This window comes from Mesorhizobium sp. M0244, from assembly GCF_040321795.1.
Taxonomy (GTDB): Bacteria; Pseudomonadota; Alphaproteobacteria; order Rhizobiales; family Rhizobiaceae; genus Mesorhizobium.
On sequence record NZ_JAMYSE010000046.1, the window covers coordinates 1 to 54042 of the forward strand.

Genomic DNA, 54042 nt, shown 5'->3' on the forward strand with positions numbered 1-54042 from the left:
TAACAGATTTTCTGATTGCCTTTCTTCGCTTTCCGGTTCTCGGTGCGGATCAGCCCCGCATCCTCTAGCACCTGGATATTGGTCGAGACGGTCGACTGCGGCAGCGACAGCACGGCGGCGATTTCGTTAACATTCATCGGCCCTTTCTCATGCAGCAGTTTCAGCATCGAGATACGCGTCGAGGAGGCAAGCCCCTTGAGCACGGCAATGCCTTCCTCAGGTTCGATCACCAGAAAATTGCGACTCATGAAATTGCCCGGCCCACGCAAATTTATATCCGAAATTATCCTGTATATCGGGATATCTGATTTAATCAACGTGCAGGCAGAACCCCGAGCATTTTGTTGAATCCAGCAGAGCGATGGTCGCGCGGTGGCCCTGCACAGAATTCGTGCAGGAGCCATATGCAGAGTGGACACCTGAACGCTGATCGCCCAATCTAGTCCGCAGCCGAGCCCGGTGATGGCGGCTCGCACACATAAACTGGTTGGACGGGTCGTGACCAAAGGGTGGAAATTATACGATCAGCGGCTGGCCTGGGTCCTTGTCGCGCCTGTGCTTTTGCTGCTTACCCTGCTTCTGCTGCTGCCGATCGCGATGATGACGGTCTATACATTTTTCACGTTCGTCACCGCGGGAGTGGAGTCGGCGGTGCTGACCTTCGACAACTGGAAGGAATTCCTCACCGACAGCTACTATCACGGTTTTCTTTGGAAGACCGTTCGCGTCGGCGCCATCACCGCAGTGATCTGCGCGATCCTTGGCTATTTCCCCGCCTATTTCATCTGGGCCACGACCTTCAAGCACAAATGGCTGCTGTTGCTGCTGCTCATCGTGCCGTTCTGGATCAGCTTCACCATCCGAACATTCTCGTGGATCCATATTCTCGGCGAACAAGGCCTGATCAACGTCGTGCTCATCAGGCTGGGGGTCATCAACGAGCCGTTGCCGATGCTCTACACCGAGGGCGCCGTCATCATGGGGCTGCTGCATTTTCTGCTGCCCTACATGATCCTGAACGTCTATGTCAGCCTGGAAAGCATCGACCGCACCCTGATCGCCGCCGCCCGCTCGATGGGCTGCACCAGCGCACAGGCATTTCGCGAAGTGACCCTGCCGCTGTCGATGCCGGGGCTGGGCGCCGGGCTGTTGCTCTGCTTCGTGCTGGCGGCCGGCTCCTATGTGACGCCGCAGCTGCTCGGAGGAAGCCGCGACGCGCTGTTCGGCAACCTGATCTACGATACCATCATGGGGCAGCTCAACTGGCCGATGGGCGCTACGCTTTCCATCGTCCTGTTCGTCCTGCTCGGCGCGGCCGCGGCCGGCTACAGCCGCTATATGGGCCTGTCGCAGATCATGAAGGGTCTCAGTGCATGAGAGCGGAACACCCCGATCGGGAAGGCAGATGGGCCTGGCGGCTGACCGGCGTGATCACGGTGTGCGTCTATGTCTTCATGTTCGCGCCGATCCTTGCGACGGTCGTGCTCTCCTTCAATGCCTCGATGTTCGGCGGCTTTCCCCTCACCGGCTTCAGCCTGCGCTGGTATGAAAAGCTGCTCACCAACGAGCCGGTCCTCGACGCCTTCCGGACATCGATGTGGATTGCCCTGGTGACGGCAGCGGTAACGACGCTGCTCGGCATCATGGCGGCATTGGCGCTGGTGCGCTTCGAGTTCCGTGGCAAGCAGGCGATCAACACGCTTGTCATCCTTCCCGCGCTGGTCCCCGAGACGATACTCGGCGTCGGCTTGCTGGTCATGATCAAAGCCATCGATCAGCCGCGCAGCATGACGCTTCTGGTGCTCGGCCACATTCTGCTCACGCTCCCCTACGTGGTGCTGATCGTCCAGGCGCGCATGGTCGGCATCAAACGCTCCTATGAGGAGGCAGCGCTATCGCTCGGGGCGCCGCGCGTATCGACATTCCGGGAGATCACGCTGCCGCTGCTCGTTCCCGCAGTGCTTGCCAGTGTGCTGCTCGCTTTCACCATCTCGTTCGACAACACCTCGGCCAGCCTGTTCTGGCGGCCGGCGGGCGTCGAGACCATGCCGACGCAAATTCTTTCTATGCTGAAGATCTCGATCAGCCCCGAGGTGAACGCGCTGGGCACTGTCATGATCCTTTTGACGGTCGGCATCCCCTTGGCTGGCGGGCTCATCCTGCAAAGCCTCAGCTGGTTCAAGGCAAGCAAGTGAAAATGAAAATGGGAGAACGGAAATGAAACTGACAACCACCAAACGACTGGAACGGCTCAACGAACGCTATGCCAATGGCGACATCAGCCGGCGATCATTCCTGACGCTGACGGCGGCCGCCGCCGCGGCCACCGGGCTTTCCATGCCTTGGATGGGACGCGCCCTGGCCGCTGTCTCGGAAGTGCGCTTCGACGGATGGGGCGGCGTGGTGCAGGAGGCGATCGACAAGTACGCCTTCCAGCCCTACACCGCCAAGTCCGGCGTCAAGGTCGTCCAGGGTACCTTTGGCGATGAGAACGAGATCATCACCAAGATCAAGACGTCGAAGCCGGGCGACTTCCAGATCGTCCATTCTTCGGGCGTCAACTACTACATCAAATACGTCAATGGCGGTTTCAATTCGGAGATCAACGAGGCGAACATCCCCAACATGGCCAATGTGCTGACTGCCATGATCGACCCGTTCCGCAAGATCACGCCGAAGCTGTCGGCAGTGCCATATGATTACGGCACCACCGGCATCGCCTACAACAACAAGGTCATCTCGCCGGAGGAAGCCAAGGAAAAAGGCGCCAACCTGCTCGCCGACAAGAAATATGCCGGCAAGATCGGCGGCTACGCCGATATGACGACACGCGTCTGGTATGCGGCGCTGCAGACGAAACAGGACCCCAACAACATCCAGGACATGGATGCGGTCTGGGCCAAGGTTCGCGAGACCCGCGACCTGGCCAAGAAGTTCTGGAGTTCCGGCGCGGAATTGATGGACCTCCTGTCGAGGAACGAGATCGTCGTCACCGACGCCTGGTCCGGACGCGTCGCCGCCCTGCAGCAGCAGGGCCAGCCAATCGGCTATCTCGATCCTGCCGGCTCATACGCATGGATGGAGGACATGCTGGTGCTTAAGGGATCGCCGATGGCCGAATGCGAGGAGCTGATCAACTTCATGCTGGATCCGGCCACGTCGATCGCCGTCGCCGAGGGCCAGAACTATCCGCCATCGCTTGACCCGACCAAGGTGAAGCTGACCGATAAGATCGCAGCGCTTCCGGCCTTCGACCCGACCGGATCGATGAAGTCGCTGACCTTCGCCGATCCGCTCTACTGGGCGAAGAACGAAGACGCCTGGACCAAGCAATGGGACAGGGTGTCGAAAGGTGCATGACGACAACAGCCACGACCAGCAGCCCCGGCCGGCTTCGGCCGGGGCTGATCGCGACCCGCTCGCCCAGGGCGAGAGCCAGCCGATAGGAAAGCCTGCGGTCGAGTTTCGCGACATCGATATTTTCTACGGCAAGTTCGCAGCGGTTCGCGATTTTTCGCTGGCGATCCGCAAGGGCAGTTTCGTCACCTTGCTTGGGCCGTCCGGCTGCGGCAAGACGACGATCCTGCGATCGATCGCGGGCCTGGTCGACATCTCCAGTGGCCAGATCTCGATCGGCGGAAAGCGGGTCGACGACATCCCGATCTACAAGCGCAACATCGGTCTGGTGTTTCAGAACTACGCGCTCTTTCCGCACAAGAACGTCTTCGACAACGTCGCATTCGGGCTGAAATACAGGAACGTGCCGAAAGCCGAGATCGTGCGCCGGGTCAAGAAGGCGCTGGATATGGTGCGGCTTCCCGGCAGTGAGACAAAACTGCCCTCACAGCTCTCGGGTGGCCAGCAGCAACGCATCGCACTGGCCCGCGCCATCGTTTTCGAGCCGGAAGTGCTGCTCATGGACGAGCCCTTGTCGGCGCTCGACGCCAATATGCGCGAGGACATGCGCGTCGAGATCAAGAAAATTCAGAAGGAGACGGGAATCACCGCCATCTTTGTGACGCACGACCAGGAAGAAGCCTTGTCGATGTCCGACCGCATCGTCGTGATGAATGCCGGACTGATCGAGCAGATCGGCTCCCCCGAGCAGGTCTACGACCAGCCGGCCACCGCATTCGTCGCGAATTTCCTTGGCAAGGCCAACATGCTGCCTGGCAGCGTGACGGCGATGGACGGCAAGATGGCGACGATTGCGCTCACCAGCGGCCATGTCGTAAAAGCGGCCGCGCCCAAGGCGCTCGCGACCGGCAGCGCGATCACCGTCGTCGTTCGCCCGCAGAAGCTTACCGTCGGTACCGTTGGCGCGGTCAACAGGCTCGCGGGACGGATAGTCTCGACCTCCTATCTCGGCGGCAATGCGGTCTACGAGATCGACATCGGCGCCGGCACGCAGGTGCGTGCCAACACGCTGATTGACGGCCGGCCGCTGCGCGAAGGCGAAGCGGTCGATGTCTGCTTCGAACCGCTGGCGTGCGTGCTTCTCGATGCGCAAGGCGTTCGCATTGCATAGCGAGGAGGCGCTAAGTCGTTCGACCTCAGTCTTTCGCGTCAGCCTTTGGCTCGAGAAACCGCGCATAAACCTCACCGACAATGCCGCGCCGGAAAACCAGCACGCAGACCATGAAGGTCAGACCGGTGGCGATGGTCACCGGAAAGTTGGAGGTGGCGAGCGTGTTTTCCAGGCCGACGACCAGACTGGCGCCGATGATCGGCCCAACCATGGTGCCAATGCCACCGAGGAGCGTCATCAGGATCACCTCGCCCGACATTTGCCAGGTGACGTCGGTGAGTGTGGCAAACTGGAAAACGATCGCCTTCAGCGCGCCGGCCAGCCCGGCCAATGTTGCCGACATGACGAAAGCCGCCAGCTTGTAATTGGCGACCGAATAGCCAAGCGAAATGGCGCGGTTCTCGTTTTCCCGGATGGAACGCAAGATCATGCCGAAAGGCGAGTTGACGATGCGCCAGACGGCGAACACGCCGATCAGGAAGACTGCCAGCACGAAATAATAGATGTTCATCGAGACATTCAGGTCGAGCATGCCAAGCAGCCTACCGCGCGGCACGCCCTGGATGCCGTCCTCACCTCCGGTGAAGGACGCCTGTACGCAGAAAAAGAAGAACATCTGCGACAGCGCTAGCGTGATCATGGCGAAATAGATGCCTTGCCGCCGGATGGCAAAGAAGCCCATGACCAGGCCGAGCAGGGCCGCGCCAAGGACGCCGAGCAGGATGCCCGCTTCCGGCGGCCAGCCCCAGACCTTGACCGCGTATGCGGTGAAGTAGGCCGCCCCGCCGAAGAATGTCGCATGGCCGAAGGACAACAGCCCAGTGTAGCCGAGCAGAAGATTGAACGCGCAGGCAAACAGCGCAAAGCACAGCATCTTCATCAGGAAGATCGGATAGACGAAGAAAGGCGCCACCAGCAGCGCTAGGATGCCGAGCCCCACCAGCGTCCATTCAAGCCATGCCGAACTTTTGGCGCGCCTCTCGCGAAGTGTGAGTTCGGCCATCTCAGGCATCCCTTCCGAACAGGCCGGCGGGCCGGACCAGAAGCACGATCGCCATGATGACAAAGACCACCAAATTGGAGGCTTCGGGATAGAAAACCTTGGTCAGGCCTTCGGCGAGGCCAAGCATGTAACCGGTGACGATCGCACCCAGGATCGACCCCATGCCGCCGACCACGACAACGGCGAAGACGACGATGATGAGATCCGACCCCATCAGCGGGCTCACCTGATATATCGGCGCGGCGAGAACCCCCGCAAGCCCCGCTAGAGCGGCACCGAGGCCGTAGGTAAGGGTCAGCAGCAACGGCACGTTGACGCCGAAAGCCTGGACCAGGCGAGGGTTCTCCGTTGCCGCCCGCAGATAGGAACCCAGCCTGGTCTTCTCGATCAACGCCCAGGTTCCGAAGCAGACGATCATCGAGGCGACGACCACCCAGCCGCGATAGTTGGGCAGGAACATGAAGCCGAGATTGGTGCCGCCGGAGAGCAGCGGCGGCACGGAATAAGGACTTCCTGATACGCCATAGTAGTAACGGAACACGCCTTCGAGCACGACCGCGAGGCCGAAGGTGAAAAGCAGGCCATAGAGCGGGTCGATATCGTAAAGCCTCGACAGCGCAAGGCGCTCGACCACGATGCCGAAGCCGCCGACGATCAGCGGCGACAGGATCAGAGCCGGCCAGTAGCCGATGCCGAACCGGGTAAGAAGCAGGTAGCCGATGAAGGCGCCGAGCATATAGAGCGCGCCATGAGCGAAATTGATGACGCGAAGCAGGCCGAATATGACGGCCAGGCCCAGACTCAACATTGCATAGAACGAGCCGTTGATGAGGCCGACCAGCAACTGGCCGAGGAAAGCCTGAACGGGTATTCCGAAGATCATCGTCATGGCGCCATCATACACCCAGCACTTCATGCAGCAGCGTCATGCGGTCCGGCAGTTCGCCGACCGGGAAGCCCGCCACGACCTTGCCGTGCTCCATCAGGTAGAAACGATCGGTGACGCGGCTGGCAAAGCGGAAATTCTGCTCGACCAGCAGGATCGTCATGCCGCGCTTTTTCATTGTCGCCAGCAAATCGCCGATGCGCTGCACGATGACGGGAGCCAGGCCCTCGGTCGGCTCATCGAGAAGCAGCATTTTCACGCCGGTTCTCAGCATGCGCGCGATCGCCAGCATCTGCTGCTCGCCGCCCGACAGCCTGGTGCCGGGGCTGTTGCGTCGCTCCTTCAGATTGGGGAAGAGATCGAATATTTCCTCCACGCTCATGCCGCCCTCGGCGACGATCGGCGGCAGGACCAAATTCTCGTCTACGGTCAGTGTGGCGAAGATGCCGCGTTCCTCGGGCACCAGGCCAATGCCTTGATGCGCGGTCCGGTGCAGCGGCAGGCGCATCAGATCCTTGCCGTCGAAAGCGATCTGGCCGGTCCGCTGGCGGATCAACCCGACAATGGCGCGCAATGTCGTGGTCTTGCCGACGCCGTTGCGGCCCAGCAACGTCACCGTTTCACCTGGAAAGACCTCCAGATCGACGCCGTGAAGCGCGTGGCTCTCGCCATACCAGGCGTTGAGGCCGCGGACTGCAAGAAGAGGCGCGGCGTCACTCATCGGCGGTGCCCATATAGGCGATCCTCACCCGTTCGTCGCGACTGACCGTGGCGTAGTCGCCGGCGGCAAGGATCTCGCCGCGCTGCATGACGGTTATCCAGTCGCAAAGATCGGCCACCACCGTCAGATTGTGCTCGACCATCAGCACGGCGCGATCCTTGGCCACCGAGCGGATGATGTCGGAAACCGTGCGCACATCCTCATGCCCCATGCCGGCCATCGGCTCGTCCAGCAGCAGCACTTTCGGGTCGAGCGCCAGCGTCGTGGCGATCTCGAGCACGCGTTTCCTGCCATAGGAGAGATCGGCGGCGGGCCTGTTCTTCGCATCGTCGAGGCCGACCGACCGCAAAAGCTCCTCGGCGCGCGGCGTCAATCGATCGAGCGCGGCCAGCGAGCGCCAGAACTGAACGCTGAGCCCGCCCGGCCGCTGCAGCGCGACGCGCACATTGTCGAGCACGCTGAGATGCGGAAACACCGCCGAGATCTGGAACGAGCGCACCAGGCCCATCCGCGCGACCTTAGCCGGCGACGTGCGGGTGATGTCGTGGCCGAGCAGTTCGATCCTGCCGCTCGTCGGCGGCAGGAACTTGGTGAGCAGGTTGAAGACGGTGGTCTTGCCGGCGCCGTTTGGCCCGATCAGCGCGTGGATATTGCCGTGGTAGAGGTCGAGATCGACATTCCTGACCGCAACGAAGCCGGCGAAGTCGCGCCGCAGGCCGCGGGCGGAAAGCACCACCCGCGGCCCATTCGGTTCGGGCGGCGCCATCGGCCCGCCAATCACTCGCTGGCCGTGGGACAGCCGCTTTCCTTGGGGCTCAGGAACGCCTCGCTGCCGGGAATTGTGGCAAGGGGTTTGTAGTAGTCCCACTCCTTGGTGCTCTCGCTCGGCGACTTGACCTGATAAAGATACATGTCGTGGACCATGTTGCCGTCGGACTGTACTTTGCCGTTCGCCGTAAAGACGTCGTTCACCGGCATCGAATGCAATTCCTTGGCGACGGCTTCAGTCGCGTCGGTGCCGGCCTTGTCGATCGCCTTCAGATACTGCGTCACCGCTGAATAGGTTGCGGCCTGGATCATGTTCGGCATACGTTTGGTGCGTTTGAAGAAGCGCTGGGCGAACTCGCGGCTCTTGTCGTCGCGATCCCAGTAGAAGTCTTCGGTCAGCACCACGCCTTGCGCCGCCTCGAGGCCGAGCCCATGCACCTCGGCCAGCGTGAATAGAAGCGCTGCAAGGCGCTGACCACCCTGCACGATACCGAATTCGGCCGCTTGCTTGATGGAGTTGGAGGTGTCGAGGCCGGCATTCGCCAGCCCGATGACCTTGGCGCCCGACGATTGCGCCTGCAGCAGGAAGGATGAATAGTCGGTCGAGCCGAGCGGATAGCGCACCTCGCCAACCGCCTTGCCGCCATGACCCTCGACGAACTTGGCGGTCTGCTCCTTGAGCGAATAGCCGAATGCATAATCGACGGTGACGAAGAACCAGCTGTCGCCGCCTTGCTGAACGAGAGCGCCACCGGTTCCTACCGCCTGCGAATGCGTGTCATAGGCCCAGTGGAAGCCGTAGGGCGAGCACTGTTTGCCGGTGAGCTCGGTGGTCGCGGCGCCGGTAACGATGTCAATTTTCTTTTTTTCCTTGGAAATCCCCTGGACGGCGAGCGCCACCGACGAGGTGGTCAGTTCCATGATGGAATCGACCTGTTCGGTGTCATACCACTGCCGCGCAATGTTGGAGGCGATGTCCGGCTTGTTCTGGTGGTCGGCGCTGACGACCTCGATCGGCGCTCCTTGCACCTTGCCGCCGAAATCCTCGACCGCCATCTTGGCGGCCTCGACCGACCACTTGCCGCCGAAATCGGCATAGACGCCCGACTGGTCGTTGAGAATGCCGATCTTGACCTTGCCGTCGGAAATCTCGGCGGCTGAGGCAGGCATCGCAGTCGCTGCAAGAAGCGCGGCCGAGACCAGGTATGATATCTTCATTGGTGACTTCCTCCCTTATGGTCGACAACAGCAACATGTCGGCGGCTGCCTGCTGCGGCACGAAGAGTGGCCTCCCGCAACTCATCCTTTCCGCGCAAAATCACGCAGCGCTGTGCGGCCGCCTATGCCCGTCCCTCAAATCGTAGCATCGCTCGGCAACGCGAGAACAGTTACTTTAGTATTAGGTTCGCGGTGCCAGGCCGCGCACCGTCGAAGCGCAACATAGGGCCGGATCGTGCGGGGTCCAGATGGCGCCTGGTCGCGCCGAAGCAGACGCGCGCCGTCATGAAATTCCGGACTGAACGGTCGTGATCAGACGTTGTAGCTGAACGGGAACTTCTGTTCTCAACCGCCGGCGGGATGATGGCATGCAACCAGGCGGCCTTCGCCAATGCTTTGGAGAAGCGGACGCTCGCTGCGGCAGGTCGGGGTGGCGGCCGGGCAACGGGTGTGGAACCGGCATCCAGAAGGTGGGTTCATCGGGCTGGGCAGGTCCCCCTTGAGCACCAGCCGCCCGCGCCGCGCCCGGTCGATGCTGGGTATCGGCACGGCGGAACGCAGCGCCGCGGTGTAATGGTGTCTGGGCGCCGCAAAGACCTCGTCGGTCGGCCCGCTCTCCACGATCGATCCCAGATACATGACTGCCACGCGCGTCGAAATCTGACGCACCACGGAAAGGTCGTGGGCGATGAACACATAGGTCAGGTTGAACTCCTCGCGGAGATCGGCGAGCAGATTGACGATCTGCGCCTGGATCGACACGTCGAGTGCCGAGACCGGCTCGTCGGCCACGATCAGCCGTGGCCGGAGCGCCAGCGCGCGGGCGATGCCGATACGCTGGCGCTGGCCGCCGGAGAATTCGTGCGGATAGCGCGATGCGTGCTGGGGCGACAAGTCGACCCGGCGCAGAAGCTCGGCCACCCGATCCGCCATTTCCGATGCCGAGAGGCGTTCATGGATACGGAATGGATCGGCCAGCAGATCGCCGACCCGCCGGCGCGGATTGAGCGAAGCGCTGGGATCCTGAAAGACCATCTGCATCTGCCGCCGCAACGGACGGAGCTGACGCTGGGAAGCATCGGTGATGTCGCGGCCCTCGAATTCCAGCGACCCCGAGCTGATTTCGGTCAGACGCACCAGACACCGGCCGAGCGTGGACTTGCCGCAACCGGACTCTCCGACGATGCCGAGGGTTTCCCCCGGCCAGATGTCGAGCGACACCGTATCGACCGCATGCACCGTCCGGCGCTGCGCCGGGAAGATCGAGCGGCCGACGCTATAACGTTTCGACAGATCGCCGGCGCGAAGCAGCGGCTGCTCGCGTGGCATGGCATTCATCGTTGCATCTCCACGCCGCCAGGCCTCTGGACGGCGAACTGTCTGCGCGTGGCCTCCGGCAACAAGCAGGCGGCGCGATGGCTCTCCCCTCGCATGATCGGCAGCTGGACCAGACAGGCGTCGTGGCGAAAGGCGCAACGGGGGCCGAAGGCGCAGCCTTTCGGCAGATTGGAGAGCGAGGGCGGAATTCCTGGGATGGCGGCGAGCCGGGCCGGACGTGGTCCCTCCATTGGCGGGATCGAGCCGAACAAGCCCCATGTGTAGGGATGCAGCGGCGCCCGGAACACGCTGCTCTTGCCGCCCTCCTCGACAAACCGTCCGCCATACATCACCAGCACCCGGTCCGCGACTTCGGCGACGACGCCAAGATCATGCGTGACCAGGATCACCGCGGAGCCGAACTGGTCGCGCAGCCGTCCGATCAGTTCGAGGATCTGCGCCTGCACGGTAACGTCGAGGGCTGTGGTCGGTTCATCCGCGACGAGCAGCACCGGGTTGCACGAGAGCGCCATGGCAATCACCGCACGCTGGCGCATGCCGCCGGAAAGCTGATGCGGGTAGCCGTCGACGACCCGATCCGGATTTGCGATGCCGACCGCATCCAGCAATTGCACGGCCCTCGCCCGCGCCGCTTTCGCCGACACTTTTTCATGCGCGCGCACCTGCTCGCCGATCTGGTTGCCGACCGTATGCACCGGGGTGAGCGCTGACATCGGATCCTGGAAGATCATCGCGATCTGGCGGCCGCGAATGGCATCGAGCGCGCGCCGCTTGAGCCCTATCAGCTCCTGTCCCATGAAACGGATGGAACCGGAGACGATAGCGTTGGGGCTGTCGATCAGCCCCATGATGGCGAGCAAGGTCTGGCTTTTGCCAGAACCGGATTCGCCGACCACCCCGACGATTTCGCGCTGCTCGACGGCAAACGAGACACCTCCCACTGCCCGCACCAGGCCCTCGTCGCTGCGGAAGGAGACAGTGAGATCCTTGACCACCAGAAGAGGAGCATCAGCCGACATTGCGCGCCCTCGGGTCGATGATGACGAAGACGACGTCGACGACGAAGTTTGCCATCACCACGAAGAAGGCGGCGTAGATCACCGTGGCCAGGATCATCGGCAGATCGAGGGTCTGCAGTGCCTCATAGGTCAGTTTTCCGACGCCCTGCAATCCGAAGACCACTTCGGTCAACAGCGCGCCGCCACCGACCAGGGCACCGAAATCGAGGCCGAACATGGTAACGAACGCGACCAGCGAGGTTCTGAGGCCATGATGCAGCAACACCCGGCGCTCGCCGATCCCCTTGGCCCGAGCGGTGCGGATGAAATCCTCCTGCATCATCTCGATCAGGCTTGCCCGCAGCACCCGGCCGTAGAGGCCGACATAGAGGGTTGCCAGCGTGAACCACGGAATGACGAGCGCCTTGAACCAGCCCCAGGGGTTCTCGGTCAGGGGGATGTAGCCGAGCGGAGGAACCCAGGAAAACAGCCAGCTGTCGTGCCAGCGGCTTTGCGTCAGCAGGTTGGCGACCTCACCCAGCCAGAAAACCGGAATGGACACGCCGACCAAGCTCAGGATCATCAGCGCCCGGTCGACGAATGTACCGCGCGTTGCGCCTGCGATCACCCCGACAATCAGTCCGCCCAGCACCCACAGCACTGCCGCGCCGCTGACCAGCGACAGCGTCACGGGGATGGCGCTTATCACGGTGGGAATGACGCGTTGCCCGCGATTGACGAAGGAGGTGAGATCCCGGCTGACAAAAAGCCGGTTCATCATCAGCCCATATTGCACCGGCAATGGCCGGTCGAGACCGAAATCGTGGCGGACTTGGATCAACGTCTCTTGCGAAGCATTGCGGCCGGCAATGCGCGCCGACGGATCGGCGCCGGGCGTCGCAAAGAAGATCAGGAAAGCGACGACACTGATGCCGAACATGACCAGCACCATCTGGCCGAGCCGGAAGCCGAGCGCGGCAACCACTAGACGCCCCTCGGCGAGGATTTCGGATCAAGCGCGTCGCGCACCCCGTCCCCCAGAATGTTGAGGGCCAGCACCGTGATGACAATGGCAAGCCCGGGCGCGAGTGCCACGACCGGCCGCGAATAGAGCAGGCCCTGGCCGTCCTGGATGATCGTGCCCCAGCTGGCATCCGGCGGCTGCACGCCGATCGACAGGAACGACAGCGAGGATTCTGTCATCATGTTGAGCGCCAGGATCAACGGCACGAAAACGATAATCCGGGTCACCACATTGGGCATGATGTCGCGCAAAAGGATGCGCCAGGGCGACGCGCCTAAACCGATCGCAGCGGTTACGAATTCGGCATGCATCAAGGTCAGGACATGGCCGCGGATCGGCCGCGCCACATAAGGCACATAGACGATGCCGATGATGAAGACCGGTAGCCAAAGGCTGCCGGAGCGGATTTCGAATGGACCGATCTGGATACTCTGCGCAATCAGCACGATCGACAGCGAAATCGCCAGCAGGAAAATCGGAAAGGCCCAGAGCACGTCGAGAATGCGCGACAGGCCGATGTCGACGATACCGCCGAAGAACCCGGAAACGACCCCGAGAAACGTCGCGAGGACGAGACACAGCACGGCTGCAGCACCCGAGATCAACAGCGAATCCCGTCCGCCGTAAAGCAGCCGCGCCGCGACGTCGCGGCCCTGGTTGTCGGCACCGAGCAGATAGGGGCCGATGCGCCAGGTCGGCCCGATCGGCGTCATGCCGAGGCCAAGGCCTTCGGTGGAGGGCTGCAGCACCGGCTGGGTCACCCCATCCACGACGATCTCGCCATTGAGATTGGTCACAAATGGATCGGTGCCGGAGACATATCGCGCATAAAGCGGCGCCGCCAGCGAGGCGATCACGATGACAACGAGCACGGCGAACGCAGATATTGCCGAACGATCGCCTTTCAGCTTACGCCATGCCGTGCGCCACGGGCCATCGGTGGCCCGGCGAACCGGGATGGCGGGCTGGTCCGCAATGACATTGACCATGAACAGGATTGCCTAGGAAAAATCTCGGCCTGGAAGATGCGCTGATCCGGCGCAAAAGGAAATGCGACGGAGAGCCGGCGGCGCTCCGTCGCATTGGGCTCCCCGGGGTTATTCCACCCAGGATTGGCTGACGATCCAGTAGAATTGCGGGCTGAAGGTGAAGTTCTTCAGCCTGGACGAGATGACATCGACCCGCTTCGGCGTGAACAGGACGGCGACCGGAGCCTTGTCCGTCACAGCCTTGTCGATGGCGGTCCAGAGTGTCGCGCCCTTGGCCGGGTCGACGATAGTGGCTGTTTCTGCCTCGGCCATCGATGCGTCGATCGACTTGTCACAGAAACCCGAAATGTTGACCGATGCGTCGGAACCCGGCGTGAACGAGGCACAGCTGAACAAGACCTGCAGAAAATTCGATGGCGCCGGGTAATCCTGGAACCATTGCGAGATCGAAATCTGCACCTTGTTGTTGGTGTTCTGGATGTAGGTGAACTGGATGTTCTGCGAGATCGGCTTGACCGACGTCTTGTAGCCGAGCTGGTTGAGCACATCCTGCAGATAGACGCCGATCGCCTTGGAGACGGTGGTGTCCTCCGTGATGATCGTCACCTCCTGACCTGCGGTTCCCGATTCAGCAACCAATTGCTTGGCCTTGTCCATATCCGGTGCGGACCACTTCTCGCCCGGATTGGCGGTAAACGGGCAATAAGCTGCAAATGACGGGAAGCCCGGCGGCAGGATCTGACAGGCCGGCTGCGCCAGATTGCTGCCGCCGAAGAGCTTGACGATCGCGGCGCGGTCGATGGCGAAGTTCACCGCCTGGCGAACGCGGATGTCGTTGAACGGCGCCAGATTGTTGTTCATCGGCGCATACCACATCGCCGTCAGCGGATGAACCGTGACCTGGCCGACATATTTGGTGCCGAGTTCGGCGAGACGGTCGGACGGCGGGGGATCGAACATCCAGTCCGCCTGCCCGTTCTCGACCGCCGTCACCGCCGCCTCGTCGGTAAGGCCGAATTCATAATCGATCTCATCCGGATATCCGGCCGGCTGCGCTTCCTTGCTCCATTCCTTGAAGTGGGGATTGCGCACGATCTTCATCAGCTTGTTGGGGTCGTAGCTTGCGATCATGTAGGGTCCGGTGCCCGGGATCGGATCGGTGCCGGCGTCCTTGAGCGGCGCGCTCGCCGGCAGGATCGACGCGTGCGGAACGGCCAGCTTCTGCAGGAACTCGGCATCCGGCTGGACCAGGTTGAAGGCAATGGTTCCGGCAGCATCGTCGACCGACAGGCCACCTTCGAGAGTACATGTAGCGGGCGCCTTCAAGCACGCATCCGCGCCGATGATGCCTTTGTAGAAGGTCCCGGCCGTCGGCCCGCTGATCTTGAAGATGCGCTGGAACGAAGCGACTACGTCCTTCGTGGTGACATCGGAGCCGTCGGCGAACTTGATGCCCTTGCGCAGCTTGAACACATAGGTCTTGCCGCCGTTCTCGACCTGCGGGAGGCTTTCCGCCAGATCCGCGACGACCTCGAAGCCGGTCTTGTCCCCGGCCTTCTTGTAGGTCACGAGGCCATCGTAGAGGACATAATTGATCTGGAAATACTGCAACGTGTAGTTGATGTGTGGATCGGCGGTGCCGGCCGCGGCATTGGCCAGCAATCGGAGTGTGCCGCCTGGCTTACCCTCCGCCGCCAAGGCGCCGCTCGCCGGCGACATCATCGTCATGCCGAACAGAGCCAGGCCGGGTATCAATGCTGCAAGTGCTTTTTGGGGTCGCATATTTGTGTTCCCTCAAGGAGACGTGTCGGCTTTTGCCGCGCTGAACCCGGTCGATCGACCATGGCGCGGCTGAAAAACAGTCCTGGGTCTGCGAACGGCGTCCGCTACTTCGCCCAATCGCAAAAGACTACGGCGAGCGAAGCCGAAGGGGAAAGCTATTAAGATAGATAGGGTCGGACAGGCTTGTCCCCGCCTATTTGTTGAGCACCCAACCGACCTGGCTATTTGACAAGCAATGGCCAACGGGTAAGCTTGCCGGATGCAAAGCCTTCCAGGCGATCTAGAGAGCCGGTTCCGAACGGGGATGAGCATCGACGCTGCCATGGCGGTGGCGACGGAGGTGCTGGAGCCCATCGGTTTCACCGCGTTCATCTACGACTATACGCCCGTGCCGGTCAGCCACAACGGCGAGCTTATCACGCCCTCGCTGATGGCTCTGCGCAACGTCCCGCGCGACATGCAGGATCTCTGGTGCAAGGGCGGATATTATCAGCTCGACCCGGTGCAGGAGGCCGCGCTCGCCGTATCGAGACCGTTCCTCTGGTCGCACAACGGTGTTCAGAGCACCGTTATGCAGCGCGTGCTTCAATCCAAGCATGATCCCGTCGTCAGCTATTTGCTCGACACCAGGATGACTTGCGGCGTCACCGTCCCCATTCGCCTTGCCGGCGGCGATCTCGCCACCTTCACCGCGATCCGTGCCGATCCGGAGGCCGGGTTCGAGACCGAAGCCAGACATTTCATCGCCGAGATCGGCGATCTCAGTCATCTGCTGCATGATTCCGTCTACGCCGGTTTCGATGCTGGAATCCGCACCTGCCAACATGTCCATCTGACGTCGCGCGAACGCCAGTGCCTGCGCCTAGCCGCTGCCGGACTGACGGCCAAGCAGGTCGCGCGCGAAATTGGCCGCGCGGTGCCAACCGCAACGCTGCACCTCAACGCCGCGACACGCAAGCTTGGCGCCCGCAACCGCTTCCATGCCATCGCGCTCGCCGCCCACTATCGGCTGCTCGAACCGGAGCATTGAGGCTCGCGATCCGAGGGCGACCGGCCTCGCCCGGGCAAACCTATAACGAGCAAACCTATAAATAATGCTAGCTGTAAATGCGCCGGGCCGCTTAGTACCGTCGGCCGCAAAACAAGGCTTGGGAGGGCCCGCACTTTGGCTCCTGCCGCGCCAGGATGCGGAGCTTAGACTGTGACGGCACATGCGACCACCGAAGGATTTAGCGACTACAAGGGTTATCGCACCTGGTACCGCATGACTGGGGACCTCGGTTCGAGCCAGCTGCCCCTGGTCGTCGCTCATGGCGGACCGGGCTGCACGCACGACTATGTGGATTCTTTCAAGGAGCTTGCCGACACCGGACGAGCCGTCATCCATTACGATCAGATCGGCAATGGCAAATCGACCCATCTGCCGGACAAGGGCGGCGACTTCTGGACCGTCGATTTCTTCCTGGGCGAGCTCGATGCGCTGCTCACCCACCTAGGCATTGCCGACCGCTACGCTCTGCTCGGCCAGTCCTGGGGAGGCATACTCTCGGCCGAGCACGCCGTGCGGCGCCCTGAGGGACTCAAGGCGTTGATCCTGGCCAATTCGCTGGCCTCAATGGCGCTGTGGGTGGAAGGGGCTCAGCAATTGCGCGCCGGGCTGCCTGCTGATGTGCAAAGTGCGCTCGACCGGCACGAAGCGGCGGGAACCACCGATCATCCGGAATATGTTGCGGCGACCAAAGCCTTCTACGACCGCCATGTCTGCCGCGTCGTTCCGATGCCGCCAGAGGTCGCCCGGACATTTGCGGCAATCGAGGAAGATCCGACCGTCTATCACACCATGAACGGCCCCAATGAGTTCCACGTCATCGGCACGATGCGGAACTGGACCATCGTCGACCGCCTGCATCAGATCGAGGCGCCGACCCTGGTTTTCCGAGGCTTCTACGACGAAGCGACCGAGGCCTGCGTCCAGCCCTTTCTCGATCGTATTCCGCACGTCGAAGGCCTGGTTTTCCCGAATTCAAGCCACATGCCGCACGTGGAGGAAAAGCACGACTGCCTCGCCGCCGTCGGGCGCTTCGTGGCCAAACACGATTGACCTTCCAGCAACACGCCTGGTCCGCTCAAACGCATCGTCGACGCCGCGCAGACGTCATGAAGACAGGTTCAGAAAACCTCGAACGGCCCTGCTGCCCCTTGCGCCGCCGACGCCCATTGTGATGGCTCTGCATTGGACGGCTCGCCGAGACTTAGTCGCTGAGAAACCTGACGGATACGGAGTGCGAGGGGACCCGATGCTGTCGACCCCCGAGTTTCGCTAAGCGCGTTGCAACCGAATTCATTAGCTGGCGTTAAAGTGCGGGTGGTTTAGCGGGAGGCTTTTCATGCAGACGTATCTCGTCGAGCGTATGGACGGCGACGATGTGATCTCGGTGCGCGTCGTCAACGCGCCGAGTCCGTTCAGAGCCGCAGCCATGGTGACGGATGGGCATGTTACCTTCCGAACATGGGAAAAGGATTGGATCCGCGTGACTGACGAAAATCGGGGACAGATCTATGCATATTGTTTTGTCCCCGGCAGCTACTCCGACACCGAACCATTGCCGGTATCGCCCGGGAAAACCGCAGAATAGGCAATGTGCCTGAATAGCGGCAATTTCCGTCTTCGATCCTACTTTGGCATGTGTGCAACAGGCGTTGCCAACTTGGCACGAACGCCAGTGCTCGCCGCGTCATGCGCGCCGCGCGCACCCAACGAGCCCGGCATGATTGGGTCGGCCGGCGGTTTGCGAAACAGACGAAGTGACTAACCAAGCGTCCTTGGGTGAAGATCGGGGCATCATCAGAATGATCGATGAAAAGATTGGGGCGGGGGGCGATAAGTGACCCTAATCATAGCGTGGGCGGCTCATGTCTTCGGCATATTTGGGATCAGAAGTCGCGGATCAGGATCTAGCAGTGGATTGTCAGACAACGACCTCCAATGAATGGTCAAGTGTCCCACAATACGCACTGGATCAGGATGGTCCCGTACTGCGCCCATTTCAAAGCTTGGGCGCCGATTTTACCAACATTGCCGTCTTCGATCACCTGAGAAATATCGTCCGCCAGTACCCCGACAAGCTTGCAATCAGCGACGGCGCCAATCGTCTGACTTATTCTCAGCTTCTCCGGTCTATTGAGACGCTGTCCTGCCAGATCGCTGCCGCCATCCCAGACGGACAGCCGATAGGAATTCTTCAGGCCAACTCGGCCTGGTATCCCGTGGCGATGCTGGCAAGCATGACGGCTGGGCGGCCTTCGGTGCCACTCAACGCGCGAGATCCTAGCTCGCGGATCCTTGAAATCGTGGCGGGGGCGCGGCTCTCAGCCATCCTGGGCGAGGGCAATGTCCGACCCGCCGGTTTGCCTCACCAGGTCAGTTGGATCGATGTGTCGACCAGTGCGGCCTCGCAATCTGGACAAGTGCCTCAGTCTTGTTCCGTCTCGGTCGATGCGTCCGCCATCGTGCTTTATACCTCAGGGAGCACGGGCCGCCCCAAAGGCATCGTTAACAGCCAGCGCAGCCTGCTGTGCCGGGTCCAGCAATATGTCGATGCATGCCACATCAACTCGGATGATATTTTCCTGCCATTGACCGGACCCGCCACAATCGCCGGGTGTCGGGAGATTCTCGCAGCCCTTCTCACCGGCGCTACCTTGCATCTGGTCGAAGTCGAAGCGGTCGGCTTGCGCGCCGTTCAACGCCTGGTGCGATCCGAAGGCGTGACAATTACCTATCTGGTGCCGGCGCTGCTTCGCGCGCTCATGGCAGACGGACCTGCTGAAGCGTTCCATTCACTTAGAGTCGCCCGGATCGGTGGCGAGAAGGTGCCCTGGACCGACATCGCCCTGCTGCGCAAGGCCGTCTCCGATACGTGCCTCATCCAGATCGGTTACTCGTCAACCGAGACCACCGGCTCGCAATGGTTCTTGCCGCGAGACTGGCCGGAGCATGGAGATTCGGTTCCAGTTGGTTGGCTGCTCCCGGGAATCACCTTCGCAATCGTCGACGAAGCGGGCCGCTGCGTTCAATCGGGCCGCAGCGGAGAGCTTCTGATTAGGAGCCCGTATGTCTTGCTTGGCCATTGGGAGGACGGGGCCGTTGTGCCGGCGGCGTCAGACCCGGATGATCCAGGCCTTCGGATTTTCGCGACAGGTGACCTTGTCCGACTTGATGATCAAGGCCTGCTGCACGTCGTCGGTCGCAAGGGGCGCCAGATAAAGATCAACGGCCGACGCGTCGAGCCAGCCGAACTCGAACGGGTGCTGCGTTGCGCGCCCGCTGTTGCGGATGCCGTGGCAATCGTGACTGCAGCCAATGAGCTAGTCGCCTTTGCCGTTCCTCGGCGCTCGGCCGAAGCGACCTTATCGGACGAGCTTCGCCAGCTTGTCAGGACCAATCTGCCGCCGCCGCTGCGTCCCTTGCGGTTGCACACGATCGCCGAGATTCCGCGTCTGCCGAGCGGCAAAGTCGACATCACGACCCTTGCAGAGATGGATCTTTCAGCCAGAGAGACAGCAGCGACGGCGCGTCCGCTCGAGCCGCGAGGCAAGCTGACGGCGCAGCAGATCGTCCAGCGGGCATGGACCAGCATCCTCAATACGCGCGTGGCGGCAGGACGCTGGGATGACGCTGGAGGAGATTCGCTGAAGCTGCTGCACTGCGTCATGGAGATCGAAAGCGCCATTGGGCAGGAGCTCGGTCTTGAGGCCTTCACCGTCGGGATGAGCGTGGACGAAATGGTCAAGGCGGTCGTGTCTGCACAGGCAGGCGACCAAAGCGCGCGCGCCCAGAAGCACGACCCTCCAATTCTTTTTCTGTTCCCGGGGTCCGTCGGCTATGGCCCAAGCCTTGCTGCCTTTGCAGCAGCGATGGGCAAGATCACCCGCGTTGCCCCGATCAGGTATCCGGCCCTGGCTATGATACTGCGCGGGCAAAACAGCCTCGCCGACATGGCCGATGCCGCCGTCGAGCAGATCCGCCGCGCTCAACCCTCGGGTCATATACGACTTCTCGGCCATTCGCTCGGCGGCGCTGTCGCTTTCGAAGTTGCGGCGCGGCTGCTGGCCGCGGGGCGAACCGTAAAGTTCCTCGGCATTCTCGACACCAGTCTCGTCGGCGAGCGAAGCGCCCGCTGGGAGACGTTTACGCGCACCTTCAATCGAATCCGAACCAACCGCGTATCCGCTTACCGGATGGCTTGCCGGGCCCTCGCGAAAGTCGCCGTGGCAATGAGGCGCGAGGCGCAACTGGTCCGGTTTCTCGATCGCTTCGCTCAGGGACAGTTTAACGCTACGAGTTTTAGAACCAAACTGGAACTGCAAGAGGTTTTGCGGGCGCGAGCTTTCTTCCAGTGGGTGGCAGAGCCAAAGCCGGCGCTGCCGATCACAGGCACCCTGTTCCGCTGTGCTCGACCCGGAATGCCTCTGGCCATCGGCTGGGATCGCGTCTTCGCCCATCTGGACGTGATGCCAATCGTCGGCACCCACATCGATATGGTCGTAGAGCCTCACCTCGCCACCAACCGCCCCCTTATCGAGAAAGCGGTGGCGCAAACCTATTCGCCAACCGAGTCTCGCAAACTGGAGTACAAGCCATCGACGTGATCTCAACATTCGGCAAGGATGCGCTGGTGCTCGACGCTGGCGCGGAGGTCGATGGCATCGTCCAGATCCTGCGCCAGCAGGTGTTTGGTACGCTGCGACGTCGAGGGGTGGTTGTCGGCCTCTCAGGCGGCATCGACAGCTCCGTCGTCGCGGCGTTGTGTGTTCGCGCCTTCGGGAAAGACAAGGTCCTCGGAATATTCATGCCGGAGCGCCATTCCTCCGGCGACTCGCTAAGGCTTGGCCGCACTGTCGCCGCACAGCTTGGCATCGATACGATCCTGGAGGACATAACACCGGCCCTCGAAGCGATCGGCGCCTATAGTCGGCAGACCGAGGCAATCCAGACTGTCGTTCCCGAATATGGGGACGGCTGGAAATGCAAGCTGGTGCTCGCGTCGGTTCTCGAGAGCAACGGTCTCAACATCACGCGCCTCACGGTTCAGGACCCTGAGGGCAGGACCGACACGGTGCGTCTGCCGTCGGCAGCCTATCTGCAGATCGTCGCTGCAACCAATTACAAGCAGCGCCTGCGCAAGATGACCGAGTACTACCATGCCGACCGCCTCAACTACGCGGTAGCGGGCACGCCGAACCGCCTGGAGTACGATCAAGGCTTCTTCGTCAAGCAGGGCGACGGAATTGCCGACCTGATGCCAATCGTTCACCTTTACAAGACCCAGGTCTATCAGTTGGCCGAATATCTTGGGGTGGAGGAAGAGGTCCGGCGCAGACCGCCCACCACCGACACCTTCTCGATGGCGCAGAGTCAGGAGGAGTTCTACTTCGCGCTGCCTTATTATCTGATGGATCTGTGCCTCTACGGCTTGAACCACGGGATCGCCAGCGAAGACGTCGCTGAGGCCACCGCCCTCACCGCGGCGCAGGTCCAGAAAGTCTTCAAGGATATCGACAGCAAACGGCGCGCCGCACGCTATCTTCACGCGCGGCCGTTGATGTCCTCTTCGATGGGCGAGGGCTAAGCGATGTGCGGCATCGCCGGAATTGTGTCACTGAGCGCCGCCGCGCCGCCCCCTTCCCGCGATGCGCTGATGCGTATGGCGGGCGCCCTGGCGCATCGCGGCCCGGACGAGCGCGGCCTCTACCGGGACAAACGTGCGGGATTGGCGCATGCCCGCCTGTCCGTCATCGATCTCGCGAGCGGCCAGCAGCCCCTCGCTGGCGCGGGCGACACAATGTGGATCGTCTTCAACGGCGAAATCTTCAATTACGTCGAGCTGCGACAAGATCTGGTCGCGCTCGGTTATCGCTTCCGCACACGCAGCGACACCGAGGTCATCGTCCATGCCTATCATGCCTGGGGCGAGGCCGCCTTCGAGCGGATGAATGGGCAATGGGCAGTCGCCATCTGGGACTCAGTGGCGGGTCGTCTCGTCTTGTCGCGGGATCGGTTCGGCATCTGCCCGCTGCATCTTTGCGAGCATGGCGGACGGCTTTACTTCGCCAGCGAAGTGAAGGCCATTTTCGCGGCCGATGCGGATATACCCCGCGCCTTCGATCCAGCCGGCATCGACCAGACTTTTACACTCTGGACTGTCGTGCCGCCGCAAGCCGTATTTCGAGGAGTAAGCGAACTCACGCCGGGGCATGTCCGCATTTATGACAGCGGCGTCGTTCGCGAGCGGGCTTTTTGGAAGCCTAGCTATCCAGAGGTTGACGGACTCGGCGGTGATGAATTCACCGGCTCGCTTGATGACGCGGTGGAGGAAGTGCGCAGCGCCCTGGAGGCCGCGACGGCGCTAAGGATAGTACGCGCCGACGTGCCGGTCGGCTGCTATTTGTCCGGCGGGCTCGACAGCTCGCTTGTCGCCGGGCTGGGGAGACGCTTCGCGGGCGAGCGCTTCCAGACTTTCTCCCTGCGTTTTGCCGACGCCGAGTATGACGAGACGCATTTCCAGCGCCTGGTTGCCGGCGTGGCCGGCAGTGACCATCATGAGGTGGTCGTTTCGCGCAGCGATATCGCTGGCATCTTTCCTGAGGTGATATATCACACCGAGCGGCCTATCCTTAGGACCGCGCCGGCGCCGCTGTTCCTGCTCTCGAGACTGGTGCGCCAGCATGGCATCAAGGTCGTGCTGACTGGCGAAGGGGCCGACGAAATGTTCGCGGGCTACGATTTGTTCCGCGAGGGCAAGGTTCGCCGCTTCTGGGGACACCAGCCCGCCTCGACGCGACGCCCGCGGCTGCTGGAGCGCCTCTATCCTTACCTCAGCCGCTCGCCGGTGCAACAGCAGGCGATGGCACGCCAGTTCTTCGGGCGCGACATCCACGCCCACGACGCGCCTGGTTTTGCGCATGACACGCGCTGGCGTACCACAAGCGCCATCAAGCGACTGTTTTCGGCAGACATGCGCGCCCAAACGGAGCGCCGCAACGCCGTGTCCGAGCTGCTTGCCCGCCTACCGGCGGAGTTTTCGCGATGGGGCTCTCTTGCGCAGGACCAGTATATCGAGATCCAGACGCTTATGTCGGGATACCTGCTTTCCTCGCAGGGGGACAGGATGCTCATGGCCCATTCCGTCGAGGGGCGATTCCCATTCCTCGATCATGAACTCGTGACGCTCGCGAATTCGCTTCCGGCCGCCTACAAGCTGCGCGTGCTCGACGAAAAGCACGTGCTGAAGCGTGTCGCGCAATCGATCGTGCCGTCGGAAATCGTCGCTCGCAAGAAGCAGCCGTACCGGGCCCCCAACGCGCTTTGCTTCGTCGCAGATGGCGCTCCGGCCTATATTCGCGAAGCACTTTCGGAGGCGGCGCTGCGCGAGGCAAACGTCTTCGATCCGAAGTCGGTTACCCGGCTGCTGAGCAAGTGCCAGGCGAGCGCCGGCGGCGGCGACCTGTCCAACTCCGACAATATGGCGCTGGTCGGGGTGCTGTCGACGCAGCTTCTTCATCAGCAATTTATCGCGAGCCGTCCCAGTGGGGCTCGCACGCTCAAGCTCAGCGTCGATATCGACCGCGAGCATCGCGAAGAGGTGCTCGCATGATACACGGCGCCGTACCGCTCCTGCACGACTATCTCACCCACTCTGCCAGCCGGCTCGGCGGGAAGGTTGCCCTGGTGTGCGGCAACCAACGTGTCACCTATGGCGATCTCGATATGCGCTCGAACGCCATAGCGCACCATTTGAGCGAGGCTGGAATTGCGCGTGGCGATCGGGTGGTGATCTTCGCCGACAACACTGTCGAGGCCGTCGTCGCTTTCTGGGCCGTGCTCAAGGCCAACGCCGTGGTGTGCATCGTCAACCCGCTCACCAAAAGCGACAAGCTTGATTATCTGCTCAACGATTGTCGCCCGACGGCACTGATCACCGACAAACACCTGCACTCGATTTTCAGGGAGCCGGCGCGGAATTGTCCATCCTTGCGCTGTGTGATCGTCTCCGGGCCGATCGAACGCGACGATCTGCAAGAACTGCCGCATGCTGTGGGCTGGGACACTACGGTAGCGGCAGCCCGCAGCACGCCGCCCGCACGTCGCTGCATCGATATCGATCTCGCTGCAATCATTTATACGTCCGGCTCGACTGGCGAGCCCAAGGGCGTGATGCTGACGCACCGCAACATGATTGCCGCGTGCGCCTCGATTTCCTCGTACCTGGCGCTTGCCGAAGACGAGGTGATCCTCAACGTCCTGCCCCTCGCCTTCGACTACGGTCTTTACCAGATGATCATGGCGTTCCGAGCGGGGTCTCGGCTGGTGCTTGAACGCTCGTTCGCCTTCCCGGCGCAGATCCTTGGGCTGATTAAGCAAGAAAGGGTGACGGGTTTTCCCGGCGTACCGACCATCTTCGCCGCACTCGGGGAGCTCAAGTCGCTCAGGGATCAGGATTTTTCGAGTATTCGCTACGTCACGAACACTGCGGCCGCCCTGCCGCTCAAGCACATTCTCCTGCTTCAGGAGCTATTTTCTGGTGCCCGTATCTATTCGATGTACGGCCTTACCGAATGCAAGCGCTGTACCTACCTGCCGCCGGAGGATCTGGAGCGAAAGCCGTTGAGCGTCGGGATCGCCATCCCCAATACGGAAATGTGGATTGTCGACGAGCATGACAGGCGGGTCGGCCCCGGTGTCGTTGGCCAACTCGTCATCCGCGGAGCGACGGTGATGAAGGGCTATTGGGGCAAGCCGGAGGCGACGGCCAGGAAGCTCAAGCCCGGACCGCTGCCCGGTGAGCAGGTCCTGCACACCGGCGACTACTGCCGGATGGACGCCGAGGGCTACCTCTACTTTGTCGGTCGCGGCGACGAGATCATAAAATCGCGAGGGGAGAAGATAGCGCCGAAGGAGGTAGAAAATGTATTGATGGACATTGCGGGCGTACGGCAAGCCGCGGTCATCGGCGTTCCGGACGAGTTGCTCGGGCAAGCAGTGAAGGCTTTTGTCGTGATGGAGCAAGGAAGCATCATCGGCGAAAAGCAGTTGCAGAAAGAATGCCAGAGACGGCTGGAAAACTTCATGGTTCCGAAATCCATCGTTATTGTACCCAGTCTGCCGATGACCGACACGGGCAAACTCAAAAAAACGTCCCTGTCATGAGTCGGTATCAGGGCGAAGTTGATCAGCATTCATCTTTTGTACCGGAGGCGAAATCAATGTTATCTACCAAGGATAGAACCGATACCTGCAGCGATCAAATTCGCGCTTTCCTGGCGTCGAATTTCTATATAGCCGATCCGGAGAGCCTGGAGAGCGACACCTCGCTTCTCGACCAAGGCATCGTGGACTCGACGGGGGTGCTCGAGGTTATTGGCTTCATCGAGGAGACCTTCGGCATCACAGTCGAAGACAGCGAGCTCCTGCCCGAGAACCTCGATTCCATCGAGGGAATTGCGCAATATGTCAGGCGCAAGAAAAACTGATTGCCGGTATCTCGCGCATCTCTGTTTCAAATTCCGGGTGGTTTCAAGCCCCGACCACGCGTCTGAACCTGCCACGACTGCGGTTCTTACGCCTGCGCCTTCGTATGTCCCACAACCACCCTGCCCTCGCCGGCTTGGTTGGTGACTGCCCGGATACTCTCATAAGCCTTGGAACGCTCGAGCAAACTCATGACCTGCCGGTCCTGGCCAAGGCCAACCTCAAAAAGCAGGATGCCTCCGCGCCGCAAATAACGCGGCGCGTCCTTGAGCACCCGCATATGGATGCTCAGGCCGTAGGGGCCGGCTGCAAACGCTTCACGCGGCTCAAGCTCGACCAAATGCGAACGGTCGCCCTCGAGCCGTTTTTCCGAAATGTAGGGCGGGTTGCAAACGATCACGTCGATCGTGCCGTCAAGCTCCAAGCCGGAGAAGGCGCTGAACAAGTCGCCCTGAAGGACCGTTACCCGGTCCTCCATATCAAGATGGGTGACGTTGCGGCGCGCGACCTCGACGCATCCATCGGTAAGATCGCTTGCCCAGACGCGCGCGGTGGGAGCGTGGTACGCGATGGCGCACGCCAGATTGCCCGCCCCACAGCACATGTCGACAACGCGAGGCACCGGCAAGTTCAGTTGGCTCAGAACATCGAGAGCGGCCTTGCCGAGCAGTTCCGTTTCCGGTCGAGGAACAAGCGCGCCGGGCGAGACGAGCAACTGCAATCCCATGAAGGTGCTGCGGCCCCTGCCGTAGGCATCCGCAACATTGATCTCTTCGCTCATGACACTCGCCTCCCCGATTTTAGCCGGTGTTGGTGGCCGACAATTGCGTACCGATGAAGTGTATCTCAAAACCGTTGAACTCTCGATCGACAAAATCAAAACCCATTGGCCCCCCAGAGGCTTTGAAGCCGTGATGCTACAAAGATGATCATAAGCTTCTGCTCTGTGTCATGATTAGGAATATCTCCTTACCCGACCCGGTTATCCCCAGCCTGGCAAGCCAGTTGCCGAATTCTCAGCCTGACGTCACGATTTTGCTACATTTTAATCAAAGAAGGCACGTATGTAAGCAATTCGTAATGTTCCAGCAGCGAAGGGCGGAGCTGCTGCTTCCCGGAAGGTTAAAGTTTGTCCCTCATCGACAGAACCGACGAGATTGCGCGGCAATTTCGCGTCAAAGAGCGCACATCATGAAGTCAATTAAAGGGCGCTCGCTCGATCTACGCTCCGCGATGTTCGGCTGTTTGCACGGCCTCGTTGGCGTAGGCGTTTTCTCCGCATTGATAAATATCCTCGCCTTGACCGGCTCCGTCTACATGCTCCAGGTCTACGATCGCGTGCTGCCTTCGCAGAGCGTGCCGACTCTTGTCGGATTTACAATCGGGATGCTGGGACTTTACGCGGCCTATGGGCTCCTCGATTTCGTGAGGCTTCGCCTGTTGGTCCGCATCGGCAGCCGCCTGCATAGAAATCTGCAGCAAAAGGCGTTCGCAGCCTCGCTTTCCCTGCCCCTCGTTGCCGGGCCGGATGCGAACCGGGTACACCCACTTCGTGATCTGGACCAGCTACGTGGCTTTCTTTCCGGACTGGGGCCGACAGTCTTATTCGACGCTCCCTGGATACCATTTTATATGGTGGTCATCTATCTGCTGCACCCCGCGCTTGGCGTGCTGGCAACGCTCGGCGCTTGCGCCGTTGTGCTTTTGACGGTGGTTGCGGAGATCATCGGCCGCAAACCTGCGGCTCGTGCATCTGAAACACTCGTTGCACAGCGGCTTCTGGCCGATTCCGGCCGCCGTAACGCAGAGGTTGTTCAGGCGATGGGCCTGTCCGCCCCGCTTAGCCGGCGCTGGAACGAGGTCAGTCATCTTTATCTGAAGAACCAGGAACGGCTCTCCGATGTCGTCGGCGCGGCGAGCTCACTGTCGAAGACGCTCCGAATGGCTTTGCAATCATGTGTACTGGGGCTTGGTGCCTACCTTGTGATCGGGGGCGAGGCCTCGCCGGGCGTGATCATCGCGTCGTCCATATTGCTGGGCCGCTCACTGGCGCCGGTCGATGTGGCGATCGCAAACTGGAGAGGGTTTCTGGCAACCCGCAAAAGCTATTCCGAGCTGGCGGCAGCGCTGGATGCTTTTGACAGCCAGCAAGAGCCAATGGAACTGCCAGGCCCAAAGGCAGAGCTTGCGGTCGAGGAATTAACCGTCGCGCCACCAAGCCTGCAGAAGCCAACAATCTTCAATGTAAGCTTCCGCTTGTCCAGAGGCGCAGGGTTGGCGGTCGTCGGCCCGAGCGGCTCCGGCAAGACCACGCTCGTGCGCGCTTTGGTCGGGGCATGGAAGCCGCTTCGTGGAACGGTAAGATTGGACGGCGCCGCGCTCGATCAGTGGAATTCAGAGCTGCTCGGCATTCATATTGGCTACCTGCCGCAGGATGTTGAGCTGTTCGACGGGACGATCGCGGACAACATTTCAAGGTTCGGCGGCAAAAGCGACGCAAAAGGCGTGCTGGCAGCTGCCAAAGCTGCGGGCGTGGACAAGATGATCATGCGTCTTCCGCAGGGTTTTCAAACACGCATCGGAGAAGGCGGCGCAGCCCTGTCGGCTGGGCAGAGGCAGCTCGTCGGGCTCGCCAGGGCACTTTATGGCGATCCATTCCTCGTCGTTCTTGACGAACCAAATTCCAATCTGGATGCAGACGGCGATGTTGCTTTGGCCGGCGCAATCCTGGCAGTGCGTCAGCGCGGCGGTATCGTGATCGTCGTTGCGCATCGTCCCTCCGCTCTCGTCAATATCGATCAGGTACTCGTCCTGTCGAACGGGATGCTCCATTCGTTCGGCTCGCGCGAAGACGTTCTGACAAATGTGATCCGGCCCTTCCCGCGTCCGGACAAGCCAAACACTGTCGTTCCGCTGCAGCACGGTGCAAGCGGGCATGCGTGAGGTATTGCTTAGTGTCTAACGTGACCATGTCGTCATATGCTGCGGTCGGGGGTGAAGGCCAACCGATCGGGGCGAAACCAGAGCCGGGTGGCATCCGGGCCAATCTACCCTGGGCCAATCTGCTCTGGAGCCTGGCAGCACATTGTCGTTCCGCCGCACAAACGTGCAGCCGGGCATATGTGAGGTATTGCTCTACCGTTACCGTGTCGTCATACGCCGCGGCCGGTGGCAAAAGCCGATCGTTGGAGACGAAGCCAGAGCCGGATGGCATCCGGGCCAATCTGCTCTTGGGCCTGGCAACCAGCTTGCTTTTGATCTTTGGCGGAGGGCTCTGGCTGGGATTGACAACGATTGCCGGCGCGGTGATTGCACCTGCAACTGTGGTGGTCGAAAGCAACATAAAAAAAGTCCAGCATCAAACCGGCGGCACCATCGGCGGAATCTTCGCGCAGGACGGGGATCATGTGAAGGCCGGCGACGTGTTGGTCAGGCTGGACAACACATTGACCCGAGCAAACCTGCAGATAATCACCGAGGACCTCAATCGCGCCACCATTCGTCTGGCCCGACTGGAGGCCGAGCGCCAGGGTCTGCCGGAAATGCAGATCCCGCCCAGCCTTCGGGTTCAAATGGGTGACCCGCAAGTGGCGGCACTTGTCAGTGGCGAGCGTGCCTTGTTCGAAAGCCGTGCTGCGGCGCTGGCTGGCCAGAAGGCACAATTGCAAAGCCGTGCGAAGCAGCTGGAACGTCAGATCGATGGCCTCAAGGCACAGCAGTCTGCGACGGATGAGTCTCTGGATTTGCTGACCAAGAACCTTGCTGATGTCGAATCTCTCTACTCAAAGAAGTTGGTGTCCAAGGAGAGGTTGAGCAATGTCAGCCTGGAGAAGACCCGGACGCGCGGCGAATCGGGACGCCTTGTCGCTGCGATAGCGGAGGTACAAGCTCACATCAGTGAAACGGACCTGCAGGTGCTTCAGCTCGACGACCAAATGCGGAGCGACGTAACCAACGAACTTCGCGAAACGGAAGCCAAACAGACCGAACTCAGTGAGCGCAAGGTGGTGGCGGAAGACGAACTCGGAAGGACAGACATTCGCGCCCCGCAATCGGGCACAGTACAGGAATCTTCGGTCCACACCATCGGTGGCGTGATTGGCGCTGGGGAGGTGCTCATGATGATTGTGCCCGATTCCGACAACCTTGTCGTCGACGCTTCGATTCCTCCGTCGCGTATCGATGACGTCCATCCCGGACAGCAGGTGTCAATCCGCTTTCCGGCGTTCGACGCCGGCACCACACCTGCTTGCGAAGGCTCGATCAACCGCGTCTCTGCAGATCTGATCAAGGATCAGCAACGTCAGCTTTCTTATTTTTCGGCGCGCATCGACGTCGAGAATGAAGCGACCTGCCTGACAGGAGAGAAAATACTCAAACCGGGCATGCCCGCCGAAGTCCACATAAGAACCGACGAGCGCAGTGTCTGGTCCTACTTGATGAAACCCCTTACCGATCAATTTTCCAGAGCTTTCAGGCAGTAACCGGTTGGCAACCCAACCGACAGCGCAGCCGATCTATCGGGTCGCCGCGTTTTCGAGAGCGCTACTGAACCTTACCTCGATCGTGTCTCCCGGCATGACCTCGGTGTCTTCTTGGGCCGGCTGTTTCCGCCATGCTTCGCCGACCTTGCGAACGATCGTGACCTGAGCCTGGATCGTTTCGCCGGCAACCGGCAACGGCAGAGCGGCAGCTCCCGTGGGCTGCAACTTCTGGCTGGCTGCACGAAGTCTTGCGCTGATGTCGGCAAGACGCACGTTGGTATCCTTCAACTCAGTCAGCAGACCCATCCTTCTTTGGTTGACATTGCGTTCGTGCTGTCTGGCAAAATCGTCCTGCTGACGTCGTGCTCTCATAAGTTCAACCGACGTTTCGAGTGCCCGGCTGGAAGAAAGAACCAAAGCGCGCCGGACATCGGCGAGCCGGGTATTGGTGAGATTTCCGGACTCAAACGCTTTCCTTACGCGCGCCAGCTCGTCTTCGTCCGCCTTCACTCCATCCGCTTCGGCCTGCTCGCGCTTGAGCAGGGTCTCGGTTTGTGCAGCAGCATCCTTGCCACTTTTTTCGAGAAAGCCCTGCTCTTGCCGGAAGTTGTCCAACGAGAGCTTCAGCCCTTCTGCTTCGGCTTGGGCGATCGCCGGCGCAAAACCTGCCGGTAAGGGCGATCCTTGTGGTGGCTGCATATCGAAAGTCGACTTGTCCTGAAGTTCGGCGCGGATGCGGGCGCTGTGAAAATAGTCTCTCGTGTATTCCCCCCAAAGCGACTCATAATCGCGCCGCAGATCCACCGGATCGGGACCAACCTGGTTTGCCCGCGACCGCAAAAGGCTGAAACCACCTGACACGGCAATCGCCTGCCGCACGGTCATCAGCGGGCGGTAGGCCTGCTGTCCGGGAGTGAGCACGTCGCCGGTCACATAGATCGGCCTGTATTCTGCAACCACGGCGGTCACGTCTGTCGGCTTGATGACGATCATTTGCTCACGCCCGTCAGGCAGACGCTGGTGGAATATTTTGGTTGGCAAGATCGTCTGCATGCGTGTTTGCAGTTCAGCCGGAGTTAGGCCGCCCACCGAAACCATCCCGACTTCGGGAAGCGCGATCGTGCCGTCCATCTGGATCACCGCACGTTGCGTTCGCTCCGGGATGGCGGCAATTCCTATCTCGACGGTGTCGCCGGCGGAAAGTCGATAAGCGACCCGCGCTTCCGCTGCGCCGGCCGTATCCATGGCCGCCAGCATACCGAACACGACAAGAAGGATTCGATTAACGAGGACCATTGGCGGCAATCTCCTTCTGGTTCGACCGCGGCTCTTCCGGCCAATCGAGACGGGTGACGAATTCGTAGACCGGCCCGCCAGGCACGCCCCAGTTGCTCGACCAGATTACCTGTGAGCCGTCGGGGGATGGCGAGGCATGGGTCTCGCTCCAGTAATCGGACGGGACGTTGTGAGTTTGCGTGACGCGTCGAACCTCCCCGCTGCCGTCGAGGCGAAGCGCGATCACCTCTCGCGCATATGGCGCCCAGTCGGGATTGGCAGATATCTCTTCCGGCTTGCCGCCATAGCTCACGAACACCCAACCGCGCCTGTCCAGTGCCCGCAGGGATGCATGCTCGGCTTCGCCGAACTTCATAAGTGAGGTGACCTTTCCGTCGGCCAGCCTCCTTTTGATGACATGATATTTGTCAGGGTCGGATTTGCTGATGCCCACGAAAACTTCGCTGCCATCTTCATCGACCGTCATATCGCCATGGCCGGGGCGATGATGGTCCGTCCACCTCTGCCGCAACGTCCCGTCGACGGCGAAAATAGCTCGCTGTTCTGTGTCCTCTTTCACATTCTGAAAGCACAGGATGTTCGCTCCGAGCGGGGAGATCGAGCAGGCGCTGACGGTTCCGGCAAGCTGGGCAAGATCGATGTCCGGAAATTTCCGGCGCTGCTTGAGATCATAGGCAAATACAACTGTCGCGCCATCCCCACGGATTGCGCGCACTGCTATGCGATCGCCGTCACGGCTGGGATTGCCTTTGGACGGCCCGAACTGAAGATCATGATAATTCGATGAAACGAACAGGACGTCTTCGCGATTGGTCCGCGGCGCCCAGGTCGAAATTTTCCGGTCGTGAACGCAGATCATCAGATCGGCATTTTGCGGATGCCATTCGCATTCAGCCGATCGAGCACGACGGAAAAGCGGGACATAGGTCTGCCCGTCGAAAAAGCACATGCCATTGCAGCCGTTGGTGATGACGAGGAGACTCTGGTCCGAATTCCAGGCCTGGGCGCTGGAATAACGGTGGCTGCAAAATTTTTTCTCGCATACGACGCCATTCCCAAGAGCCCCAGGCTTGGTAATGCGCATGAAAATTGTCCCGAAGGCTGGATCGGTCGCGGGTTGGAGATAATCGGGCAAGTCCATCATCACTGGCGCAACAAATTGTCTCGACGCGCTGCTTTGCCGACTGCCTGCCACGGTCAAATCCAACGACAAGGCAGCCGCAATCAACAGCGGAGCCAATCCACGCGAGCGAAAGGTCATGTCATGTAGCCCATTTCGTGTCGCACCCGGCCTTCGCTGAGGCGCCCCTGCCACCATCCGATGGTCCGCTCCAACCCTTCGCGCAGGCTGGTCTGGGCGCGCCATCCAGTCTTGCTTTCGAGGAGCGAAGAATCGGCCAGCAAGGCACGCACCTCGGAATTCTGCGGCCGCAGACGGCGCTCGTCGCGGTGGATTGGTTTTTGGCAGCCACTCAACTCGATCACCAAATCCAATATGTCCGAGATCGTCACAGCGCGCTGGCTTCCGGCATTGTAGGCATTGCCAAATTCGAGCTCAGCCGAACCTGCGGTCAAAAACGCCGCCGCAGTGTCTTCCACGAAAGTAAGATCGCGGATCGGGCTTGTGTCTCCCACCATGATCGCCGGGCATTTTTTGTCGAGAGCCTGGCGTATGATGGTCGGTACGATGGCCCGCTCGCTCTGGCGTGGGCCATACGTATTGAAGGGGCGCATGATAACCACGGGGATGTCGAACGATCTGGCGTAGGACTCCGCCATCATGTCCGCACCGATCTTGGATGCCGAATAGGGTGACTGTCCCTGCAATGGGTGGGATTCGCTGATAGGCATTGTCAGCGCGGTGCCATAAACCTCGCTGGTCGAAGTGTGCACCACACGCTCCGTCTCCCATTGGCGCGCCGCTTCGAGGACATTGACCGTGCCCAGGATGTTGGTCTCTACATAGGACTGGGCCGCGGCATACGAATACGGGATGGCGATCAGTGCGGCGAGATGAAACACCACCGCCTGGCCGCGCACGATCCGGTTAAGGAACGCGCTGTCGCGAACGTCGCCGCGGACGAGGTTCAGCTGGCTTCGAATGGTGTCCGGTAAATCGTCCAGCCAGCCGTGGCTGTCGAAGGAATTGTAGAGAGCCAGCGCAGTGACGTCCGCGCCGCCACGGACGAGCGCTTCGGTGAGATGCGACCCGATGAATCCATCGGCACCCGTAACCAGAACTTTCCTGCCCTTGTATCCCATGACCCAAGCGTTCCCCTATGACGTGAGGCACTGACTTTGCAAATCCACGAGAGCGCGGGTACCCCACCTGCTCTCAAATTCCGATCCGCGGCGGCGAAACGACGCCAAGCACCGCCAGCAAGCCGCGCACCATCCAGATGACATCAGAGACGATCGTGCGCTGCGGATAATAGGAAAGGTCGAGCTTGGCTTTGGCAGGAAACAGAACCTCGCGGTAGAACAGCAGCGGGTCCACGGATCGGGGATAAAAATGAGCTTCATGCCGGAAGAGAACCTGGGCTGGACCAAACAAGCCTGGCTTGTATTGTAAAATACCCTCGAAGCCCCCGCGAAAACAATCGGCGAAAGCAAGGCTCTCCGGGCGTGGCCCGATGATTGCCATCTCGCCTCTGAAGACGTTCCAAAGCTGTGGCAGTTCGTCGAACTTGGTGGCGGCGAGGAACCGCCCTACCGGCGTCATGCGGCTGTCATCGGCCATGGTCAGCGCCAAGCCACCGGGATCGCATTGCACGCTGAATTTGCGGAACTTGTACATGCGGAATGGGCGAGCACCGGCCCCGACGCGGGTCTGCGCAAAGAAGATGGGCCGACCGCCTTCCAGCAGCAGCGCCACGGCAATCAGCAGCATCAGCGGAGCGAAGACGATCGCCGCGGCTGCAGCAATGACGAGATCAATTGCTCGTCTCGCAGACCCATGGGCGGCGCTTGAGACGTTAGGCCGGTGAATGGCTAGGTCCAGGGCATTCATGCGGCTGTTCCTGTCTGAGCACAGTTATTGACCGCCGCGGCAAGAGCGACCACTACCGTTTCGACCAAAGGTGCGGTGATCTGCGGATGCAGCGGTACCGTGAGTTCGCGCTGGGCGAAATCTTCCGTGCGCGGTAAACGAGTACCGGGAATAAGCTCACGATAGAGCGTCATCTGGTGCACCGGCGGGTAATGGATAGTGGTCTGGATCCCTTGCGCGCGCAGTGCGTCGATGACGTCTTGCCTGTCGGCGTAACGTGGCAAAAGGATAGGCATGATGTGGTAGGCCGACGTCCGCGGCTCGTGGAACGGGATGGTCACGGCCGGGCAATGCTTCGCGATGAGACGGCGATACAGCATGACCAGGATACGCCTGATCTCATTCCACTCCTGCAAATTTTGCAGCTGGACCAGTCCAATTGCAGCCCGCAATTCATCCATGCGATAATTGAATCCGAGCATGGTGACATCATACTGCGGGGTGCGGCTGTTCAGCCTTTGACGTGTCCCAGTGGTCATCCCATGTCCACGCGCCTGGCGGATTGTCTCGAGCAGACGGGCATCCCGGGCAATCACCGCCCCGCCTTCCGCCGTGGTCATATTCTTGTTGCCGTAGAAGCTGAAAGCTGCCGCAGCACCGAATGTTCCCACCTCTTTCAAGCCCGGCGCATGTGCAGCATCTTCGACGATATGCAGCCCCCGAGCACGGGCGAATTTCTGCCATTGTTCCCGATCGGCGAGGTAGCCGGCGAAATGGACAAGAATGATTGCCTTGGTACGGGCCGTGCATTTCGCTTCTGCTTCCACGATCGACATCAGCGGCACGTCGGCTGACTCGATATCGACGAAGACCGGTGTCGCACCGACATAGAGGACCGCATTTGCGGTCGCCACGAAAGTCAAAGATGGGACCAGCACCTCGTCGCCCGGTCCGATACCAAGCGCGTGCAAAATGAGATGAAGCGCTGCGGTACAAGAACTGACCGCGACGCAATCCTCCGCACCATGCACGTCGGCAAAAGCTTGTTCGAAGGCTCGTACCTGCTCCCCCATGGTCAGCCAGCCGCTATCGATGACCTTGGTCAAAGCAGTCTTCTCCGGCACACCCAAGATTGGGGCACTGACCAAGAGCATCACAACCTCCTAGACTGATAATTGCGGGACCGGGCTCGTGATTTCATCATGCAGCCGTCGCAGTGACCTCGATCGAGGCCGACTGGTCTTCCCAGGAAATGGTCTGTGCGTTCTGAAAGTCGTCGACGCGCCCGATATCGAGCCAGAGACCCTCATGCTTGTACACGTGCACGGTTGTGCCGTTCTGCATCATCTGCAGCATCAGGTCGTCGAACCCAAACGGTATGCCGGATGGGATAAACTGCAGAACATCTGGGTTCATGCAGTAAATTCCCATGCTGACCAGATGCGAAAGCGTCGGTTTCTCGCGAAAGGTCTGCACGGTGTTATCGACTTCGTCGATGACGCCGAAATCCATCTTGATCAGGCGACAGGCTGTTGCGATCGTCACTGGATCGGTGTGCTTACGGTGCGCTGCTACAAATCGACTGAGGCTTAGATCCGTAAGGACATCGCCATTGAGAACGATGAATGGCTCCGTCAGTTCATCCCTGATCAAAGACAGTGGCCCGATGGTGCCAAGCGGCTCCATCTCCTGCGTATATCGAATTTTCAGGTTCCACTGCGAGCCATCTCCACACACGGTGCGGATCAAATGGCCGAGATACCCGGTTGTGATATAGACTTCCTGAATACCGTTGCGTCGCAACCATTTCAGAAGCATCTCCAGAACCGGCCGAGAGCCGATCGGCATGAGCGGCTTCGGCAAGATCGATGTGAAGGGGCGAAGGCGTGTTCCCATTCCACCACATTGAATCACCGCTTTCATCTGGTCCTCCCATGTTCATTCGGCCTGAACGCCATCGTCACGGGCCGGCTATTCCTACCCCGATCAGCACCCGGGAAACGCGTTCTTGCTCCCTCAGAAGAACCGGTGAGACTTCCCGTATAAAGACCGGTGAGATTTCCCGCCGACCCTGATCCGGACATTGCATCTGGATGGTATGTGGCCCTCGGGGTGGATGTCGTCGTGCATTCGAATGGCAACAATTCAGCCGTTCTGGTGTTCAATATCCGTGGCAGTGCTGAACGACCCAGGCGGTCTGTCAGCCTTCCAAGAGATCAGAACGTATGTTCAACAAGGGTCGGCGGGCCTCGTTCACAAGGGCTAAAAAAAGAGGAGCGTTTCCCGTTATTTAGGATTATATTAGAAACCTGACGTTTGCGGTGGTGGGGATGCCGCTGGCGTCGACTGGATGAATCGACGAGTGAATGGCCACGGCTTTCAAGCCCATCACCGTTCAATCCATTCAGATATGCGTTGGGGTAGATCAATGTATCGAATCGTCATCGCCGACGATCACGGCTTGTATCGTCGTGGCTTGCGATTGGCACTGACCGCAGGCATTCCAGGTGTGGAGATATTTGAAGCGTCTTGTTTCGACGCAGTGCTCAGTTTGCTGGCAGAGCAGTCGTTCGTTGATCTTGCGATCCTGGACCTGAATATGCCGGGCCTGTTCAATCAAGAAGTGCTCGGCGGGATCCTGGCCGCCTATCCGGACACGCGATTTGCTATCGTTTCCGGAAACGATTCACGCTCGGAAATACTCACGGCTCTTTCGATCGGGCTTCACGGCTACATCGTAAAATCGCAGACGGACGAAGAGGTCGTTCTGGCTGTCAATGAAATCCTCTCCGGCCGCATCTATGTTCCTGCACTTCTGTCACGCCCGGGTGCAACGCAAACAACTCACGCGCATACACACTCCGAGAAAGGCCCACACCGACATACCACTGGCGCCAACCTTGGCAGGCTGACCTCGAGGCAACAGGAAGTCCTCAAGCTGATGGCGGAAGGCTATTCAAACAAGGAAATTGCGCGCGATCTGGAAATCGCAGAGGCGACCACGAAAATCCACGCTGCTGCGGTTCTGCGTGAATTGGGGGTACGCAATCGGACAGAAGCTGCCGTTATGCTGAAGACTTGGCTTGCGAAACATGCCAGCTAAAGCGCCGCGCATCCTTTTGGACGTGCAAACGGCGCCCCAAGACTCCTCATGCATATTACTGCATATTGCCAAAACTGCGCTGCGGCTTTTGGGCCAACGACATCCTTAGAAAAGAACCTAAGCTCATCTCACAGGCCGTTCAGCGCGACGCGCCTTTAGGTTCCTGCTTTCCGAGTGGAGCAATGCATTAGGATCCGATTTCCTTGCGTGACAGTCGCAGCGAATACCGCAACCCGTGATCCGACATTTCCAGCTTGGGAGAGTGACCGACAAGCGGCGCTCCATCCACTCCGATTATCATGGAACCGAAGCCATGCCGGACCACACTTGAGGTCCGCCGCCGCCCCGATTCCACCCACTCGAACACGACCTCACTGCCTGTGTCTTCAGGTGCGAACGTCCAGCTTACGTCGATCCGGCCTTTTGGATCGCCAAGCGCTCCATATTTCATGGAATTGGTGGCAAGCTCGTGAACGATCATTGCAAAACTCTCGGCGGCGCCTCCCGACATCGCCACGGAAGGACCGCTGACCGATATGGCGCGCGTTCCCATATATGGTTGCAACTCTTGAGCAACGAGGTCGTTTAGCACCCCCGATACGCTGCCGTTGCGTGAAAGAAGCAGATGGGTTGCCTCGAGCGCGCGTATCCGGTCGATCAGCGTTTCCTTGTATTTGGCGACGTTGTTTCCGGGAACATCGACCATTTTCACGAGCGCCGTGATCACCGCGAAAACGTTGCCGAATCTGTGGCGTTGTTCGAGCATAATGCGCTCCCGCTTCTTTGCCGCGGCGCGCAGCAGCATGGTTTGCCGTCTCTCGCTCAGGTCGGCAGCCACTCCAAGCCGCTGTCCACCGTCATCATGTCTTTCCTCCCTTCCGCGCAGGGCAACCCAGCGGATATGTCCGTCCGGTCGGCGGACGCGTATCTCAACATCGTAATTCGTGACCGATGATGCGGACTTTCTCGATGCCGCCAGCTTTGGCCAGTCCGCCGGATGAACGACAGCTGATAGTTCCTCCAAACGGCGGCTATTGGCCTGGGCCAGGCCGAGAATGTCCCAGAACGTGTCCGAGCCTGTGACTGTCCCGTCTTTAAGGTCGATCCGCCACGTAGCCAAGCGTCCAGCAGACAGAGCGAGGTCTAGCCATTCCTTCTGAGCCCGAAGCGCTTCGTGAACAGCTCGTCGTTCCGAAATATCGTCGACCACCACGAAGATGCTCTCCGAGAGAACCCCCTCGGGCACGGACGAAGAAAGGGTTATCCGAGCCCAGAATGCCGTCCCGTCCTTTCTTGACAGACGCACCTCCGAAACGAACGAAGCAGTGTCATTACCCAGCCCCGCCAACAATTGCGCCAAGGTGTCCCGGTCGTTCGGATGGGCGAGCGTATCGAGCTGCAATTGGGCAAGCTCCTCCTCCTTGTACCCAGTCATCTCACAAAGGCGTCTGTTGGACTGCAGCAACTCACCTTTCTCGTTGGTGTTCGCGAATCCCATGGCAGCACGTTCGAAGGCCCAACGATAGCGGCTTTCGGTCGCTTCGACGGCAGCGAGCCTGGCCTCCGCGACTTCCAGCAACTCACGCAAGTCCTGCCGCAGGCGATGGAACGTCATGGCAATCACCCCACCCGAAACCAGAAGCAGGATTGCGCGTGCCCAATCTCCATTTGAAATCTGATCGTGTCCTCGGGCCCATAGGCCAACGGTCACCATCAGAATGGTCGCCGCGAGCGCAGGCACGCGATCTTCGAGATAGGCGATAATAATAATAGCCGGAACAAATTCCAGAAAACTGGCGCCTTGCCCAATATAGCCTGACGATTTTATTTCAAATATCAGTGTGGCAGCTAATACCGATGCAGAGGCAATATGAGTTAGCAATCTGCCCGACGGGTTCGAATTCGACCTGAGCGACTGCGAGTTCATGGACACAGACTACAACCTTCTGACTAGCCCGTCGAGACTAGAACAAAAAACGTACAGCTTAGTACCACTGCCGGATTGCCATACCGCTATCATAGCGCGCATTTTATCGGATGCAGCGGGGGCTAGGAGCTGCCTTAGAACTGTCAGATCCTATTGGGTTTTCAAGGTGGTGATGAACATATTATCCGTCAGCGCGTAGAAGACTAGAATCCAGCTACACATAAAAGACTATCTGAATCCCGAATACTTATTTCGGGCGTGTGAAACTTTGGGTTAGGGGTAGAAAATGAATCTGATCGATAGACATGTTGATGCTTCTTCGGGCAGTCGGTACATTGTCACGAGGAGCCAGTATGATTTTAAGGCGCGGAATACGCGGCCCTCTTCTGGTCACTTTCCCGATCGAGCATCAGATCCACCGGACGCAAGGCTCGGGGAACCAAAAGGCCGCAGTCTGGAATCCATAACCGGCGTGCTTGATCGCATCGGCTGTGGCTATCTCGTGCTGAATCGCGAAAGAAAAGTAGTCGAGTGGAACGCAGCCGCCCAAACCACGCTTGAGCGCCAAGGCGAAGCGGCTGACACGGCGAACGGACTTACGGCCGCCCTAAGGCGGTTGATCGCGAATGTTCCGGGCCAATTCCTGCCGGGCTCGTTGTCCTGGGTGGTGATCCGCAGCAGGGGCGACCGGCCGGTGATACTGAACGAGAACGGAGTTATCGCTCCCGATGGGACGAGCATCGTTGCGTTGCTGGACCGGGACAACAGGTCGGGGCCAAATCCTCGAACTCTGCAAAGAATGTTTGGCTTGACGAGCGCGGAAACGCACCTCGCCTTGCGCTTGGCTCAGGGCGACGCGCCTTTGGAGATCGCTCGCAGTTGGCGTCTCAGCCGCACCACGATCCGCTCCCAGCTTGCCTCGCTGTTCGCCAAGACCGAAACGAAGCGCCAGGCGGAACTGGTGGCCCTTCTTGGGCGCATTTCGGTCCTGCCATAAGGGCCGCGCAGTTGTTGGGTCTAGTTGGCGGCATCCACATGCGACGGGGCTCGGTCGACCGGTGCTGGAGGCCGTTTCAACCTAGCTTGGCAGGTCACGTTGCGCAGCGCGCCGGCGCCTGCTCACCTGTGCCGACGCCGACGCCCCGGCACATAACATCCCGGCACAATTGGCCGGGATCTCGGAATAGGCAATTCGACACTGTCGAATGACGTCGAAGGGGCAAAAAATTGGATCATGATTTAAACGGTGGGTCCGTTCTTTCTGCGGAAAATATGGAAACCGCCCGATCCCGGTCAGACCGCGCCGTGAAGGAACTCGCCCCGATAGGACCGATCGTCGTCACCGGTGCTGCAGGCTTCATTGGTTTTCACGTCGCCTTGCGGCTTTTGCGTCTGGGTGTCGAAGTCATCGGCGTCGACAATTTCACCCCCTACTACGATCCACGACTCAAGGAAGCGCGGTTTGCACGTCTCTGTGCCGAGCCGGGCTTCACTCCGATGCGAATTGATCTAGCGGATGCCGCCCGCGTTCAGTTGCTGTTTTCAGAATTTCGACCTTCACACTTTGTGCATCTCGCGGCCCAGGCCGGCGTGCGTCATTCACTTGTTGACCCGCATGCCTATTTGCAATCGAACATAGTGGCGTTTCTCAACGTCCTTGAGGGCTGCCGGCACTTCGGCGTCAGTCATCTCGTCTACGCTTCGTCGAGCTCCGTCTACGGCTCAAATCGAACCATACCGTTTTCCGAGCATCACGGCGCTGACCATCCTGTCAGTCTGTACGCCGCAACCAAGCGTTCAAACGAATTCATGGCGCATTCATACAGTCACTTGTTCGGCTTGCCCGTGACCGGACTGCGCTTCTTCACCGTTTATGGCCCCTGGGGCAGGCCCGACATGGCAGTCTACATGTTCACGCGTGCGATTATCGAGGGGAAACCAATCGAAGTAGCCAATGCCGGCAGCGTGTGGCGAGACTTCACCTATATCGACGACGTCGCTGAGGGGGTGGTTCGAGCACTCGCTGCACCGCCGCGACCCGATCCGGGTTGGGATTTTCTTACCGCAGATCCCGCGACAAGTTCTGCGCCGTATCGCGTCTATAATGTTGGCAACGACCGGCCGGAGGAGATTAACCGGCTGATTTCGCTCATCGAGACCGCCCTTAGCTGCCGGGCGATTCGCGTGGAAGTGCCTTTGCCACCCGGCGACGTTCTGGAGACTCGCGCCGACGTGAGCGATCTTCGCAACGCTGTCGGCTTCGCCCCGGCGACAACGCTCGAGGACGGAGTGCAACGCTTTGTCGAATGGTACCGGGACTTTCATGGAACGAATATCGCAGCCAGCACACAGCAACAAACGTTGATGCATGTAGAGGCCACCGTGTAATCCGCGCCTTGTCGGAGCGACGAATCCACGCGTCGGCCATCCTGGTCGCGGCTGCCGGTCTGGTCAAAAGATCCAGCTGGTACCGCATAACGTGACGACGACATTCCCGAGCATCGATGCCCGCGCGATCCCCGCAGAAATCAGTTCATCGCGGGCAAGTCCAACGAGCGGTCTCAATTTCAGAGCTGCAGTTATACCCGGCACGGAGCACAAAGAATTCGCCGCATCGCCGCTCTGCCGAACGATGTCATTCAGATGGATGATGGTGACGTTCAGGCCCCATCGTAAGCTCCGGTCAACCGCATTTTGCCTCCTCGGAATCGCGAGCTCATGTCCCAAAGCTACTTTCTGAGATCCAGGACGGTTCCTACGGTCGAGAAAATAATCACCCGTGTTCCTCCAAGCCCGATCGGCAGTATTCTGCGCGCGGCAGGAGGCGTTTCGGCCATGGCGATTGCCGGCCAGTTGATCCTCGTCGCCGCTATTCCCGTTTTGGCCCGGCTATATTCCCCGGCAGATTTCGGGATCTTCACGATTTATCTTTCGATCGTAAACATCCTCGGCGCGATCGCAGCACTGCGTTTCGAGGCCTCTCTTTATGGTGTCAAGGACAATGCGCGGGCGTATGTGACTGTTAAGCTCATTCTCCTGGCTGTCTCGGTGACGAGTGTCCTCGCCTTTGCGGCAGGACTGCTGTGGGCGAGCATCGCTCCGGCGCGCGTCGGCCACCTCGCCTGGCTTGTTCCGCTTGGGATGGGGGGCGCAGGTCTCGTCGAAGCTATGAACTGCTGGAGCCTGCGCGCAGGCCTTCTACGCGACTTCGCCCTCGGCCGCCTGGTCTTGCCGGCGACCATGGCCCTGCTGCAATTAATGTTTGGGCTCGCCCATTTCGGAGGCGAGTCGATGGTGCATGCTCATATCCTGAGCCAATTCGTCTTTATCGGACTCCTCGGCTCCCGGATTCTGAGCCGGGAAGACATACGCGGCGTCGCACGGGCGCCGTGGCGTACCGTCGTTGCCGTCGCCAGGCGAGAATACAAGTTTCCGTTGTTCGACATTCCCTCAGCTCTCGCGAGTTTCGCCATCATCAATCTTCCCGCGATACTTGTTGGTTCGCTGTTTGGCGCCGCTTTTGCGGGTTACCTGGGAGTGGCAGCGCGGCTGGTGACTGCACCGGTCACGCTGATCGCCACCCCGCTCAGCAATGTTTTTGTCTCCGAGGCGAACAAAAACAGCGATCGCCGACATCTGCTCGGCACCGCGCGCGGCCTCTTGATGCTTTCAGCCGGCCTCACTGCATTGCCAATACTGGCGCTTGGCCTGGCCGCGCCATATCTTGTCGTCCCCCTTCTGGGCCCGCCCTGGGTTCCTGCCGCAGACATTATGACCGCGCTGGCGTTCATGGGTGCTGCACAGGCGTTGGCGACGCCGCTTCAAGATGTCCCAGCTCTCCTGCGCCGGCAGGAGCTACGGCTTCTCGTCGACGGCGCGCGGACGGCGCTGGTGTTTGGTCCACTTCTTGCCGGTGCTGAGGCAGGTTGGGAACCACTCAACGTCATTTATCTGATGGCGGCCGGCGGCGCCGTCGGGTTTGCACTGAAAACGGCGGCATCTCTGTATATTTTGAGCCACGACGTCGAACCAGCAGGAGCTGCCATACCAAAGCATAGTCATAATCTCGAGGGAAAAGCACCATGAAGCCATCGCAGCTTGATCAGCTCCAAACGACCGATGTGGTTGACCAACATCACTACGCTGATGCTTCGCGACTGCGCCCTTTCATTTCAGTTGCCATTCCAACCTTTCGCCGTCCGGACACGATCCGCCGGGCGATGGATAGCATCCTGAGTCAGGATTTTTCCAGTTGGGAGCTGGTCGTCAGCGACGACGAGGGCCGAGAGGGACCGACCTGGGCAATTGTTGCCGAGTATGCACGGAGCGAGCCTCGCATCCGAATTGTCGAGAACTGCCGGGGCCGGGGTCAGGTGGAGAACACCAACAATGCCATGCTCGCTTGCGTCGGAAAATGGATCAAGCTGCTCCATGACGATGACTGGCTCGCCCCAGGTGCACTCAAGACCTTTGCCGAGGTTTCCACCAATCATCCCTCAGTGGCATTCATGACCTGTGCAGCGAATATAATTGAGGACGATCGGATGAAATTCCGATTGCCACCGCAAGGGCGAGAACGGATTTCCCTCTACTCGAGCCAGCAATGCCTGACGGACCTCTATCTCGTCCGCACGACGCGGAGCCTTGGGATCATCCCATCGACGCTGTTGATCAACCGCGACGTCATTCACGCGGGTTGCCTCATGCGCGCGCACAATTCAATTCCAGCCGGAGTCGACCAACTGTTCTTTGTCGATCTGGCCTGCCACGGAGACATGGTCGCGATAAAAGATGGCTTGATCTTCTACGACGCGACGAACCACCCGAGCATCACTACAACCAAGAGTTTCGATGAGGTCGATCAGGTAACGCTTGCCGTCAAAGAGCTTAACTGGAACCTCATCGAGGATCGTAAACATCTTCCCTGCCCTGAGACTCTGTTACGGGCGCTACGGGTTGCTCGTCTTCCCAGCCGATTCCACCAGCAACCCTGGCGAGCGACGATCCGAGATGCAATGCAAATTCTTCGTCCATCAGTTATGAAAATTGCGAGCCAGCACATTCTTACTTATGTGTTCGCGATCCGCCCGAGACTGGGTCGATTGCGTAGCCTGAGACGATTTAGCTTCTGAGCGTGGCGGCATCGTGGAGCGCGACGGCGGGCCGGCTGGTGCGCATCGTATACCGTCGAAGGCGGCTTTCCTTCGGTCTGGCCTTTAGGGGTAAGCGAGATGACCATTTGTCCGGCATGTGGCAGTGTACCAACCGCGAAATTGTTCGAAGTGACAGCAGATGAGGCCTCTCGACATTTCATCAATCCGCGTCAGGACCCCGATCGCTCTCGAAAATTAACAAGCCACCTGTCGGATCTCTGGGGCAGCAACACATGCGATATCCGCAAATGCGCAGATTGCGGATTCGGTTTTGCAGATCCCTTCGTCGCCGGCGGCGTTGAATTCTATAACTTAGCCTGGGCGTACCCTTCTTATCCGACCATGAAATGGGAATATGCAAGGACTATCGAAGAGCTCGCGGGCCTGAAGACTGGCGGAAAAACTGCCCTCGAAGTGGGGTCTGGGTTCGGGTATTTTCTCGATCGCATCAAGAATAAATTCTTCCATGTTTCCGACATCTCTGCGGTCGACTACAACGAAACGGCGCGATCTGTACTGGCGTCGAAAGGCTTCAAGACCTATTCAGGCGATTTTCGGACGGACAGCTTCGATTCTATGAAAGAGGCCTTCGACTTTATTTTCATGTTTCAAGTCTTCGAGCATATGGACCAAGTGGACGACGTTTTTGCTCGATTGAAATATCTTCTGAAGGCGCAAGGATCTGTCTTTATCGCCGTGCCAAATGAAAACAGAACTTACTACATGGAGTCCCATGGCTCGCTCATAGACATGCCACCAAACCACATCGGTCGGTGGACGAAAGAAGCCTTCGATGCCATATGTCAGCGGCACGGCTTGCAATTGAGCAAGTGCGAGCGGGAGCCGTTCAATCTCGCCAAATTCCTGAAACAAGACATCGTCCACAGCTTTTTCCGAAAGGGAGAGAAACCAGGTAGCGTGAGTGAGTTCGTGCGCGCCCTGCCGCGAAGCAAAGCGCAACGGATTGCGCAAGGTTTGACTGCCCTTGCGATTTCACCATCGCGGTTGCCGGCATGGGCATACGCGGTCAGGAACGCATCGACGATGGGCGGGAGCGCACTCTGGGCAAAGATCGACAAAGTCTCGTCACCTGCGCTACGGATTCATCGCCAAGCCAAGCAGCAATGAGCCGGTTCGCCATACCGCTTGCCGCGTGAAGGGTGAGTTCGACACCACTAGGCTGCGGGGGTGGATGCCAAGCAGACGAAGGACGGCGTCAGGCGCGTCGCCTCAGGTGTGGATTCCGGAATTCATGAATGCCCGTCCGGCGGCTCCTGGCCAGTAGGTTCCGTTGTGACACTTCGGACCCACGCTCCGGATGGACCTCTCCGCGACAACCCCAGCTACTGGCGGATGGCCCGCGCCCAGCAGCCGATCGGCGCAGCGCCTTGCGCGGTGATTTTCAACCAAGCGGGAAGCCCAACAACAAAAAGCCGCGCTCGTCATGTCCTCTCCAGCAAGAGATCAGCGCTGTCCCCGAACCGGTAACCAGCGTGCTTCCTGAGATTAACCTTCGTGAGAACGCTTGCGACGGGGACCGAAGCTGGTGCATCGCCCGCAAGCAGGTCTAGAACGCCTCGCGCGATGCTGCGTCCCGTTTTCGCCCAGCGAACGGCGAAAAGAACCACGTCACCCCAGCCTGTCAGGAGCCTGGCCTCTGGTCCCTCAAGCCCCAGCGGTCCATTTATGATGACGACCCGATAGATCGAGTGCAGTTCATCTTTGAAAGGGGAGCCGTCGACACTGGACAGCAAGGGCAGCAGATCCTCCGACGGTGCGAGCGCCATGAAGTCGATCCCGATTGCCGACATTCCTGCTATCGCATCGTGCAGTGCACAACGGTCACTCACATAGTCTCCGAAAAAATTGTGCGGCTTACGTGCGCTGAATTCCTTCACAAACTCGCCCGTAAGGCGGTGGTCCGTGCGGTCCAGATCAATGAAGAGTACTCGCCCTCCAAGTCTGGTGGCCGCCAAGGCCATGCTCCATGCGAGCTCGGTCTTGCCATCATCCTCACCGCAGGATGTTATCAAGATTATGTTCGAGCAATCCCTCGCCTGTTGGGGCGCCGCGGCGACAAGCAGGGACGTCACGGCGCGGCTGTATCTGCACCCCTGCTGGCCTGAAACCAGCTGCTGCAGTCGCTTCGCGTGCGTTGTGGGAGCCTGGGGTATTAGCCCGAGGCACGGAACCCTGAGCGCTGCTTCAGCTTCGGCCTCTCCGCGCAAAGTGCGATCGAAGCGTTGGCGGACAAGTATGAAAATCCCCCCAATCAGGCCAAACACGACCATGCCGGGCGGAATAAGAAAAATTGGCGAAAGAGTCGTTGGATTGGTAGGGGGCCACGCCGCTGAGAGAAGCCTGACTCCGGGGGATGGACTTGCAATACGCCGCATCAAGTCCTGTTGCCGGGTCAAAAGGTCGTTGTAGCGCTGCGTCAGGATGCTGACCTGCGGCTCGAGAGCGCGCAATCCGGAAAGCCGGCCGGCTGTATCGGCCACAACCGCATCCAGGACATCCTTACGCTTTTGCAGCGCCGCGATCTGGGAGCGATAGATGTTCGCCTCAGCAGCGACATGGGCGATTTCTTGTTCGATCTCACGATCGATCGCATTTGTGACATCCTCATCTGCCGTGCCGTTGGCCTGGCGTGCCAAGAGATCGGCCAGCAAGGGTGATCCGATGGCTTCGGCTACCGAGGCAACCGGCGCGCCCCCCTTTCGCAAGTCCTGAATGTGTTGGAGTCGGGATTCGGTTGCGGAGAGGTCCGCTTTCGACAAGGAAATTTGCTGGGTGAGTTCGGCTGTCTCCTTGGCAGCGTTGTCCGCCGCACCTTGATCGACCGCGCCATGGCTCAACCGATATCTCTCCAGACGATCAGTCGCTTCTGCCAGACTGCTTTGTATAGTCGGCAGCCCGGAGACTATCGATTCGAGTTCCAGCCTGTCCGACGCTTGGCTTTTCCTTGCCAGATCGCCAATATACACTTGGACGAACGTGTTGGCGATCAGAGCGGCTCGCGCCGGATCATGATCGGTGAAGCCGACGCTGATAACTCTCGATCGCAGCTCCTGGCCGATTCTTATACCTTCACGCAGCACCTTGAGTTCAGCCGCATCAGGCTCCGCCGGCGTGCTTCGCGGCCAAATTTTGGCCAGCAAATCGGCTGGAACCGAGCGCAAATTCAGCGGCTCGACGCCAACAGGCTTCGGAGGAGGGTTTCCGGTTCGAGCATCAGCCTGTTTAGCACCATTGTCCGTTTTGCGCAGCGCTGCCACTACGCTTCGCAGGTGGCTTTGCGATGAGAGCATGGTGATATGGTCGTCAATGCTGGAATCCAGCTGATCCTGAGCAGAGACCAAGCCGCCGGCAGGGGCCGCTCTACTAGGTGCGTCGACGATTACCTGTGTGGTGGCCTCGTATAGGGCAGGCCGTACAAGACCCCCAAGCGCGGCCAAGACACCGCCTGCGACGACCATGGCCAGGAGGAACCACTTTTTTCTTGAGAGGGTAATGAGGAGCTGATGGAGCGGGGTTTGCGTGTCCATCTGCTCACGCAACGGCCGTTTCATGCGCGGAGTGATTTCGCGCGCAGGCAAGTGCATTTCGGTAACGTGCGGAAGGTGGATGCGGCTAACTATGGACCCTTCCATCTTAATCTCCTGTAAGTTCGGGCACGCGAGAACCCGTTGCTGGCGGCGATGGCCGCCGCCTTGCCTCGTTGTGCCAGGCCTGGAACATCAAAGCCGGCCACAATTCGCGAGAATGGTCGTGCCTGCCATCGACGTGATCGCGCCAGCACGCATCCACCTTAACAAGGTCGAAAATTCCGTCTCCGGAGACGCGCATATCGGCGACAAGATCGTTTGCCCAACTGAGCAGCGGGCCTCTCAGCCAGACTGCTATAGGAACATCGAAACCTTGCTTTGGCCGCTCGATCAGTCGCTGCGGAACGTACCGGCGCAACAACTGACGAAGGATCCACTTACCTTTGCCATTACGAACCTTCGTATTCGTCGGCAGGCGCCAGGCGAATTCGACAACCCGATGATCGAGTAGCGGGCACCGCCCCTCGAGGCTGTTGGCCATGCTGGCGCGGTCCAGCTTCACCAATATATCGCCGGGCAGGTAGCCGGCCATATCGTCATACAAAAGACGGGACAGCAGCCCATCAAGCCGGTGCTCGACGTGGATTGATGAGGGGGGCTGGTGGAGGCTGAGGTTCTCGGTCGACGATCTCGTCAGTCGCCGAAACAACTCGTCCTCATCGGCTGCAGCGAGCAGCTGAGCGAGGCGATCCAGCCGGTCGCCCCGCAGCGCATGCCGTGCACCCTCCGAAAGCGGCAGCTTGCCGACGAGATCGTGACGGGCTGCACGGGCCAGTAACCCAGTGCCTGCCGCGAGCGCCCGACGCAGTGCTGACGGCAGAGTATGCTGTCGTCGCAGGCGGGCCGCCATGAAGTGGCGGGCGTAGCCGGCGAAGCATTCATCGCCACCGTCACCCGACAGAGCCACCGTAACGTGCCGGCGGGCGAGCCGCGCCACCAGCAGAGTTGGTATCTGCGATTCGTCAGCGAAGGGCTCGTCCCAGATCTGCGGCAATTCTGGAATGACTTCGCGCGCTACGGCAGCCGAAAGGTGGAGTTCGGTATGGTCGGTGCCCAGATGCCGCGCGACTTCCGCAGCGTGGGGAGCCTCATCGAACCCGCCCTCTCCGAAAGCGATCGTGAACGTGCGCACCGGCTTTTCCGATTGAGCCTGCATCAGGGCTACAACCGTCGAGCTGTCTATTCCGCCCGACAGGAAGGCCCCGAGCGGAACGTCAGCGATCATGCGCTCCCGAACGGCAAGTCGAAGCAGGCCATCCAGTTCATTGGTAAGTTCTTCGTCACTGCCGACGACCTGCTCCGCCCGCCCTTTGGTGGCGGTTTCGGCCAGCGACCACCAGTATCGAATACGATGCGCTAGCGAGGCGGCACTTCGCGACGCGGCGAAGTCAGCGGCTGTCACCGACAGGACCGAACCCGGCGGCAATTTGAATACGCCTCGCCAGATGCAGCTGTCATCCGGTACCCATCCCTTCGAAAGCATCGCCGCGGCCGCATTGATATCGAGCTCCTGACAAAAACCTGGAAAACGGGTGATCGCCTTCAACTCAGAGGCAAAAACAAGCGCATCACGTGTTGAGGCGACATAAAGCGGCTTTTTGCCCATTCGGTCGCGGGCGAGATGGAGCGTCCTCGTCTTCAGATCCCATAGTCCTAGCGCGAACATGCCGGCGAAGCGTGTGAGTGCTTTTTCGAGGCCCCAACTCTCGATGGCGCCAAGCATGACTTCGGTATCGCTGGTGCCCCTGAAATGACGACCTGTACTTTCCAGCTCGCGGCGCAGATCGCGGAAATTGTATATTTCGCCGTTGAACGTGACGACGTATCTGCCGCTTTCGGAATGCATCGGCTGACGGCCCGCCTCCGACAGATCAACAATGGCCAAACGCCTGTGACCGAAGGCAAGCCCCGCTTCGCTATGTATCCAGAATGCCTCGCCATCCGGTCCGCGGTGACGAAGCGCGGCCGTCATTTGCTCTATTGCCTTGAGCGGCTTCGTGTCGGCTGAATCGGGGGCAAGAAGAATTCCGGCAATACCACACATGCCATTAACCCGGATTGTTAGAGATTGCAGAAACTGCTTTCGGAGTACCGGCGACAAGGCAGATGGTCAGCGCAAACCACACGATCGGGTGACGGATGATTAGGTGCGGCATGCCGAAGATGACGATTGACACCACGAGCGCTAACAGCGCGTCGAGCTTCGCACGCCACACCGACATGATGGCGGCGCCGACGATCCAGACCAGCGCCAGAACCGCAATAAGACCACCTTGAGTGTACAGGTCGAGGATCGTGTTGTGAGCCTCGAAGGGTCGCTCCAGAAATTGCGATTCGAACACTGATGGGCGCTCGAGATGCGGACCTGGACCAAGGCCCAGCGACCCGGATTCCGCGCCCTTCTCCAACGCTTCGTCCCAGAGATGCACGCGGAGTGCGGCGGTTTCGGCAGTGGCCTCGCCGCCCTTGTCCTTGGTCAGGCCCTTGGCGAAGTTTTCGAGGACGCTCGCCTCCGTCACGGCGTAGGGGGTTATCGCGATCGCCAACGGAAGGATACCGACAAGCAACAGGAGGACGGCTTGCCGTGAAAAGCTGACGCTGTTGCCACCGGTCTTGAGCCATGTGCTGATCCGCAGCCCGAGGAACGTCAGGCAGGTCAGGATGCTGGTATACAAATAGGTATCGCTCTTTGTTAGCCTCCCGACATAGAAGGTTAGGAACAAGCTGGCGATCCCAAGAAACCTGCCCCATCGATTGCTGGTGGTGGTCGCAAGATGCAAGGCTAGCGGGCCGAAGATTGCGCAGTAGAGCGCGAGCTGGTTTGGATTATGCGACCAGCCGCGAAAGCGGTCCCAGTACCAGGGATCGACGTCAGCTCGGGGGATCCAGCCCCAGCCCTGTCCCAGCTGAATGGCAAGGGCCATATTCGCGATACCCACGACCCACCAACCAGTACGACGGAGATGGCGATCAGCCTCGGGTTCTGCAGCGGCAAGGCACGTGACGCTGACCAACAGCAGGTAGGCCATCGTATCGTGCATCAGACCCGTCAGATATAGAACTGTGGTCAGATAGCCGACAACGGTGCCGACCGCCAGAGCAAGCGCCATGATCGTCCAGTAGCTTGCAAGGAGTGTCAGCGCCGGCCTGGTCTCCAGGCGACCGCCGGCAAGCACACGCCCAATCGACAGCATGATCCAAAGCACGAGGAGCAGCTCGCCAATCCCCAAGGGCGACCCAGGAATGTCGAGTTGCACCGCATAGGTCATTGCGAGGCCACTGGCCAGGATCGCGTCCCGGATCATCGGCGCACATCCAATCTACTGCTGACAGCATCCTCTCCAATTAAGATCGGATACGCCGGTCGGGCGAGGCCACCGTGGGATTTGACGCTAAGGATATTTTCGTACAGATCGCAATACTGCGCGACCACCCGCGGCAGCGCGAACTGCTCACGGACGAGTTCGACAGAACGACCGCCCATGATTTTTCCGTGACTGCGATCGGACAGGATGTCGAGTATTCGAGATGCAAGGCCATCGGCGTCGTAAGGTTGGACTAGGTAGCCGTTCCATCCATCCTCGACCACCTCATTGCAGCCGGGCATCTTTGAGGCGACGATGGGCAATCCTGCCAGCCCTGCCTCTAGCAGGACGCGCGGGATTCCTTCTCGATATTGTGTGGGGAAGGCGAACACGTCGGCCATGCCAAGAAGGGCTGGAACATCGCGTCGTGGGCCTAGCGCGATGACATGAGGAGCGTGTCGATCGATTTCCGACTTGTCGACTGCAAATGGACCTTCGGACTCCCAAGGGCCGACAAGCACGAAACGCGCATTAGGCCTTTTAGAAAGGACGCGAGGGACTGCTTGGAGCAGCGTCGGGATGCCCTTCTGGCGGGTCAGCCGGCCCACAAAAATTACGATCTCTGCTGACTGGAGCCCGAGCTCCTGGCGCATTTTCGTCGCCGGCGGAGCAAGATGCCTCGCCATAGCGAACGCATCGACGTCGATGCCAGAACTGCGGATCACTCTTCCGCTGCCAGGTTCAATCAATCGAAAGCGCTTGAAGAAAGCCTCATCGTCCCGATTCTGAAATACCGTCGCTGCCGTCCAGAAGGAGGCAAGCCATTGCAGTCCGCAAAAGATTGGACGTAAGGCCAGAGCCCGCGGTTCCAGCGACGAGAATGTCCAGCCCAGGCCGTTGATCGTGCGCACGACCGGGACCGTTCCGCGCACCGAAAGGGGTGTCAGCAGGTTAGGCTTGGTATCGAAACTTTGGACGATGTCAGGCCGGAGTTGCGCAACCAATTTCCGAATCGCTCTTACAGCGGTCCACTCGCCACTGCCGCTGGCAAATCGGTCGAAACCGTAGCGGCGATGCGGAATGCCATGCCGCAAAAACGCAGCCTCATCGCCGGTTGAAACTGCCGTGACCCGGAAGCCGCTTTCACGCAGCGACATTAGGAACGGAATTCTCAGGGCGTGATCTTCGCCTCCCACACAAACGAGATGCGGATTCATCCCGAAGCTCCCGTCCGTGCGCCGTGTTCCGGTCGCGTGAAGTAATTGCCTTTCGCATCTGCTTTCATGGTTTTGCTTCGTTACTTCTGTGCGCGTGAAAGGATACGGTAGGGGGAGGCTTGCATACTGTCCTCGTCTGTTTGAATGAGGTAAACCGCATGGGGATCGCGGCCTTACGCGTATCGCGAACCACCTCGACGGCATCTAGTGGTGCATAGGAACGCGTACGCGGATGAATTGCGCCTCGAACTCCAGGGAGTTCGGCCAAGCCGGACTTGCAACTGATAAGGCAACCGAAGAAAGCGCTTCCGACAGTCGTGCGTTGTACGCTGCTCTACGCTGGGCGCGTCGGATTCCTAAGCTCCCGGTCCGGGTTTGCGCCTCAGCTTGTCCCGCTTGTGCTACCAGGCATGATAGTCGACCCCCTCAGCCACAACTCCTGGCGCAACCTGCCTCCTTGCGACCAGCGGATAAGCCGATTCGACCGTTCCGATGTCGGCAACCTGATCTGCCGACCGATATCACGCGACGAACGCGCAGACGCCTACGAATTATCCACAACTAATTGGTTGCGGGAGTGAGACTGTGGAGGGGTGCGGCTCTTAGGTTAACGTCTGTCTGATCTCTCAATGCTAGGATGAACAGTTAAATAGAACCTTAATTCACAAGTATATTTCAGCAATACGCAAGCTATATTTTAGACCATGAGACTACATGGCTTCCAATTAAATCAGATAATCCGGATGGAACTACGGCCTTAACGGGATAGTATTCTTGTTCTTTATTTAACACGTCTATTGGGATTCCTCCTTCCGTGCAGCATTCCTATTGGCGATCAACCATTCTATCAGAGCCTGCAGGTATGTGATTTGGCGCTAATATACATCCTCTAGTAGGCAAGCCTTGGGGCGCTATCGAATGAGACAAAGGAATATTGGATGGCAACTCTGCACTACGCATCGGGCGGATCCGCCACCGAAATTGCAACCGCCGGCTTCAATCTGGCTGACGTTCAGTATGTTTCGCTGGTCAACGCGTTGCCGGACGGCATGAAGGGTCTGGTGTACCTCAATGAGCACGAGGGCGTAACCGCATCCTTCATCGAGAAAATGACCCCCTTCCTCGGCAATCCGAATGTGTTTGGGTTCTATCTTGTTGACGAGCCCGATCCCAC

Annotated in this window: 43 protein-coding genes and 1 pseudogene; 21 read left to right on the forward strand and 23 right to left on the reverse strand. The window is 59.8% G+C overall.

Annotated elements, in window-relative coordinates:
* A partial coding sequence (locus tag NKJ08_RS23675; RefSeq protein WP_352783569.1) for an ArsR/SmtB family transcription factor occupies window positions 1-248 on the reverse strand: 248 nt, incomplete at its 3' end.
* Window positions 249-498: 250 nt separating this feature from the next.
* Here NKJ08_RS23675 and NKJ08_RS23680 point away from each other — a divergent pair.
* Genes NKJ08_RS23680 through NKJ08_RS23695 form a run of 4 tightly spaced genes read left to right on the forward strand, consistent with a single transcriptional unit; the run spans window position 499 to window position 4528 of the window.
* Entirely contained in the window at window positions 499-1377 is an 879-nt protein-coding gene (locus NKJ08_RS23680) for an ABC transporter permease (protein WP_352524850.1), read from the forward strand.
* On the forward strand, window positions 1374-2195 hold the full coding sequence (locus NKJ08_RS23685; protein ID WP_352524848.1) for an ABC transporter permease: 822 nt from the start codon (window positions 1374-1376) through the stop codon (window positions 2193-2195). The genes NKJ08_RS23680 and NKJ08_RS23685 overlap by 4 nt, the downstream gene beginning before the upstream one ends.
* Window positions 2196-2217: 22 nt before the next feature.
* Complete coding sequence (locus tag NKJ08_RS23690; RefSeq protein ID WP_352524847.1) at window positions 2218-3360, forward strand: extracellular solute-binding protein; 1143 nt, start codon at window positions 2218-2220, stop codon at window positions 3358-3360.
* Entirely contained in the window at window positions 3353-4528 is a 1176-nt protein-coding gene (locus NKJ08_RS23695; protein ID WP_352524845.1) for an ABC transporter ATP-binding protein, read from the forward strand. The genes NKJ08_RS23690 and NKJ08_RS23695 overlap by 8 nt, the downstream gene beginning before the upstream one ends.
* Before the next feature lie 25 nt (window positions 4529-4553).
* Here the strand turns inward: NKJ08_RS23695 and NKJ08_RS23700 are convergent, their stop codons facing one another.
* From NKJ08_RS23700 to NKJ08_RS23745, 10 genes are all read right to left on the reverse strand, one after another.
* Window positions 4554-5531 carry a branched-chain amino acid ABC transporter permease gene (locus NKJ08_RS23700; protein ID WP_352776921.1) on the reverse strand — a complete coding sequence of 326 codons (978 nt, stop codon included), beginning with the start codon at window positions 5529-5531 and terminating at the stop codon, window positions 4554-4556.
* A gap of 1 nt (window position 5532) precedes the next feature.
* Window positions 5533-6420 carry a branched-chain amino acid ABC transporter permease gene (locus NKJ08_RS23705; protein WP_352783575.1) on the reverse strand — a complete coding sequence of 296 codons (888 nt, stop codon included), beginning with the start codon at window positions 6418-6420 and terminating at the stop codon, window positions 5533-5535.
* 7 nt (window positions 6421-6427) lie between these two features.
* Window positions 6428-7138: an ABC transporter ATP-binding protein gene (locus NKJ08_RS23710; RefSeq protein ID WP_352524840.1), complete on the reverse strand. Its 711-nt coding sequence runs from the start codon at window positions 7136-7138 to the stop codon at window positions 6428-6430.
* Window positions 7131-7904 carry an ABC transporter ATP-binding protein gene (locus tag NKJ08_RS23715; RefSeq protein ID WP_352524838.1) on the reverse strand — a complete coding sequence of 258 codons (774 nt, stop codon included), beginning with the start codon at window positions 7902-7904 and terminating at the stop codon, window positions 7131-7133. Before NKJ08_RS23715 ends, NKJ08_RS23710 begins: the two co-directional genes overlap by 8 nt.
* An 11-nt stretch (window positions 7905-7915) precedes the next feature.
* Window positions 7916-9124 (reverse strand): ABC transporter substrate-binding protein, encoded by a 1209-nt coding sequence (locus NKJ08_RS23720; RefSeq protein WP_352783578.1) that lies wholly within the window; start codon window positions 9122-9124, stop codon window positions 7916-7918.
* Between the two features lie 345 nt (window positions 9125-9469).
* The gene (locus tag NKJ08_RS23725; protein WP_352524834.1) at window positions 9470-10462 is read right to left on the reverse strand and encodes an ABC transporter ATP-binding protein; all 993 of its coding nucleotides are present in this window, start codon (window positions 10460-10462) and stop codon (window positions 9470-9472) included.
* Window positions 10459-11481, reverse strand: coding sequence for an ABC transporter ATP-binding protein (locus tag NKJ08_RS23730; protein ID WP_352524832.1), 1023 nt, complete (start codon window positions 11479-11481; stop codon window positions 10459-10461). Before NKJ08_RS23730 ends, NKJ08_RS23725 begins: the two co-directional genes overlap by 4 nt.
* Window positions 11471-12445, reverse strand: a complete 975-nt coding sequence (locus NKJ08_RS23735; protein ID WP_352524830.1) for an ABC transporter permease — start codon at window positions 12443-12445, stop codon at window positions 11471-11473. The genes NKJ08_RS23730 and NKJ08_RS23735 overlap by 11 nt, the downstream gene beginning before the upstream one ends.
* Entirely contained in the window at window positions 12445-13473 is a 1029-nt protein-coding gene (locus tag NKJ08_RS23740; RefSeq protein ID WP_352524828.1) for an ABC transporter permease, read from the reverse strand. The genes NKJ08_RS23735 and NKJ08_RS23740 overlap by 1 nt, the downstream gene beginning before the upstream one ends.
* Before the next feature lie 108 nt (window positions 13474-13581).
* Entirely contained in the window at window positions 13582-15255 is a 1674-nt protein-coding gene (locus NKJ08_RS23745; protein WP_352776922.1) for an ABC transporter substrate-binding protein, read from the reverse strand.
* Window positions 15256-15559: 304 nt separating this feature from the next.
* Here NKJ08_RS23745 and NKJ08_RS23750 point away from each other — a divergent pair, with 304 nt between their 5' ends.
* The 8 genes from NKJ08_RS23750 (at window position 15560) to NKJ08_RS23785 (ending at window position 25788) form a co-directional block, all read left to right on the forward strand.
* Window positions 15560-16285 (forward strand): LuxR family transcriptional regulator, encoded by a 726-nt coding sequence (locus NKJ08_RS23750; RefSeq protein ID WP_352524824.1) that lies wholly within the window; start codon window positions 15560-15562, stop codon window positions 16283-16285.
* Between the two features lie 171 nt (window positions 16286-16456).
* Window positions 16457-17356 carry a proline iminopeptidase-family hydrolase gene (locus NKJ08_RS23755; protein WP_352524822.1) on the forward strand — a complete coding sequence of 300 codons (900 nt, stop codon included), beginning with the start codon at window positions 16457-16459 and terminating at the stop codon, window positions 17354-17356.
* 286 nt (window positions 17357-17642) lie between these two features.
* Entirely contained in the window at window positions 17643-17891 is a 249-nt protein-coding gene (locus NKJ08_RS23760) for a hypothetical protein (protein ID WP_352524820.1), read from the forward strand.
* A gap of 277 nt (window positions 17892-18168) precedes the next feature.
* Window positions 18169-20907, forward strand: a complete 2739-nt coding sequence (locus tag NKJ08_RS23765) for an AMP-binding protein (RefSeq protein WP_352783584.1) — start codon at window positions 18169-18171, stop codon at window positions 20905-20907.
* Window positions 20904-21887 carry an NAD(+) synthase gene (gene nadE / locus NKJ08_RS23770; RefSeq protein WP_352524816.1) on the forward strand — a complete coding sequence of 328 codons (984 nt, stop codon included), beginning with the start codon at window positions 20904-20906 and terminating at the stop codon, window positions 21885-21887. Before NKJ08_RS23765 ends, nadE begins: the two co-directional genes overlap by 4 nt.
* 3 nt (window positions 21888-21890) lie before the next feature.
* On the forward strand, window positions 21891-23912 hold the full coding sequence (gene asnB / locus NKJ08_RS23775) for an asparagine synthase (glutamine-hydrolyzing) (RefSeq protein WP_352783587.1): 2022 nt from the start codon (window positions 21891-21893) through the stop codon (window positions 23910-23912).
* Window positions 23909-25465 (forward strand): class I adenylate-forming enzyme family protein, encoded by a 1557-nt coding sequence (locus NKJ08_RS23780; RefSeq protein ID WP_352524812.1) that lies wholly within the window; start codon window positions 23909-23911, stop codon window positions 25463-25465. Before asnB (NKJ08_RS23775) ends, NKJ08_RS23780 begins: the two co-directional genes overlap by 4 nt.
* Before the next feature lie 56 nt (window positions 25466-25521).
* Complete coding sequence (locus NKJ08_RS23785) at window positions 25522-25788, forward strand: acyl carrier protein (RefSeq protein WP_352524810.1); 267 nt, start codon at window positions 25522-25524, stop codon at window positions 25786-25788.
* Between the two features lie 86 nt (window positions 25789-25874).
* On the opposite strand, the gene NKJ08_RS23790 is transcribed toward NKJ08_RS23785, so the two are convergent.
* Window positions 25875-26567, reverse strand: coding sequence for a N5-glutamine methyltransferase family protein (locus NKJ08_RS23790; protein ID WP_352524808.1), 693 nt, complete (start codon window positions 26565-26567; stop codon window positions 25875-25877).
* Between the two features lie 410 nt (window positions 26568-26977).
* Between NKJ08_RS23790 and NKJ08_RS23795 the strand changes: the two genes are divergently transcribed.
* Both NKJ08_RS23795 and NKJ08_RS23800 read left to right on the forward strand, forming a co-directional pair.
* Window positions 26978-28729, forward strand: coding sequence for a type I secretion system permease/ATPase (locus NKJ08_RS23795; RefSeq protein ID WP_352776923.1), 1752 nt, complete (start codon window positions 26978-26980; stop codon window positions 28727-28729).
* A gap of 242 nt (window positions 28730-28971) precedes the next feature.
* Complete coding sequence (locus tag NKJ08_RS23800; protein WP_352524804.1) at window positions 28972-30270, forward strand: HlyD family type I secretion periplasmic adaptor subunit; 1299 nt, start codon at window positions 28972-28974, stop codon at window positions 30268-30270.
* Window positions 30271-30303: 33 nt separating this feature from the next.
* Here the strand turns inward: NKJ08_RS23800 and NKJ08_RS23805 are convergent, their stop codons facing one another.
* The 6 genes from NKJ08_RS23805 to NKJ08_RS23830 form a co-directional block, all read right to left on the reverse strand.
* Entirely contained in the window at window positions 30304-31566 is a 1263-nt protein-coding gene (locus tag NKJ08_RS23805; RefSeq protein WP_352524802.1) for a polysaccharide biosynthesis/export family protein, read from the reverse strand.
* A complete protein-coding gene (locus NKJ08_RS23810) occupies window positions 31553-32827 on the reverse strand; it encodes a WD40 repeat domain-containing protein (RefSeq protein WP_352783593.1) in 1275 nt (424 codons plus the stop codon). Before NKJ08_RS23810 ends, NKJ08_RS23805 begins: the two co-directional genes overlap by 14 nt.
* Complete coding sequence (locus tag NKJ08_RS23815; RefSeq protein WP_352524798.1) at window positions 32824-33828, reverse strand: SDR family NAD(P)-dependent oxidoreductase; 1005 nt, start codon at window positions 33826-33828, stop codon at window positions 32824-32826. The genes NKJ08_RS23810 and NKJ08_RS23815 overlap by 4 nt, the downstream gene beginning before the upstream one ends.
* 73 nt (window positions 33829-33901) lie before the next feature.
* Complete coding sequence (locus tag NKJ08_RS23820; protein WP_352524796.1) at window positions 33902-34576, reverse strand: sugar transferase; 675 nt, start codon at window positions 34574-34576, stop codon at window positions 33902-33904.
* Entirely contained in the window at window positions 34573-35709 is a 1137-nt protein-coding gene (locus tag NKJ08_RS23825; protein WP_352524794.1) for a DegT/DnrJ/EryC1/StrS family aminotransferase, read from the reverse strand. Before NKJ08_RS23825 ends, NKJ08_RS23820 begins: the two co-directional genes overlap by 4 nt.
* A 46-nt stretch (window positions 35710-35755) precedes the next feature.
* Entirely contained in the window at window positions 35756-36478 is a 723-nt protein-coding gene (locus NKJ08_RS23830) for a nucleotidyltransferase family protein (RefSeq protein ID WP_352524792.1), read from the reverse strand.
* Window positions 36479-36983: 505 nt separating this feature from the next.
* Between NKJ08_RS23830 and NKJ08_RS23835 the strand changes: the two genes are divergently transcribed.
* Window positions 36984-37658, forward strand: a complete 675-nt coding sequence (locus NKJ08_RS23835) for a LuxR C-terminal-related transcriptional regulator (protein ID WP_352524790.1) — start codon at window positions 36984-36986, stop codon at window positions 37656-37658.
* Between the two features lie 187 nt (window positions 37659-37845).
* Here the strand turns inward: NKJ08_RS23835 and NKJ08_RS23840 are convergent, their stop codons facing one another.
* The gene (locus NKJ08_RS23840) at window positions 37846-39585 is read right to left on the reverse strand and encodes a sensor histidine kinase (protein WP_352524788.1); all 1740 of its coding nucleotides are present in this window, start codon (window positions 39583-39585) and stop codon (window positions 37846-37848) included.
* Window positions 39586-39871: 286 nt separating this feature from the next.
* Between NKJ08_RS23840 and NKJ08_RS23845 the strand changes: the two genes are divergently transcribed.
* The 5 genes from NKJ08_RS23845 (at window position 39872) to NKJ08_RS23865 (ending at window position 45866) form a co-directional block, all read left to right on the forward strand.
* Window positions 39872-40582, forward strand: a complete 711-nt coding sequence (locus tag NKJ08_RS23845) for a helix-turn-helix transcriptional regulator (RefSeq protein ID WP_352524786.1) — start codon at window positions 39872-39874, stop codon at window positions 40580-40582.
* 275 nt (window positions 40583-40857) lie between these two features.
* Window positions 40858-41973 carry an NAD-dependent epimerase gene (locus NKJ08_RS23850; RefSeq protein WP_352524961.1) on the forward strand — a complete coding sequence of 372 codons (1116 nt, stop codon included), beginning with the start codon at window positions 40858-40860 and terminating at the stop codon, window positions 41971-41973.
* A 447-nt stretch (window positions 41974-42420) separates the two neighbouring features.
* Complete coding sequence (locus NKJ08_RS23855) at window positions 42421-43671, forward strand: lipopolysaccharide biosynthesis protein (protein WP_352524784.1); 1251 nt, start codon at window positions 42421-42423, stop codon at window positions 43669-43671.
* Entirely contained in the window at window positions 43668-44717 is a 1050-nt protein-coding gene (locus tag NKJ08_RS23860) for a glycosyltransferase family 2 protein (protein ID WP_352524782.1), read from the forward strand. The genes NKJ08_RS23855 and NKJ08_RS23860 overlap by 4 nt, the downstream gene beginning before the upstream one ends.
* Window positions 44718-44816: 99 nt before the next feature.
* Window positions 44817-45866, forward strand: coding sequence for a class I SAM-dependent methyltransferase (locus tag NKJ08_RS23865; protein ID WP_352524780.1), 1050 nt, complete (start codon window positions 44817-44819; stop codon window positions 45864-45866).
* A gap of 314 nt (window positions 45867-46180) precedes the next feature.
* On the opposite strand, the gene NKJ08_RS23870 is transcribed toward NKJ08_RS23865, so the two are convergent.
* The 4 genes from NKJ08_RS23870 to NKJ08_RS23885 are packed head-to-tail and all read right to left on the reverse strand — an operon-like array spanning window position 46181 to window position 52868.
* The gene (locus tag NKJ08_RS23870; protein ID WP_352776925.1) at window positions 46181-48391 is read right to left on the reverse strand and encodes a GumC family protein; all 2211 of its coding nucleotides are present in this window, start codon (window positions 48389-48391) and stop codon (window positions 46181-46183) included.
* 1 nt (window position 48392) lies between these two features.
* Window positions 48393-50390, reverse strand: coding sequence for an asparagine synthase (glutamine-hydrolyzing) (gene asnB / locus NKJ08_RS23875; protein ID WP_352524776.1), 1998 nt, complete (start codon window positions 50388-50390; stop codon window positions 48393-48395).
* 4 nt (window positions 50391-50394) lie between these two features.
* Window positions 50395-51651 carry an O-antigen ligase family protein gene (locus NKJ08_RS23880; protein ID WP_352524774.1) on the reverse strand — a complete coding sequence of 419 codons (1257 nt, stop codon included), beginning with the start codon at window positions 51649-51651 and terminating at the stop codon, window positions 50395-50397.
* Window positions 51648-52868 carry a glycosyltransferase gene (locus tag NKJ08_RS23885; protein ID WP_352524772.1) on the reverse strand — a complete coding sequence of 407 codons (1221 nt, stop codon included), beginning with the start codon at window positions 52866-52868 and terminating at the stop codon, window positions 51648-51650. Before NKJ08_RS23885 ends, NKJ08_RS23880 begins: the two co-directional genes overlap by 4 nt.
* Window positions 52869-53806: 938 nt before the next feature.
* Here NKJ08_RS23885 and NKJ08_RS23890 point away from each other — a divergent pair.
* Window positions 53807-54042 (forward strand): annotated as a pseudogene (locus NKJ08_RS23890) (calcium-binding protein); the annotation flags it as partial.

What these genes read in the sequence shown, in the direction of transcription:
- NKJ08_RS23760 (WP_352524820.1), top strand. Translation starts at nt 17,643, where the DNA reads ATGCAGACGTATCTCGTCGAGCGTATGGACGGCGACGATGTGATCTCG.
- NKJ08_RS23750 (WP_352524824.1), top strand. Translation starts at nt 15,560, where the DNA reads ATGAGCATCGACGCTGCCATGGCGGTGGCGACGGAGGTGCTGGAGCCC.
- NKJ08_RS23815 (WP_352524798.1), bottom strand. Translation starts at nt 33,828, where the DNA reads ATGGGATACAAGGGCAGGAAAGTTCTGGTTACGGGTGCCGATGGATTC.
- NKJ08_RS23845 (WP_352524786.1), top strand. Translation starts at nt 39,872, where the DNA reads ATGAATCTGATCGATAGACATGTTGATGCTTCTTCGGGCAGTCGGTAC.
- NKJ08_RS23720 (WP_352783578.1), bottom strand. Translation starts at nt 9,124, where the DNA reads ATGAAGATATCATACCTGGTCTCGGCCGCGCTTCTTGCAGCGACTGCG.
- NKJ08_RS23835 (WP_352524790.1), top strand. Translation starts at nt 36,984, where the DNA reads ATGTATCGAATCGTCATCGCCGACGATCACGGCTTGTATCGTCGTGGC.
- NKJ08_RS23805 (WP_352524802.1), bottom strand. Translation starts at nt 31,566, where the DNA reads ATGGTCCTCGTTAATCGAATCCTTCTTGTCGTGTTCGGTATGCTGGCG.
- NKJ08_RS23725 (WP_352524834.1), bottom strand. Translation starts at nt 10,462, where the DNA reads ATGAATGCCATGCCACGCGAGCAGCCGCTGCTTCGCGCCGGCGATCTG.
- NKJ08_RS23715 (WP_352524838.1), bottom strand. Translation starts at nt 7,904, where the DNA reads ATGGCGCCGCCCGAACCGAATGGGCCGCGGGTGGTGCTTTCCGCCCGC.
- NKJ08_RS23865 (WP_352524780.1), top strand. Translation starts at nt 44,817, where the DNA reads ATGACCATTTGTCCGGCATGTGGCAGTGTACCAACCGCGAAATTGTTC.
- NKJ08_RS23860 (WP_352524782.1), top strand. Translation starts at nt 43,668, where the DNA reads ATGAAGCCATCGCAGCTTGATCAGCTCCAAACGACCGATGTGGTTGAC.
- NKJ08_RS23840 (WP_352524788.1), bottom strand. Translation starts at nt 39,585, where the DNA reads ATGAACTCGCAGTCGCTCAGGTCGAATTCGAACCCGTCGGGCAGATTG.
- NKJ08_RS23795 (WP_352776923.1), top strand. Translation starts at nt 26,978, where the DNA reads ATGAAGTCAATTAAAGGGCGCTCGCTCGATCTACGCTCCGCGATGTTC.
- NKJ08_RS23740 (WP_352524828.1), bottom strand. Translation starts at nt 13,473, where the DNA reads ATGGTCAATGTCATTGCGGACCAGCCCGCCATCCCGGTTCGCCGGGCC.
- NKJ08_RS23885 (WP_352524772.1), bottom strand. Translation starts at nt 52,868, where the DNA reads ATGAATCCGCATCTCGTTTGTGTGGGAGGCGAAGATCACGCCCTGAGA.
- NKJ08_RS23705 (WP_352783575.1), bottom strand. Translation starts at nt 6,420, where the DNA reads ATGACGATGATCTTCGGAATACCCGTTCAGGCTTTCCTCGGCCAGTTG.
- NKJ08_RS23730 (WP_352524832.1), bottom strand. Translation starts at nt 11,481, where the DNA reads ATGTCGGCTGATGCTCCTCTTCTGGTGGTCAAGGATCTCACTGTCTCC.
- NKJ08_RS23880 (WP_352524774.1), bottom strand. Translation starts at nt 51,651, where the DNA reads ATGATCCGGGACGCGATCCTGGCCAGTGGCCTCGCAATGACCTATGCG.
- asnB (WP_352783587.1), top strand. Translation starts at nt 21,891, where the DNA reads ATGTGCGGCATCGCCGGAATTGTGTCACTGAGCGCCGCCGCGCCGCCC.
- NKJ08_RS23810 (WP_352783593.1), bottom strand. Translation starts at nt 32,827, where the DNA reads ATGACCTTTCGCTCGCGTGGATTGGCTCCGCTGTTGATTGCGGCTGCC.
- NKJ08_RS23855 (WP_352524784.1), top strand. Translation starts at nt 42,421, where the DNA reads ATGGCGATTGCCGGCCAGTTGATCCTCGTCGCCGCTATTCCCGTTTTG.
- NKJ08_RS23785 (WP_352524810.1), top strand. Translation starts at nt 25,522, where the DNA reads ATGTTATCTACCAAGGATAGAACCGATACCTGCAGCGATCAAATTCGC.
- NKJ08_RS23850 (WP_352524961.1), top strand. Translation starts at nt 40,858, where the DNA reads ATGGAAACCGCCCGATCCCGGTCAGACCGCGCCGTGAAGGAACTCGCC.
- NKJ08_RS23765 (WP_352783584.1), top strand. Translation starts at nt 18,169, where the DNA reads ATGTCTTCGGCATATTTGGGATCAGAAGTCGCGGATCAGGATCTAGCA.
- asnB (WP_352524776.1), bottom strand. Translation starts at nt 50,390, where the DNA reads ATGTGTGGTATTGCCGGAATTCTTCTTGCCCCCGATTCAGCCGACACG.
- NKJ08_RS23820 (WP_352524796.1), bottom strand. Translation starts at nt 34,576, where the DNA reads ATGAATGCCCTGGACCTAGCCATTCACCGGCCTAACGTCTCAAGCGCC.
- NKJ08_RS23700 (WP_352776921.1), bottom strand. Translation starts at nt 5,531, where the DNA reads ATGGCCGAACTCACACTTCGCGAGAGGCGCGCCAAAAGTTCGGCATGG.
- NKJ08_RS23825 (WP_352524794.1), bottom strand. Translation starts at nt 35,709, where the DNA reads ATGCTCTTGGTCAGTGCCCCAATCTTGGGTGTGCCGGAGAAGACTGCT.
- NKJ08_RS23690 (WP_352524847.1), top strand. Translation starts at nt 2,218, where the DNA reads ATGAAACTGACAACCACCAAACGACTGGAACGGCTCAACGAACGCTAT.
- NKJ08_RS23830 (WP_352524792.1), bottom strand. Translation starts at nt 36,478, where the DNA reads ATGAAAGCGGTGATTCAATGTGGTGGAATGGGAACACGCCTTCGCCCC.
- NKJ08_RS23710 (WP_352524840.1), bottom strand. Translation starts at nt 7,138, where the DNA reads ATGAGTGACGCCGCGCCTCTTCTTGCAGTCCGCGGCCTCAACGCCTGG.
- NKJ08_RS23870 (WP_352776925.1), bottom strand. Translation starts at nt 48,391, where the DNA reads ATGGAAGGGTCCATAGTTAGCCGCATCCACCTTCCGCACGTTACCGAA.
- NKJ08_RS23745 (WP_352776922.1), bottom strand. Translation starts at nt 15,255, where the DNA reads ATGCGACCCCAAAAAGCACTTGCAGCATTGATACCCGGCCTGGCTCTG.
- NKJ08_RS23780 (WP_352524812.1), top strand. Translation starts at nt 23,909, where the DNA reads ATGATACACGGCGCCGTACCGCTCCTGCACGACTATCTCACCCACTCT.
- NKJ08_RS23790 (WP_352524808.1), bottom strand. Translation starts at nt 26,567, where the DNA reads ATGAGCGAAGAGATCAATGTTGCGGATGCCTACGGCAGGGGCCGCAGC.
- NKJ08_RS23685 (WP_352524848.1), top strand. Translation starts at nt 1,374, where the DNA reads ATGAGAGCGGAACACCCCGATCGGGAAGGCAGATGGGCCTGGCGGCTG.